This window comes from Micromonospora sp. NPDC005174 (genome assembly GCF_040608495.1).
Lineage (GTDB): Bacteria > Actinomycetota > Actinomycetes > Mycobacteriales > Micromonosporaceae > Micromonospora.
On sequence record NZ_JBEXIJ010000009.1, the window covers coordinates 1 to 56,126 of the forward strand.

Here is a 56,126-nt window from a genome sequence, read left to right on the forward strand (position 1 = left end):
GAAGACCAGGTCGACAAGGCCCGCTCGGCGGACGCTGCGGCTGCTCCGGCGTCGGTAGCCGTGCCACCGTTGCGGTGGCCGCCGGGTCCGGGCGTTGGTCAGGTCAGGAGACGTTGACCGCCGTGTCGTCGACCACGAAGGACGTCTGGAGCGAGGAGTCCTCGGTGCCGGTGAACTTCAGGGTGACGGTCTGGCCGGCGTACCCGGCCAGGGAGAAGGACTTCTGGCTGTAGCCGGAGGCCTTGTTCAGGTTCGAGTACGTCGCCAGCGTGGCCAGCACCGTCCCGCCCGAGTTGAGCACCTGCACGTTGAGCTTGTCGTACGCCGTGCTGGTGGTGGTCTCGGCCGAGTCGATGTGCAGCCAGAAGCTGACCGTGTACGACGAGCAGCCCGTCGGGAGCGCCACCGACTGGGCGAGCGTGTCGGTGTGGGTGCTGCCGTACCCGTTCAGCCACGCCTTGTACGACCCGCCGTGGGCCGCCTGGCCGCTGGAGTTGGTGATGACCCCGGAGCTGGCCGTCCAGCCGGTCGCGCCGGACTCGAAGCCCGGGTTGGCCAGCTTCTGGCCTGAGGAGGTGCAGCCGCCGCCGGTGCCGTTCACGGTCAGCGTGTAGGTGGCGCTGCGGGTGACCGCGCCCGCGCCGTTCACGGTGATCGAGTAGGTGCCCGGTGAGGTGCTCGCGGAGGTGCTGATGGTGAGGGTCGACGAGCCACCCGAGGTCACCGAGGCGGGGCTGAACGCGGCGCTCGCGCCGCTGGGTAGGCCGGACGCGGAGAACGTCACGGTCTGCGCCGAACCACTCGTGGTGGCGGTCGACACGGTGGTGGAGACCGCGCTGCCCGGGTTCACCGAGCCGGCGGTCGGCGACAGCGACACGGAGAAGTCGTTGCCGGTGGAGCAGGTCGCGTCGTTGCCGGCCACGTTCACCGCCGTCCAGGCGGCCTGCACGGCCTTGTACTCGGTCGAGCAGCTGCCGTACAGGTCGGTGGCCGCCCGCAGGCTGTAGGCGCGGGCGGTGTTCGCCGGGTTACTGGTGTTGACGTACGACGTGTTGCTGGTGAAGTAGACGTCCAGGGCCCGGTACCAGATCTTCTCGGCCTTGGCGCGGCCGATGCCGGTCACCGCGGGAGCCGAGCCGCAGACCGGCGAGGTGCCGTACGACGTGGCGCCGGTGCCCTCGGCGAGGTTGAAGTAGAAGTGGTTGCCGACGCCGGAGGAGTAGTGCACGTCCTTGTTCTTCGTGCTGGTGGACCAGCAGGAGTCGGACGAGCCATCCAGCGACGGGTTGTACATGTAGCGCAACGGCGTGTTGTTGCCGTTGATGTTGATCTTCTCACCGACCTGGTAGTCGCCCGGGTCGCTCGGCGCGGCGGCGTAGAACTCCACCATGTTGCCGAAGATGTCGCTGGTGGACTCGTTCAGGCCACCGGACTCGCCGGAGTAGACCAGCCCGGCCAGCGCCTCGGTGACACCGTGGCTCATCTCGTGCCCGGCCACGTCCAACGCGACCAGCGGGCGGGAGTTGCCCGAGCCGTCGCCGTAGGTCATCTGGGCGCCGTCCCAGAAGGCGTTGACGTAGTTGTTGCCGTAGTGGACCCGGCTCGGCACACCACTGCCGTTGCCGAAGATGCCGTTACGCGCGTGCACGTTCTTGAAGTAGTCGAACGTCTTGGCGGCGCCGAAGTGCGCGTCGACGCCGGCCGACTGCCGGTTCGAGTTGGCACCGGTGCCCCACGCGTTGTCGGCGTCGGTGAACGTGGTGCAGGACGACGTGCCGTTGTTCATGTCGCAGGTACGGCCGTTGCCGCGTACCGGGTCGATCATCTGGTACGTGCTGCCGGAGAGCGTCGTGTCGATGCTGACCGTGCCGGTGTAGATGCCCTGGCCGCTGCCGGTGACCGATTCGATCTCGTCATACGACCCGACGGTCGCGCCGGAGGTGGCGTCCGTGATCACGTGCAGTCGCGACGGTGTCTGCCCGTCCGGCTGCCAGCCGCTGACGACCGTCTCCCACGCGAGTCGACCCTTGCCAGAAGTGGCGTCGACGAACAGTTCCGGACTGCCCACGGCCTCGGCCGTGCCGGTGAACCCGGCGCGGGCCGTCTTCTTCGCCGCGTCGGCGCTGACCCGTGGCGCGGTGAGGAGGGTCAGTGGTGCGGCGAGTCCGACCGAACTGCCGGCGTAGGTGCCGTTCGGCGCGGTGTGGATGACGAAGTCACCGCCGTACACCCGCAGCCCCTGGTAGGTGCGGGAGTAGCGGGTGTGCGCCGCGCCGGAGGCGTCCACCCGGGTGCTGAGCACCTGGTAGGACTCGGCGCTCGAACCCTGGACGGCGCCGGGGTTCGCTCGCAGGACGGTTGCCGCCCGGGCCGCGGCGGAGGCGTCCGGCGCGGGAGCGGGCGGTGGGGCGGCCTGCGCCGCGGTGGCGACGCAGGTCAGCAGGCCGCTGGTGAGCAGCGCTGCGCTGACGGCCGCGATGGGTCGTTTCACGTGCCCTCCTGGAAGGAGTAAGGGTGTGACGGGGGTAGTCACGCATGTAGATATAGCTATGCATTGAAGAAAAGAAAAGTCTTGGACCGCTCCCAGACATTGAGACTGGCCGAACGGATGAGGGCCTTGACAGGGGAACCAACGCAGGCATCGGCACGTCCGACGGACATGAGACCCGCCTCGACGACCGGCGTCACGATCGCGCTCCTGGCCGCCCTCCTGGCCGGCTGCACCGGCACCGACCGGGCCGGCAGCGCCGCTGACCAACCATCGGCCACCGGCACCCCGCCGCCAACGACCGCGACACCGACCAGCACCACGCCAACCGGCACCGTGCCAACCGGCACCGCGCCGACCGGGCCCGTGCCGCCTGGACCGGGCGCCACGGATGCGGCGGCCGGGCGCGTGACGCTGTTCCGCTCGGGCGGCTTCGCCGGGCGCGGCGACAACATCACCATCGAAGCGGACGGCCGGTGGACGGTGGTGGACCGGGCCGGTGGCCGTCGTACCGGAAAACTCGACGCCGCCGACCTCGGCCGGCTCCGCGGCCTGGCCGCCGATGCCCGGCTGACGACCGAGGCCCGCCGCACGGCCACCACGTCAAGCTGCGCGGACGCGTTCAGCTACCGCCTGACCGTCGGCGGTGTCGAGACGGGGTACGTCGACTGCCCCGCCGACCCCGGACCTCCCCCGGCCACCCGGGCGATCGTCGAGCTGCTGCTACGGGTCACCGCCTGACCGGCAGTCACACGAGGTAGTCCGGGGGGAGGCCGGTGCCGCGCAGCTCGTGGGGCAGGTGCGCCACGTCGTTGACGGCGATCAGGTTCGGCGGCCCGGCCACGCCGTACCGGATGACGGTCAACCCCGCGTTGTGGTGGTTCAAGCCCAGCCACCGCCGCTCCGGCGCGTCGAGGGCGTGCCGGACCAGCCAGGCGATCAGGAAGGTGTGCGTCACCACCAGCTCCCGGACCAGCTCCCCCTCGGCCACCACGCCATCGGGGGCGACCGGTCCGGTGAAGCGCCGCACGGCGTCCGCCGTCACGCGCGGCCCGTCGGCACGCTCGGCCGCCGTGAATCCGGCCAGGAACTCGGCGTACGCCGACGGCAGGCCGGTCGGGTCCGTGTCGTGCGGGAGGTGGTCACCGGCCAGCTCGGAGGCGTACACCGGAACGCCGGGCAGTGCCTCGGCGACCACCTCGGCGGTCTGCGCGGCCCGGCGCAGCGGCCCGTGGTGGACGGCCGCGAACGACCGGCCCCGCAGGCGCTCGGCGAGCAGCGCCGCCTGCCGACGGCCGCGCTCGGACAGGCCGGTGTCCGGCTCGGTCGAGCCCGTGTCGGCGTGCCCGGTGAGGTCCTGCTCGCCGTGTCGGGTCAGGTACAGGAGCCGGGTGCGCATGCCGTACACCCCAACACACCGGAGGGCGCGGTGCTGGCCCGCGCCCTCCGATTATCTGATCTTGTGGTTACGCCCGGGGGAACATCTGGCCGATACGGATCTTGTTGCCGAACGGGTCCCGGATGCCGAAGTCGATCCCGTACGGACGCTCGGTCGGCTCGTCGGTGATCTCGACGCCCTTCGCCACCAGGTCCTCGTGGGTCTTGTGGGCGTCGTCGGTGGTCATGAAGAGGTACCCGCCCAGGGCACCCTTGGTGAGCAACTCCCGCACCTGCTCGGCCGTCCCCGGGTCCAGCGCCGGCGGGCCGGGCTTCTCCAACAGGATCTCGCGCTCCGGGTCGCCCGGCAGGTTGACCGTCAGCCAGCGCATGAAGCCGAGATCCTGATCGGTGTTGACCTCCATGCCGAGCTTGTTGACGTAGAAGTCAAGCGCCTCGTCCTGGTCGAGCACGTAGATCTGGGAGCGGCTGATCGCGTTCATCGTCATGCCAACGACCCTAGAGGGCGGCCTTGACCTGCTGCTTATCCAAAACTGCTGGGACGCGTCCACGCCTTGGTGAAACAGGACGGCACATTGCCGGCAGCCTCGCGGCGACGTCGGAAATCCGAGGGCGACTCCCCCACGATCTGCCGGAAAGTCCGACTGAACGTGCCCAGACTGCCGAACCCGACCGCGTAGCAGATGTCCGTCACGTCCTGGCCGGTCTCCACCAACAGCGTCATCGCCCGCTCGACCCGACGGCGTTGCAGATATCGGTGTGGCGTCTCACCGAAGGTCGCCCGGAACGTCCGGATGAAGTGCGCCTCGGAGACGTGCGCGATCCGGGCCAGCGCCGGGATGTCCAGCGGTTCGGCGTACGCCCGGTCCATCGCGTCGCGGGCGCGCAGCATCGCCCGGTTCGACTCCTCCACGGCCCGACTCACCGCGGACCGCCCGGCGGCACCCACGGGCGGGCCAGCAACTGCGCATCGCGTACGACGGGTAAGTAGGCGCGGTTGTCCTGGAGGCTGCCGGCGATCGCGCCGAGCGGGCTCATGCGACTCCTCGATCGTCGGTGGTACCCGAACTATAGGAGTGGCCGACCATCGATGGCCCAAGCCGACAGCGCCGCTGGCGGGCAGATGTCGGTGCGCCTGGAGCCGAGCTTCGAAGGAGATCGAAGAGCGATAGCGCACGGTGACCAGAAGTTGACACATAGAATAGCTCCGCCGCGTTACTCTCGTTGCATACCGGAAGGTTCGAGAGTTTTGGGAGGTTTGATCTCGGGAGTGCCTCCTACGATACTGCTGTCCGTAATCCTTGTATCGCGTTCAGCAACAGCAGTAGCCCGGGGATGGATGCATGCCAAGGCGGTCGGGAAGATCACTAGATGTCCCAGACAGCGCGCAATTGACCCAGTACGGGAAGGGGCCGTTCGATTCCCCCACCCGATTCAGGGATCGGCCGCGCGCAGAGATCAACGAGCCAGACGTGTCACTGCTCTGGGACGGGTAGGTGTTGACGAAGCACGAAAGATCGTCGACAAGCCAAGAAGTTCTCTGACTGCTTCACTGAACCGCACGGAGGAGGTGGTACTCGTGAGTAGCTACGGACCTGCGCCCGAGCTTGGGAACCTCGCTTGGGCACCACTACCTACCGTCGAAGCCGTTGAGATCATCGATCGATACAACGGAGTGCCGACCCTCGGGGTTGCTCGAGCACAGGGCGAGACCTGCCTCTTCTGGCGAATACTCTCCGACGATGAGCATGTCTCGGTATGGCTCTACGTACCGCTGACGAACCCCGACGAAGAGCATCTCAACGCGGACGACGACTCGGACTATCTCGACACCATCGTCGTCAAGTCCTCACGACCTCGGTACACGACAATGGGCGTTGCTTACGACAACCGCCTCGTGTTCGAACGTGAGTGGCAGCTTCCCGCCGACTTGAGCGCCGACGACGCCGCTCTCGCCTGTCTGGAGTTCTGCGCGGAGGCGATGCGGGTAGCTCTTGCCCAGAAGCCGCCACTGCCCGCAACTCGCAGGCGAATCGCGCAAAAGGCATCGGAGGCTGTCAAGCACTTGGCGACCTGCTAGGCGCCAAACGCCGCTTCGGCCAAGCTAGTTGAGCTCCGTAGGTCTCCTGCGGAGCTCGTTCCTTTGACGATCGCCGCTGTCATCGCTGAAGACCACACTCCACTGGACGAGCGGCTTCCTTGCTCTTGTGACCGATAGTCTCCGCTCCATGGTCCTGTTGGCTGGGCGCACTCGACGCCGCCTGCTCTTGGCGCTCCTGTCAGTGGCCTGCGTGCTGCTGTGCTGCGGAGTCTTCACCTGGCAGGGTGAGATGCACCAACGACAGGACCGGAGCAAGGCCACGTCCGCCCTGACCACGTACCTAAAGCGGGTGCAGGCCGCCGATTACGGCGCGGCCTACCAGCAGCTCTGCTCGGACGTCGTACCGGAGTACGCCGAGTCGGACTACGCCGCGTTCCTTCGCGAGCAGCGCCCGTTCGTGTCGTTCTCCATCGGCGAGCCGGCGGAGTCCACCGGCATCGACGGCACTTACCTGACCTTCCCGGTCACCCTGGCCTACCCCGACGAAACGACCGGCGTCGTGCGGCTGGCCGTGGGCTTGGAGACGGGCGGCCCCAAGGTGTGTGATGGCTTTGAGTGGCTGAGGTGACCCCACCACTCCGGGCGGGACGGCTGCGCATACCTGTCAATCACCGCGCTCCCGGTCCTGCGGTCCGGGGAAGCGCCTGAGTGGATATGGAGCCCCCGGCCGGGATCGAACCGGCGACATCTCGCTTACAAGGCGAGTGCTCTGGCCAGCTGAGCTACAGGGGCGCGTGTGTCGAGGCCAGCATAGCGACTGACGTCCGGATATCCCGCTCGCGAGGCCTCCCGAGCACGGGAAACGTCAACAACCCGACGCCCGACGTCCCACCACGACGCCGATTGATGCCTGCCCGTGCCCGACTGCCCGTAATGCGTGGTCGTTGGATCACTTCCGAGGGTCCCTCGTCTTGGCAGCGCGGGGAAAGCCGTTTACGGTGCAGTCACACGGACGACAGCCCGGCCGCCCCCGCGGTCGACCCGCCGTCCGCTGACCGGCACGGGTTCGTGCCGGTCGCTCCTTCACTCGGATCGTCCGGCACGTTCCTGCCGGTGAAAGGAAGCGCACCACCATGGCTACGGTCACCTATTCCAAGGCGTCCCGGATCTACCCGGGCACCGAGCGTCCCGCCGTCAACGAGCTGAACCTCGAGATCGGCGACGGTGAGTTCCTCGTCCTCGTCGGCCCGTCGGGTTGCGGCAAGTCCACCAGCCTGCGGATGCTCGCCGGGCTGGAGGACGTCGACGCCGGCTCGATCTACATCGACCAGCGCGACGTCACCCACCTTCCCCCGAAGGCCCGCGACATCGCGATGGTCTTCCAGAACTACGCCCTCTACCCGCACATGACGGTGTACGAGAACATGGCGTTCGCCCTGAAGCTGCGCAAGACCTCCAAGTCGGAGATCGACCGGCGGGTCAAGGAGGCGGCCGCGCTGCTCCAGCTCGAGGAGTACCTCAGCCGCAAGCCGAAGGCGCTCTCCGGTGGTCAGCGTCAGCGTGTCGCGATGGGCCGGGCGATCGTCCGCGAGCCGCAGGTCTTCCTCATGGACGAGCCGCTGTCGAACCTCGACGCCAAGCTCCGTGTGCAGACCCGTACGCAGATCGCGTCCCTCCAGGCCAAGCTGGGCGTCACCACCGTCTACGTGACGCACGACCAGGTCGAGGCCATGACCATGGGTCACCGGGTCGCCGTGCTGCTCGACGGTGTCCTCCAGCAGGTCGACACGCCGCGGGCGCTCTACGACACCCCGGCCAACGTGTTCGTCGCCGGCTTCATGGGCTCCCCGGCCATGAACATCAAGACCGTCCCGCTGCACGAGCAGGGCGCCGAGTTCGCCGAGCTGCGCATCCCGCTGACCCGCGAGCAGGTCGAGGCGGCCCGCGCCGAAGGTGGCGACGGCAAGGTCACCGTGGGCTTCCGCCCGGAGGACTGCGAGCTGGTCAGCCCGACCGAGGGCGGCATGCCGGTCGTGGTCGAGCTGGTCGAGGACCTCGGTTCGGACGCCAACGTCTACGGCCACGCCGCGCTGGGTGGCAACTCGGAGCGCTTCGTCGTCCGTACCGACCGGCGCAGCATGCCGAACATGGGTGACACCGTGTTCGTCAAGCCGGTCGCCGGTCGCAGCCACGTCTTCCACGCCGCCACCGGCAGCCGGATCTGACGTAACGCCGTACACGCGAGGGGCGGTCCGCTTCGGCGGGCCGCCCCTTTCGTCGTACCCGGGATGGGTCCTCACCCTCGGGAGCCAGCGCGAGGGTGGCTCCCGAGGGTGACGCGGCGGGGCGTGCCGCGCCCATAGCGTTCGCGGCAAATCGAGCCCGAGGAGTCGCCGTGTCCGCCACCGCCACCGCTCAACCGACGTCCCGTTCCCGGCCGTACCGGCTCGCCCGCCGGGCCGGTCCTAGCCTGGCCTACTGCGCGACGCTGACGCCGGTCGCGCTGTTCACGCTGGTGAAAGCCCCGACGGGTGGGCGCGATGCCGCTGTGGAGCGGTGGCGCGCCCTGCGCACCGGCCTGCTCGCCGCGCCCCCGGCAGGCGCGCCCGGCCGGCGACCCGGCACGCTCGCGGTACTGGGCCACGCGCTGCTCAGCCTGCTGCTCGGCCTTGTGGCGCTGCTGCCCCTCGGGGTCGAGGTGTTGATGGTGCTGCGCGGCGTCCTGTACGGCCTGGTCGATCCCGGCCCGTACGACCACTCGTGGGGTGGCCCGAGCCGGGGCGGCGCGTGGCTCGCGCACTTCCTCGTCGGGCTGCCACTGGCGGCCGGCGGGCTGGCCGCGCTGATCGGCATCGCCGCCGTGCACCAACGACTGACCCGACGCCTCGACGGGGAGCGGAGTCCGGCCTGGCTGCTGCCGACCACGCTGCTGATCGCGGCGGCCGGGGCGGTGCTCTTCGTCGCCTGGACCCACCAGATCTGACGGCAAGGCGAAGCCCCCTCCCGGTTCGGGGAGGGGGCTTCGTCGACGTCGTTACAGCTCGACCGAGCGGCGGCGGGCGACCTCGGCCAGGGTGACCGCGGCGGCCACACTGGCGTTGAGCGACTCCACCTCGGAGATCATCGGGATGCTGACGGTCAGGTCGCAGGTCTCCCCGACCAGCCGGGACAGCCCGCGCCCCTCGGAGCCGACGACCACCACCAGCGGGCCGACGGCGGCCTCCAGGTCGTACAGGTCGGTGTCGCCGTCGGCGTCCAGGCCGACCACCATGAAGCCCGCGTCCCGGCACGCCTTCAACGACCGGGTCAGGTTGGTGACCTGGGCCACCGGCACGCGCGCGGCCGCGCCGGCGCTGGTCCGCCAGGCGGTCGCGGTGATCCCGGCGGCCCGTCGCTCGGGTACGAAGACACCCTGCGCGCCGAACGCGGCGGCCGAACGGATCACCGCGCCCAGGTTGCGCGGGTCGGTGACCCCGTCGAGCGCGACCAGCAGCGGCGCCTGCTGCTCCAGCGACGCGGCGACCAGGTCCTCGAACAGCTCGTACGCGAACGGCGGCACCTGCAACCCGACGCCCTGGTGCAACACCCCACCGGTCATCCGGTCCAGCTCGGCGCGACTGATCTCCAGGTTGGCGATACCCCGGTCGGCGGCCGTACGGATGATCTCGTTGATCCGGTCGTCCATGTCGATGCCCTGGGCCGTGTAGAGCGCCGTCGCCGGCACCTGGGCGCGCAGCGCCTCCAGCACCGGGTTACGCCCGACCAACAGCTCCGGGGTGTCCTTGGACGGGTTGGACTTGCGCCCGGGCGCAACCCGCGGACCGCTGCGGCCGACGGGCGCACCGCCCCGGCCCGCGGCACCACGACCGGTGGCCCGCCCGGCCGGTACGCCCCGACCGCCGCCCCTGCCCCAGGTGGTGTCCTTGCTGCCCGGCTGGCCGATCTTCGGGGCACGCCCCTCCTCGGCCGCCGCCCGGCGCTCCTTGTCCTGCTTCCAGGCGGTGCGCTGGGGCAGCTTCTCGGTGCCCGAGTAACCCTTGTGCCAGGGTCGCTCGTCGGCGGGCAGAGTGCGCCCCCGACCGGCGAGGGAGTCCTTGTTCTTGCCGCCGGTGCCCTTGGGGGCGCCCGCCTTCGGCGTCAAACGCCGGCCACGGCGCTGCGAGTTGCCGGCCATCAGTCCTGCTCTCCAATAGTCCAACGGGGGCCCTGGGGGGTGTCCTCGACCACCACGCCGGCCAGCTTGAGCTGGTCACGCACGGCGTCGGCGGCGGTCCAGTCCTTGCGGCCCCGGGCCTGCGCGCGCTGCTCCAGGGCCAGCGCGATCAGGGAGTCCACCACGGCACGCAGATCGTCCGAGCGATCGCCGCCGGTCCACGCCTCGTCGAGGGGGTCGATGCCGAGGATATCCAGCATCGCCCGTACCGTGGCCAGGGTGGTGCGGACGGTCACATCGTCGCCGGTGCCCAGCGCGGTGTTCCCGTCCCGAAGGTGCTGTTGCAGCACGGCCAACGCGGCGGACGTGTTGAGGTCGTCGTCCATGGCCGCGACGAAGCCGGCCGGCAGCTCGCCGAGCTGCCCGGCGCCCACCCGCTCGGCGGCCCGCTGCACGAACCCCTCGATCCGCCGGTACGCGGTGGCCGCGTCGCGCAGCGAGTCCTCCGAGTAGTCGATCACCGAGCGGTAGTGCGCGGCGGCGTAGTAGTAGCGCAGCTCCACCGGCCGCACACCCAGCGAGTCCACGTATGCGAGGTCCAGGGCGTTACCCGCCGACTTGCCCATCTTGGCCCCGCCGATGCTGAGCAGGCCGTGGTGCACCCAGTAGCGGGCGAACGGCAGCCCGGCAGCCTTGGACTGGGCGATCTCGTTCTCGTGGTGCGGGAACGTCAGATCCAGACCACCGCCGTGAATGTCGAACTCGGGGCCCAGGTAACGCCAGCACATCGCCGAGCACTCGATGTGCCAACCCGGACGGCCCAGCCCCCACGGCGACGGCCAGTACGCGTCCGCCGGCTCCTCCGGCTTGGCGCCCTTCCACAGCGCGAAGTCGCGCGGGTCCCGCTTGCCCCGGTCCGGCGCGTCGCCGGCCGACTGCATCGCGTCCGGGCTCTGACCCGACAGCGATCCGTACGCCGGCCAGGACGCCACGTCGAAGTAGACGTCGCCGGAGCCGTCGGTGGCGGAGTACGCGTGCCCGTCCGCGATCAACTTCGTGATCAGCTCGTGCATCTCGGGGATGTGCCCGGTCGCGCGCGGCTCGTAGGTGGGTGGGAGCACGTTCAACGCCCGGTACGACGCGGCGAGCTTCAACTCGTTGGCGTACGCGATCGACCAGAACGGTCGATCCTGCTCCCCCGCCTTGACGAGAATCTTGTCGTCGATGTCGGTCAGGTTGCGGATGAACGTGACCTCGTAGCCAGCGGCCAGCAACCATCGGCGCAGCACGTCGTAGTTGACGCCTGAGCGAAGATGGCCGATGTGCGGCGGCGCCTGGAGGGTGAGACCACACAGGTAGACCCCCACCTTGCCGGCTTCCCGCGGGACGAAGTCCCGCACCGATCGGGTGGCGGTGTCATACAGGCGTAGCGTCACCGTACAAGGGTAGCCGTCCACGCCTGTCCGGGTCCGCCGGTGCCGGGTCGTACGCTGCGTGCTGTGGATGCGACGGCAGGGTCCAACCGGACCGGGGAGACGTCCCAGACGCTCGACCGGGGTCTACGGCTTCTGCACCTGGTCGCCGACACGCCGACGGGGCTGACCGTCAGCGAGGCGGCGAACCGACTCGGCGTCGGACGGGCGGCCGTCTATCGGCTGGTCGGCCCACTGATCGGGCACGGCATGCTGCGCCGCGCCGACGACGGGCGGCTCCGCCTCGGGGCCGGGGTGCTGCACCTGGCCCGACGCGCCCAGCCGCTGTTCGCCGAGGGGGCGATGCCCGCGCTACGCCGGCTCGCCGAGCAGGCCGGCGCCACCGCGCACCTGACGGTGGTCGAGGGCGACGAGGGTGTCGCCCTGGCCGTGGTCGAGCCGAGCTGGACGTCGTTCCACGTCGCGTACCGGACCGGGGCGCGGCACCCCCTGGATCGGGGTGCGGCGGGTCGGGCCATCCTCGCCGGCAGGGGCGGCGCGTCCGAGCCGGTGAGCAGCAGCGGTGAGCTGGAGTCCGGGGCGTACGGGGTGGCCGCGCCGGTGCTGGGCGTACCGGGTCTGGAGGCCAGCGTCGGCGTGGTCGCGCTCGCCCCGCTGGACGTCGATCTGGTCGGCCCCCAGGTGCTCGCCGCCGCGACAGCCGTGGCGGCGACCCTCCACTGACGCTTGATCCACTCCAGATCACCGATGTGGCGCCATCACGAGCCTTCGATAGCGCCACTACGCCGACCTAGTGATGATCTCGCCGTATAGCACGTGCATCGGCCTCTCGGCGGTTGTCCACAGGCAGGTGCGGCGCGCGCCTGCGGCACTGTCCACAGGGGGTGTTCGCCGCAGCGTCGGGAATCGCAAGCTGGCCGCATGCCCCCACACCCCCACCGGCCTCCCGCCCTCGCCTGGCAGGTCTTCCGTGGCTCCGCGGTGACCCAACAAGGTCTGATCACCAGGCACCAACTACGCGGCTCGTCGTGGGTTCGACTCCGCCATGACGTGTACGCGGACGCCCGCCTGGAACGCAACCACGAGCTGGCCTGCCGTGCCGCTGCCCTACGGCTGCCACCGCAGGCGCTGATCGCCGGCCCGTCGTCCGCCTACCTGCACGGCGTCGAGCATGCCGCCGGCTTTGACGACGACGTGCACGTGCTGGTGCCGAAGGCCGCCCGCGTCGATTCTCGGCCCGGCCTGCACGTACACGTGCTAGGCCCCGATACCGCCGCGACGCCGTTGCGCACGCCGGCCACCGGCCCGCAGCCGTCCATGCAAGTGCGCTCCCTGCCCGGCGCACGATCCGGCGGCGCTACCCTCCGCAAGACCGATCCCGCATCAGCGGCGTGGGAGACGGCGGTCTGGTTGGATCCGCTGCGCGCGGTCGGAATCGTCGACTCGCTGCTCGCGGCCGGCCTGACCCGCACCGCGCTGGCCACTGTCGCCACCGCCAATGCCGACCGGCCCGGCGGACGACGTGCGTTTTGGATCTTCGATCTCGCCGATCCGGGGGCGCAATCGCCGCCCGAGTCGCAACTGCGGGTGCGTCTGGTGATGGGCGGCCTCCCTCGACCGGTCACCCAGCACCCGATCCGGCTGCCTCGCGGACTGGTGGTCCATCCCGACCTGGCCTGGCCCGAGTTCCGCGTGGCGGTGGAGTACGACGGCCGGTGGCACGGCGATCCGGAGCAACTGCACCTCGACCGTCGGCGGCTCAATCTCCTCGTCGGGGCAGGCTGGCTGGTGCTGCACGTGACCAGCAGGAGGCTCCACAGGGAGTTCCCGGCCGTGCTCGACGAGGTGCGGTCGGCCCTGCTCTCCCGCGGCTGGCGCCGCTGACCACACCAACCGTGATCGACTCCAGCTCCCCGATAAGGGGGTATCTCCGCCACCTGACACCGCCACATCGGCGACCTGGAGTCGATCATCGGGCCGTCCGCGCCGCCGTCCGCCGCTCCGCCGCCCGCCGCCCGCCGCGCCGGACGTGTGCCGCACGCGACAGGGCCCGGCCGACGCGTGTCGACCGGGCCCTGCGGCTGGTGCGTTACGGGCGGGCGTTGAGCTTGAGCGGGGTCTTCACCGCCGCGTACGCGTCGACGATTCCGTACCCGTAGAAGCCGTTGAAGTTGAGGCCACCGGCGCAGTACGCGTCGTAGGTCTCGTCACGGCCCTCGTTGCGGTACTGCTGCAGGCGCGGCTCCGGGCAGGCGTGCTCGGCCGCCGTGCGGTAGAGGTGCTGCTCGACCTGGTCCGGGGACATGCCGAAGCCACCCCGGCCCTGCGGCTTGCCGTACCGGCTGACGATCAGCGCGGCCACACCGGCGGCGTGCGGGGACGCCATCGAGGTGCCCTGGAGGTAGGTGTAGTAGCCGCACTCACCGTTGCGCTTGCACTGCTTGAAGACGGACTCCTCGAAGCCGGCGACGATGTTGCCGTCGGGGTCGACCGAGCCCTCCTCCTGGAGCACGTGCTTCGGGTAGGACGAGAGGATCATGTTGGCGTCGGTGCGGAAGGTGTCCGTGCCGAAGCCGTCGCGGAACCAGCCACCCGGCGCGGCGACCGAGATCTGCTCGGTGCCGTAGTTGGAGAAGTCAGACTTCTTGCCGGACGGGCCGACCGAGGACACGCCGATCACGTGCGGGCCCTCGGTGGGGAGGTCCCAGCAGCTGTTGTTGTCGATCGGGCGGGGGTACGGGTCGGCGCCGTAGTCGGGGCTGGACGTGTCGGTGCGCGGCGCGCCCAGGTCCTCGTTGTTGTTGCCGAGCGCGCCGACCAGGGTGACGCCCTTGTTGTGGGCGAAGACCAGCGCGCGCTTCATGGCCTTGATGATGGCCCGCTGCTCGGCCTGCGCCTCGGGCGAGTCGGCCGGGTTGGCGGTGCAGTTGTAGAGCCACGGGTCGACGTAGAACGACATGTTGACCACGTCGATCCCGGAGCGCCCGGCGTAGACCAGCGCGTTGACGACCGGGTCGAGGAAGAAGTAGCCGGAGTCCTGGCCACCCTTCAGCTCGACCAGCGAGACGTTCGGGGCGACACCGGAGAGGCCGAAGCCGTTGGCGGCCGCGCCGATGGTGCCGGCCACGTGGGTGCCGTGCCCGCCGTCGTCGGTGCCCACCGCGTCGAGGCAGCTCGGCACCTCGCAGGGGCCGTCCACGTCGATCCGGTCGGGCGCGAAGTTGCGCGACAACGCCCAGTTGAAGTTGGGCGCGATGTCCGGGTTGCTCGCGTCGACGCCGGTGTCCAGCACGCCGACGGTCACCCGGCGGTCACCGGGCTCGACCTTGCGGGCCTTGTCGGCCCGGATCATCTCCAGGCCCCAGAGCTTGCCGTCGAGCGGGTCCATCGTGGCGCCATGCCGGGCTGCGGCGCCCGCTGCGGCCGACGCCGTCAACAGGTGCTCCTGCTCGACCCGGTCCAGCTTGGGCTTGCGGCCGATGGCCTTCTGCTCGGCGGCGCCGATCAGGGTCGGCGCGGCGGCCGCCCGGGCGGCGAAGTCGGCCCGGTCGCTGGTGACCTGGAACATGCCGACCTCGTCGGACGAGGACACCACGGTGCCGCCGGCGGCCCGGATGGCGGCGACGGCCGTGTCGGCGGCCACCCCGTCCTCGGCGACGACGGTGAAGGTGCGGGAGGTGCTCGGCGCGGCGCTGGCCGGTACACCCAGGCTCGCTGCCGTAAGCGCCAGTACCGCCGCGGTCGCGACGGCACCGACGGTGAAGCGCTTGCTCACCACATCGAATCCTCTCGTTGAGGGACGTGGCGCCATCACACAGCACCCGGCGGGTTTACGCCAGGTGAACGTCCGTTATGCCGGTGAATCTCTCCTTCATCCGCCCAGCTCGATGCCCACGTCCGGCCGGTCGGACGATGCCGACGGCAGCTCGGCCAGGACCTTCGGAAGATCGCTCAGAGTGGACACCTCGGCGTCGGGCGTGAACCCGGCCGGGCGGGGCAGCGCGTGCCGGTTGAGCCACACCGACCGCAGGCCAGCCTGCCGGGGCGCCACCACGTCGTGCTCCCACGAGTCACCGACGTACACGATCTGTTCGGCGGGTACCCCGGCGGCTTCGACCACCGCCGCGTAGAACCCCGGGGCGGGCTTCTTGGGCAGGCCGTTCTCGTGCGCGTACAACTCGAAGGCGAATTCGCCGGCGAGCCCGCAGCGTTCGGCGCGGCTGTTGCCGTTGGTGGCGAAACCCAGCGTGTACCGGCCGCGCAGCGTCGCCAGCGCCGGCGGGACGTCCGGGAAGGGCCGGGTGAGGGCGAACCGGCGGGCGAAGAAGAGAGCGGCGATCTCGTCGAGGTGCTGGCCGAGGCCGGCGCGGGCCAGCGATCGGGCCAGCGCGGCGCGGCGGATCTCCAGCACCGGCGCGGCGCTCAACTCGCCGAAGACCGCCCCCCAGTCGGACTCCAACTCGGCGAGGGTCACGCCGACTGCGGCCGGGGTGCGCCGCCGCATCTCGTCGAGGACGGCCACCAGTCCGCCGGTCACCGCCGGCCGCAGGTCGAGCAGGGTCTCGTCGGCGTCGAACACCACGGTGGTCAGCACGGCACCCACTCTCCCACCGTGCGGTGATCTCACCGGGCGGAGGCTGCCAACGCGGGCTCCTCGGCGGTGGGCACGGGTACGCCGCGCAGTTCGTCGAGGCGCACCAGGGCGACCCCGGCGACGATCAGCAGGCCGCCGAGGAGTTGCCAGGCGGTGGGCAGTTCGTCGAGGAACAGCCACGCGATGAACACCGCGAACAGCACCTCGGTCAGTCCCACGAACGACGACAGCCGGGGACCGAGGATGCGGGTGCCGGCGATGCCGGTGAGGTACGCGATCACGGCGGCGACGAGGGTGAGCCCGACGATGGGCAGCAGCCAGGTGGTGCGGTGCCCGGCGAAACTGACCTCACCGAACGTGGCACGCAGCGGCAGCAGCCCGGTCAGCCCGACGAGGAGCAGCACGGCGGCGCCGACGGCCATCCCGCCGCTGGCCATGGCGACCGAGGGCAGTCGGGGGTCCACCCGTCCGGCGAGCACGAAGTAGCCGGCCAGGCCGAACGCGGCACCCAGCCCCCACAGCAGGCCGACCGGGTCGAAGCTGGCGTTGCCGGTGAGGTCCAGGACGAACGCCAACCCGCACAGCGCGGCGGCGGAACCGAACACGGTGAGCCGGCGGGGGCGCTGGCCGTGCCGCAGCCACATCCAGCCGACGACGAGGATGATGCCCAGGTATTCCAGCAGGAGCGCGATGCCGACCGGCAGGTAGCGCACGGCGTTGAAGAAGCACACCTGCGCCAGGGCCACCCCCAGCAGCCCGAACATCACGACCGCCGCGCTGTTGCCGCGCAGCACGTGCCACCTGCCGCGCAGCGACAACAGGGCGGGGATCGCCAACACCAGGGCGGCCACACCGACGCGGGCGACGACCGCGGCCTCGGCCGACCAGCCGGCCTCGATGAGCGACCGCGCGAAGGTGCCCGAGGTGGCGAACGTGACGGCGGAGAGCAGCGCCAGCGCGGCGCCGGCGGCGGGTCGGGACTGCATCTCGCGCTCCTCACTTCGACACGGGTGTCATGAGCAAACTATCCTTATGCTTGTGACGTTAGACGGCCATCATGACAGGAGTCAAGTTGCTATTTGCTCATGACACCGAATGTTCGCTGATTGCCGCCACCGCGCTCGTCAACACCGCGGGCCGGGACGGCGAGCTCCTGCCCGACGTCGCGGCGCTGGACGCGTTCTTCACCCAGCACGCCTACAGCGGACGGCACGAGCACACCGACGCCGAACTGCGTGCCGTACGACAGCTGCGGCCCCGCCTACGCCGGGTCTGGCACGCCGAACCGCTCGAGGTCGTCGACATCATCAACAGTCTGCTGCGGGAACACCGGGCGCTGCCGCAGCTCATCGAGCACGACGACGAGCCCTACCATCTGCACGCCGTGCCCCGCGACGCGCCGCTGGCCACCCGGATGGCGGTCGAGGCGGCGATGGCGCTCGCCGACCTGGTGCGGATGGGCGAGCTGAGCCGACTGCGGACCTGCGAGTACCCGGACTGCGACAACGTTGTCGTCGACCTGTCCCGCAACCGGTCGCGCCGATTCTGCGAGGCCGGCTGCGGCAACCGCGCGGCCGTGACCGCCTACCGGGCCCGCAGAGCCGCCGGCCGGTCCTGAGCGACGTCGGGCCGCAGCTCGTACTCCACCTCGCCGTGCTCGGTCCCCGGAATCGGGTCGTCGAAGTCCAGGTGGAAGGTGCGCACGTGACGCAGTCCTGCCTTCTCCATGACCCGGCGGGACCGCTCGTTGACCGCCATCGTCTGCGCCCACACCCGCCGCACACCCACGACGTCGAGGGCGTGACGGACCAGCGCACGCGACCCCTCGGTCGCGAGACCGCGCCCCCACGCCGGGCGGCGCAGCCGGTAGCCCAACTCGGCCTCCGCGCCATCCTCCGAGGGATCGAGGGCGAACCAGCCCAGGAACTCACCGGAGGCCCTGTCGAGCGCCGCCCAACGCCCCAGGCCGGGATGCCGCTCGTACTGCGCGAGCAGCCTCGGCAGGTGCTCGTCGAGGACTGTGGCGCGCGGGGTCGCAACGCCGCCGGTCAGGAAACGCATCACCTCGGGATCGCCGTCCAACTCGACCAACGCGTCCACGTCGGCAATGGTCAGCCGGCGCATCCGCAACCGCTCGGTCGACACGCCATCGCCGTCCCACACGCCCCGCATCATCCCGCCGCGCTCGGACACCGTCGAGCCGAATACCGCAAGATCCGCGCAACTTCGGGGAAACTGCTGCTTCAAACCGCGCGGAAGCAGCAGTAACACTGAAGTTGCGGAGCAAAGGCCCGCGACCACCGTCGCGGGCAGGGCTGTCGCGTCAGCGCGGGGGCGCGACTACGAAGAGCCGCCAGGAGTACGCGTCGACCACCAGCACAGGTCCGTCCGGGTCCTTACTGTCTCGCACCCCGACCACGCCCCCCAGATTCGTAGCCACCTCGACGCACTGGTCGTTGGAACCACTGCGGCTACTCTTCCGCCACTGGGCTCGGGTCAGCTCCACGACTCCGCCACTTCTCTCAACAACTCGATCGACTCCTGCGGAGGTAACGCCTGCCCGAGGGTCGCTTCCCAGGTCCATTGTAGGTGGAGCAGATCGGCCGGCAGATCGAGTTCCTGGCCGCCGATCTGACCACCAAGGTAGGCAAGGTCGCTGTGGTCGGCAAGCGTGGCAAGTATGAACGGGCCGTTCAGGCCGGGGTACTCCTCCGCGCTGCGCGGCACCACATGTAGCTGCACCCGAGGATGCTCGGTCCCCAACCGAGCCAGGTGCAGGGCCTGCTCACACATCACCTTCCGGCCGCCAACGCGCCGCCGAAGAACTGCCTCGTCGACTACCGCGACAAGGTGCGGCGGTCGGTCCTGGTAAAGAACCTGCTGGCTGTCCAGCCTGTCTGCCAGCCGACGCTCCACCTCTTCGGCGTCGAGCAGCCGATCAGACTCGAAGATCGCACGGGCATAGCCCTCGGTTTGCAGCAACCCAGGAATGTGCAGCGGGTCGAACCAGCGCAGTGCCCTTGCTTCCGCCAGGATCGCACGCCAGCCACGCAGCCAGACCTGAGCCTTGTCCAGGCTGACCAACTCGCTCGACATGCGGCTGAAGAGGCCGCCGGTGTCCAGGGCGCGGTCGATGAGTTCCAGGTACTTCGCGGTGGGCGGCTGCTGGCCCAGCTCGACCGCGCTGACCATCGACGGCGAGTAGTTGACCGCCTTGGCCAGCTCGTCCTGACTCCAACCCCGTCGAGCGCGCGCCCGGCGCAGCTCCGCGACCAGGAACGCCGCCGCCGTCATCTGTCCATCGGCCATGCCCGACCACTCTCCAACCCGCCGGCGATCAACTCCAGACGGCCACCAGAGCCGGCACCGCCCGGGAACAGGGCAGCCACGACAGGTCGGCCGACCCCTTCCGACGGTAGTCGTCCGATCACCAGACTGTGAAGTGCGACGCCGCTCCCCGTCCCCCCGGGCCCAGCGGCGTCGTGCGGGACCGCCCGAACCCCCGTGCCGGGCGGTCCCACCCGCAAGATCGTGCTCGATCGTGGAAACAGTGGCCTCCCGACGTGCCGAGACCCCTCCATCCAGGATCGAGCACGATCTTGATCGGGCGCGGGGGTGAGGTCACCAGCGAGTCAGCTTGAGAGGACTCCCACACATGTCCCGGACCGGCCCGGACGACCGCACGATCGCACCCCGTCGACCGCACCTGCCGTTGCGGCCGTTGTGGCTCTGCCGGGTCTGCGCCGCGCCGTGGCCGTGCCCGGTCGCCCGACTGGCCCTCCGCCAGGAGTACGCCCACGACCGGATCGCCCTGAGCATCTACCTGTGCACGGTTCTGCACGACGCGGTCGCCGACCTGTACCGGCTCAACCCGCACGACGGCCCGGACCCGAAGGCCCTCTACACGCGGTTCCTCGCCTGGGCGACGCCGCGCGGCGACCCGCCCTGAGGCGGTCGGCGAGGAGTCACCCGGCAAGCCGGTCAGGGGTGGGTCATCCGGAGCAGGTCCAGGGTCTCGTCCAACTGGGTCTCGGTGAGCTTGCCGGAGTCGACGTGCCCTCGGGAGATGACGACCTCGCGGATGGACGCCTGCTTCGCCAGCGCCTCCTTGGCGATGGAGGCGGCCTCGTCGTACCCGAGGTAGCGGTTCAGCGGGGTGACGATCGACGGTGACCCCTCGGCGTACGCCAGGCAGACCTCGGCGTCCGCGACCAGGCCGGCCACCAGGCGGTCGGCGAACAGCCGGCTCGCCGCGGCCAGCAGCCGGATCGACTCCAGCAGGTTGCGGCCCATCACCGGAAGCATCACGTTCAGCTCGAAGTCGCCCTGGGATCCGGCGAAACCGACGGTCGCGTCGTTGCCGATGACCTGGGCGCAGACCTGGCGCATCGCCTCGGCGACCACCGGGTTGACCTTGCCCGGCATGATCGACGAGCCGGGCTGGAGGTCGGGGATGCGCAGCTCCCGCAGGCCGGCCCGGGGACCGGAACCCATCCAGCGGATGTCGTTCGCGACCTTGTAGAGGCCCACCGCGATGGTCCGCAGCTGCCCGGAGGTCTCCACGAGGGCGTCGCGGGCGCCCTGCGCCTCGAAGTGGTTGCGCGCCTCGGACAGCGGCAGACCGGTCGACTCGCGCAACTTGCCGATCACGGCCGCGGCGAAGCCGAGCGGCGTGTTGATCCCGGTGCCCACGGCGGTACCGCCCAGCGGCAGCTCGGCCAGCCGGGGCAGCGAGCCCTCCAACCGCTCGATGCCGTAGCGGACCTGGGCGGCGTACCCGCCGAACTCCTGCCCGAGGGTGACCGGCGTGGCGTCCATCAGGTGCGTACGCCCCGCCTTCACCACCGTCTCGAACTCGGACGCCTTGCCCTCCAGCGCCTCGGCGAGGTGGGCCAGCGACGGCAGCAGATCCTCCGCGATGAACTGGGTGGCCGCCAGGTGGATCGAGGACGGGAACACGTCGTTGCTGGACTGGGAGGCGTTGACGTGGTCGTTCGGGTGCACCGGGGAGCCCAGCTCGCGGCTCGCCAGGGTCGCGAGCACCTCGTTGGCGTTCATGTTTGACGACGTTCCGGAACCGGTCTGGAACACGTCGACCGGAAACTGGTCGTCGTACCCGCCCTCGGCGACGTGCGCGGCGGCGGCGGCGATCGCGGCGGCCACGTTGGCGTCGATCACGCCCAACTCACCGTTGACCTCGGCTGCCGCGCCCTTGATCTGGGCCAGGGCCTTGATCTGGGCGGGTTCGATGCCCCGCCCGGAGATCGGGAAGTTCTGCACCGCGCGCTGGGTCTGCGCCCGCCACAGCGCCTCGGCGGGTACCTCCACCTCGCCCATCGAGTCGCGTTCGATCCGGTAGCCGGTCGTCTCTGGAGTCGTCACGCGTTCCATCCTGCCGCGCCCGTGCCCGACCCGCAGATGATCCGTCAGCCCAACTCGGCGAGCAGCCGTTCCACCTCGTGCCGGTCCGGCACGTCGATCCACCGGCACCAACCGACCCGCACGAAGCAGGAGCATCGCCAGAACAACCCGGTCCCGGCCCGCAGTGACAGTGGATTCCCCACCACCGACACGCAGAGGCCCCAGGATCCCGAACCGCATCTGCTCCCCCGCGTCGATCACACAACATCCAGCAGCGTAGTCCGACGATCACAGCTCGACGTGATCCGGTGATAGTGATCTGAGAGCGGATCGAGTGCGATACATCGCAGACTTGGTCCAAGGTTGGCGGTGACGACATCCGACGGGGGCGGTGCGACCGCCCCACCCCCCAGTGGGCGGGCGTACCGATGTCGGTGGAAGTGCTACCGACGGGAGGGGCGCCAGGCGAAAGCCTGGCGCCTCGTCGCGTGACGAGATCCTGCCGCGCCCGTCGCCGACAGCAGTGATCGGTCAACCCAACTCGGCGAGCAGCCGTTCCACCTCGTGCCGGTCCGGCACGTCGATCTGGCGGTACAGGTCCAGCGCTCGGCCCAGGTACGCGCGGGCCCCGGCCGGGTCGGTCGTACCCAGACACCGGCCGATACCCTCCAGCGCCCGAGCCTGCTCGTATCGGACACCCAACCGGGTCGCGTCCGCGAACACCCGTCGGTACAGGTCGAGAGCACTCGTCACGTCCCCTTGGGCCAGGATGGCTCGGGCCAGCAGGATGCGCGAAACGCACTGGGCGGTCCGGTCCCCCACGTCGGTCATCGCGACGAGCGCCGCACGGTGCAGTTCGGCGGCCCGCTCCGGACGGCCAGCCTCCCGTTCCATCGTCCCGATCTCGTTCAGCACCTCGCCTTCACCGAATCGGGCGCCCACCTGTCGTTTCATGCGCAACGCCGCCCACAGCAGCCGGCTGGCCGGCTCGAGGTCGCCCAACCGGTGCCGGGCCATGCCGAGGTGCCCAAGGGCGTTGGAGATCCGGCGCGGGTCGCCGAGCTCCCGTGCGATCCCCAGGTGCTTGCGGGCGGCGCGCACTGCCTCGTCGAGCCAGCCCCACAGCAGCAGCGTCATCGCCTGGTTGTTGAGTTCGTTCGCCAACGCCAAGTCGTCACGCATGCGTGTCGCCAGCGTCCGAGCGGCGTCGTGTGCCTCGGTGGCCCGGTGGAACTCGAAGTTCGCGGCATACGAGATGCCCAGGTTACCGAGGGTGTTGCGATACTCGCGATGCAGACCGAGCTGGCGGAAGATCTCAAGCGATCTCTCCATCACCCGGATCGCCTCGGGAAAGTTACTCAGCCGGTAGTGGGCCGAGGCGAGATAGTTGAGCAGCGTCCCCAGTGCCTTCTCGTCGCCCAACTCCTCCGCGGCACGCAGGCCGGCGGAGTGCGTCTCGATCAACTCGTCGAGGCGGCCGCTCTCGAACTGGGCGTTCCAGCAGGCCCTCGCCAACTGCCAGCAGTGCCGCAGGAACCCCTCCCCTTCTGCCAAGCGGACGAGGGCGGGCCACAGGGCCAGGTTTTCGTCGAACCAGGCGCTCCCCTGTTCGGCCGCGATCGTGGCCAGGTCGGGACGGATCGGCTCCGTTCCGGCAAGCAGCGGCCGAGCGGCCGAGAGTTCTCCGCTGCGGGCGATCGCCATGGCGACGTGCAGGTGGTGGTCGAGCAGGCGCTCGATGCCGTCCCGCCTCTCCCCCGCCCGCTCCGGGTCAGCCATCAATGTCCGACCGTACTCGCGGACCAGGTCGTGCAGCCGGTAGCGGCCGGGCTCTGCCTCCTCCATCAAGTGCGCGTCGACCAGTTCGTCCAGGAGATCCTGTGTGCCGGGCAGGGACAGGTCGACGAGGACGGCCGCGACCGAGGTGTCGAACCGTACTCCCGGGTACAGGCCCAGCAGCCGGAACGCACGCTGCGCCGCCGTCGACACCTGGGCGTACGACAGCGCGAAGGCCCGACCGACGGACCGGTCGCCCGCTTCGAACTCGGTCAACGGATCGGAGCGGCTCCTCAGCCGCTCCGCGAGGTCGGCTATCCGCCAGCGGGGCCGGTGAGCCAGTCGGGCACCAGCCAGCCGGATGGCGAGCGGGAGGTACCCGCAGCGGAGGACGACCTCGTGGGCCGCCTCCGGCTCGGTTGCCACCCGGTCGGGACCGACCACGTGCCCGAGGAGTTCGACCGCCTCGTCGCTGTCGAGCACGGGCAGCGAGGATGGTCGACCCTCGTCCACACCGACCAACCGGCGACGACTGGTGATGAGCACCAGGCAGTGCGACCCGTTGGGCAGCAGCGGTGTCACCTGGTCGGCGGTGGCCGCGTTGTCCAGCACCACCAGGGCCCGTCGGCCGGCGAGCTCCGTCCGCCACAGCGCCAACCGGCCGTCCTGACTGGTGGGGACCTGGTCGGCAGGCATACCGAGCTGTCGCAGCAGCATGGCCAGGGCCGCGGACGGTGTCACCGGAATACTCTCGCTGTGCCCGTGCAGGTCGATGTAGAGCTGAGCGTCCGGATAGTCGTCCGCGAGGACGGTGGCGACGTGCACCGCCAGAGTGGTCTTGCCACTGCCGGCCATGCCGTCGATGAGCTGGATACGCGCGCCGCCCTCCACGTCCTTCATCAGACGCGTCAGCGTCTGTTGCCGGCCGGTGAAGTCGCCGATCGCGCGGGGTAGCGAGCGGACCGGGACGACGGGCCGGGTCTCCCGGCCGGCCAAGGCCAGGTCACCGGCGAGCACCCGCTGGTGCAACTCCTGCAACGCGGCACCCGGTTCGATGCCCAACTCGTCGGCGTAGACCCGCCGACCCTCCCGGTACACCGCGAGCGCGTCTGCCTGCCGACCCACCGATGACAGCGCGAGCATCAGTTGACCCCGCAGACGCTCCCGCAGCGGATGCTGGTCGACGCTCTCGGCCAACTCCTCGATCAGCTCAGCGGCCCGACCGAGACGCAACTCGACGTCGACGCACTCCTCCAGCACACTCAGGCGCTGCTCGTCGAGCGTCTGCGCCCGACGACGAACACTGCGACTGGTGATACCACCCAGGGCCGGCCCCCGCCACAGACCCAACGCGGCGCGATACCGCAGACGCGCGTCGAGCAGACGACCAGCCCCACCGGCGGACCGGGCCTCCTCCACTGCCCGGCCGAAGACGTGCGCGTCCAGGTCGGCGGGTCCGATCCGAACGCCGTACCCCGCCGGATCGGTGACGATGGTCTGCGAGGGCAGTCCCAGGTCAGTCAGGCGACGCCGCAGCCGCGAAACGCAGGTCTGCAACTGGGCACGGGCGGTGGCCGGAGGGCTCTCCTCCCACACCGCGTCGATGAGTTCGTCGACCGGCACCAGCCGGCCGGCACGGAGCAGCAGCATCGCCAGTACGACCCGGTCCCGGCCGGCAGTGACGGTGGACCCGCCACCGCCAACCCGCAGAGGCCCGAGGATCCCGAACCGCATCTGCTCCTCCGCGTCGATCGGACACCATCCAGCAGAGTAGTCCGGCGATCACCGCTCGACGTAGCCCGATTACCGACGCAAGAGGCGCCAGGCGTTCGCCTGGCGCCTCCTCGCGTTAGGGAGCGGTCAGCGGTGGCCGATGGTGAGCACCGGCTTGGTGACCTCGGCGAAGAAGTCGTTGCCCTTGTCGTCGACCACGATGAAGGCGGGGAAGTCCTCCACCTCGATCTTCCAGACCGCTTCCATGCCCAGCTCCGGATATTCGAGCACCTGCACGTGCTTGATGCAGTCCTGGGCGAGACGGGCCGCGGGACCGCCGATCGAGCCGAGGTAGAAGCCACCGTGCTGCTGGCAGGAACGGGTCACCTGACCCGACCGGTTGCCCTTGGCCAGCATCACCTGGGAGCCGCCAGCGGCCTGGAACTTCTCCACGTACGCGTCCATCCGGCCGGCCGTGGTCGGGCCGAACGAGCCGGACGCGTACCCCTCGGGGGTCTTCGCCGGGCCGGCGTAGTAGACGGCGTGGTCACGCAGGTACTGCGGCATCGGCTCACCGGCGTCCAGCCGCTCGGCGATCTTGGCGTGGGCGATGTCCCGGGCCACCACGAGCGGGCCGGACAGCGACAGCCGCGTCTTCACCGGGTACTTGGACAGTTCGGCGCGGATCTCGTCCATCGGCCGGTTCAGGTCGACCCGGACGACCGTCTCGGCCTCGAGCGCGTCGTCGGTGACCTCGGGCAGGAACCGCGCCGGGTCGGTCTCCAGGCGCTCCAGCCACACGCCCGACGGGGTGATCTTGGCAACCGCCTGTCGGTCGGCCGAGCAGGAGACGGCGATCGCCACCGGGCACGACGCGCCGTGCCGGGGCAGCCGGACCACCCGTACGTCGTGGCAGAAGTAGCGCCCACCGAACTGCGCGCCGATGCCGAAGTTACGGGTCAACTCCAGCACCTGCGCCTCCAGCTCCAGGTCGCGGAAGCCGTGGGCGCTCATCGAGCCCTGCGTGGGGAGGGCGTCCAGGTACTTCGCCGAGGCGTACTTGGCGGTCTTCAACGCGTACTCGGCGGAGGTGCCGCCGATGACGATGGCCAGGTGGTACGGCGGGCAGGCGGCGGTGCCGATCAGCCGCAGCTTCTCCTCCAGGAACTGCATCATCCGCGTCGGGTTGAGCAGCGCCTTGGTCTCCTGGTAGAGGTACGACTTGTTGGCCGAACCGCCGCCCTTGGCCATGAAGAGAAACTTGTACGCGTCCGGGTGCCCGTCCGGGTCCTCGGCGTACAGCTCCACCTGGGCCGGCAGGTTGCTGCCGGTGTTCCGCTCGTCCCACATGGTCAGCGGGGCGAGCTGGGAGTAGCGCAGGTTGAGCCTCGTGTACGCCTGGTAGACACCGAGGGAGATGGCCTCGGCGTCCGCGCCGTCGGTCAGCACGTGTCGGCCGCGCTTGCCCATCACGATCGCGGTGCCGGTGTCCTGGCACATGGGCAGCACCCCACCGGCGGCGATGTTGGCGTTGCGCAGCAGGTCCAGCGCGACGAACCGGTCGTTCGGCGACGCGGCCGGGTCGTCGATGATCGCCCGGAGCTGCGCCAGGTGCGCGGGGCGCAGGAAGTGGGCGATGTCGTGCATCGCCTCGGCGGTCAGCGCGGTGAGCGCGGCCGGCTCCACGGTGAGGAAACGACGACCCCCCGGGCCGTGTACGACGTCCACTCCCTCGTCGGTGACCAGGCGATACTCCGTCTGGTCGGGGCCGGTCGGCAGCAGGGGGGCGTACGAGAATGCGGCGGCACTGCTCATGAGCGGCAAGCCTAGGGCAGACCGGTCGATCATTCCCACCCGCCGGGCGGGGTCTGGGACGCCGCTCTCATCCGCCCGGGCCGGCCGCGCTCGACGCGCCGGAGTACCGCCCGCTCAGCCGTCCTTGCCGCCGTCCGGTTCGGTGCACAGCTCACCCTTGGGCCCGCAGTCACCGTTGCCGTCGTCGCCCTGCCCGGGACGGGTGCCGCCCGGGCCGGGGTTGCCGCCGTTGCCGGGAGGCGGGACGGGAGCGCCGGGCGTGGTGCCGAAGCGAACGTACCCGATTTCCCGACCCTCGCCGATGATCATGCCCTGCGAGCCGACGGCGAGGGCGTTCGCGGAGGTCCGCAGCACGGCCAGCTCCCGCCCGGTGCGCGGGTCGAGGGCGACCAGCCTCGACGGCTTCTCGTCGGCGAGCACCGCCGCGTACGGAGTGAGCGCAGCACCCGCCTTGGCGCTGGCCGGCCGGGTCCAGCGCACCCGGTCGGCGCCGAGTTCGCGGGACACCACCGAGCGCTTGTCCGCGGAGCGGAACACCGCGTAGCGGTCGTCGACGGCGACGAGCTTGGTGCTCGCCTCGCCGACCCAGAGCAGTCGCCCGTCGTACCCGTCGATGACCGCCTCGCGGCCGTCCGGGCCGACGCCGATCAGCACGTTCCGTGCGCCCTGCGGGTCCTCGCGCTGGACGCAGCCGGCGGTGTCGGCGGTGCGCAGGTTGACCCCGGCCCGCTGCCACGCCTCCTGTCCGGTCGCCGGGTCACGGGCCGAGATGGCGAAGTAGCAGGTGCCGTCCTGCGACCGGGCGGCGATCCGGAGCATCCGGCCGCCCACCACCGAGATCCGCTCGTCCCGGCCGGGCTCGACGTTCTGCAACACCCGACCGGTGGCGGTGTCGACGACGTGCACGCGGCCGTCGACCGGGAAGCCGAGCAGCGGAGGCGCGGCCTCGGGCCCGGCCACCCCGTCGTCGACGCGGGTGGCGGTCAGCCGGCGCGTGCCGCGCAGGCCGGGGTTGTCGGCGAGAAGGCCGCTGTGCACGCCGGGCAGGAAGGCGGTCCACAGTGGTGCGGTGCCGCGCGGGTCCCACGCGCTCAGGGTGCAGTCGGTGGCGTCCGAGCAGCGGGCGTCCAGCAGCAGGTTCCGGTACGTCCACACGGCCACGGCGTCGTTGTCGCGCCGCCGGGTCGCCCCGGTGGTCGGATCGAGCAGCTCGTACCCCTTGACCAGGAGTTTGCCCACGGCGACGACCGGATCGCGGTCGCCGCCGGCGACCGCCGCCCAGTCCGCCTTGCGCTCCCAGAGCTGGGCGCCGGTGGCCAGGCTGCGGGCCTCCACCCGGGTGCGCTGCTCGACCACGACGGCGTCGCCGGCGATGGTCACGCTGCGCGGGGTGCCACCGACCCGCTGCTGCCAGACCACGTCCGGCTCGGAGATGGGTTCGCTGCGGTCCACCCAGTCCCAGATGCCCGGGAACGGATTCCAGACGCCGGTGGCGGCGAGGGCGACGACCACGGCGAGGCCGGCCAGCAGCCCGACGCGCACGCTCCCCTTCGCCACCCGCACACCGTAGCCACGATCACGGATCTTCCGTACGCCCGCGCCGCCGTGTCGCCGCGCTTTCTGTGCCGGAAGGTGTTACAGCGCTGCGGACCAGTGGCAGCGTGCGGTACGAGATCTGCTCCGCGAGCGCGATGATCGTCGAGGCGCGGGTGATACCGGTGAACGAGACGATCTGGTCGATGACCCGTTGCAGGTCGGTGTTGGAACGGGCCACGATTCGGCAGAGCAGGTCGCTGGAACCGGTGATGGTGTGCGCCTCCAGCACCTCGGGGATCGCCGCGAGGTGCGCCGTGACCGGGTCGTGGCCCTGCCGTTGGCTGATCTCCAAGGTGACGAAGCTGGTCACCCCGAACCCGATCGCGGCCGGCGAGATCTCCGGACCGAAGCCCAGGATGACGCCCCGGTCGACAAGCTTGTCCAGCCGCGCCTGCACGGTGCCCCGGGCCACGCCGAGCCGCCGGGAGCACTCCAGCACCCCGATCCGCGGCTCCTCGGCGAGCAGTTCGACCAACCGGACATCGAGCACGTCGAGCTGTACAGCCTGCTCACCATTCATGGGTCCAGACCATACCGAATGCGCAACCTGACCAGCCTTTATGTCAACAGTTGCCCAGCCGGTGCCCGTACCGCGATCCTTCGGTGAAGAACCGGCCCACGAGGCCGGCCGGTACGCGAGGGAGGCCACCATGACCCAGGCGATCGACCGACCCCAGTCGACCGAGGACGTCGACATCGACCGGCTCGTCGGCGCTGTCGACCACGACATCAGCCACGACCCGTTTCCCGTCCGTGGGCTCGACCACGTGCACTTCCTCGTCGGCAACGCCAAGCAGGCGGCGCACTACTACTCCACCGCGTTCGGCATGACCTGTGTGGCGTACCGGGGGCCGGAGCAGGGCTACCGCGACCACGCCCAGTACGTGCTGACCAGCGGCTCGGCCCGGTTCGTGCTGACCGGCGCGGTGCGTCCGGACGCCGACGGCGCCGAGCACGTGGCCAAGCACAGCGACGGCATCAGCGACATCGCGCTCGAGGTTCCGAACGTCGACGCCGCGTACGCCCACGCCGTCGCGCAGGGCGCCGCCAGCGTCGTCGAGCCGCACGACGTGACCGACGAGCACGGCACCGTGCGGATGGCCGCCATCGCCGCGTACGGCGACACCCGGCACACGCTCGTCGACCGCTCCCGCTACCGCGGCCCGTTCCTGCCGGGCTTCGTGGCCCGCGGCCCGATCGTCGACCGGCAGCCGATGATCGACGCCGGCATCCAGCCGAAGCGGTTCTTCCAGGCCGTCGACCACGTGGTCGGCAACGTGGAGCTGGGCCGCATGGACGAGTGGGTGGAGTTCTACAAGCGGGTGATGGGCTTCTCCAACATGGCGGAGTTCATCGGCGACGACATCGCCACCGACTACTCGGCCCTGATGAGCAAGGTCGTCGCGAACGGCACCCGCAAGGTGAAGTTCCCGCTCAACGAGCCGGCCATCGCCCGCAAGAAGTCGCAGATCGACGAGTACCTGGAGTTCTACCAGGGCCCGGGCGCCCAGCACATCGCCGTCGCCACCAACGACATCGTGGCCAGCGTCGACGCGATGCGCGCCGCCGGCGTGGAGTTCCTGGACACCCCGGACTCGTACTACGAGGACCCGGAGCTGCGCGCCCGCATCGGCAACGTGCGGGTGCCGATCGAGCAGCTCAAGGAGCGCAAGATCCTGGTCGACCGGGACGAGGACGGCTATCTGCTCCAGATCTTCACCAAGCCCGTGCAGGACCGCCCGACCGTCTTCTTCGAGCTGATCGAGCGGCACGGCTCGCTGGGCTTCGGCAAGGGCAACTTCAAGGCGCTCTTCCAAGCCATCGAGCGGGAGCAGGAAGCGCGCGGCAACCTGTAACACTGTCGAGCGTGACGCAGCCTCCGCCGTACCAGACGCCGCCGGTGGGTGGGCCTCCGCCCGCCGCCGGCGGCGTCGCGCCGCCGTCCGGCTCACACCCCCAGGGGTACGCCGTCCCGCCGCACCACGCCCCAGCGGGCTACGCGGTGCCGCCGCAGTACGCCCCACCCGGGCACCCCGCGCAGTACTGGCCGGCCGTCCCGCCCGCGCTCAGCCCGGCGGGACAGCCCCTGGCCAGCTTCGGTGACCGGCTGCTCGCCTGGCTCATCGACACGGCACTGGCGAGCGTCGTGTCGCTCGTGCTGTTCATGCCGGTCTTCCTCATCCTGTGGTGGCGCATGTTCAGCGAGATGACCCGGACCAACCCGGACGGCACTCTCGTGGAGCCCGACCCGGCCACCTTCTTCACCAGCTTCTTCCTGCCGATGCTGCTGTTCGAGGTCGGGCTGTTCGTCGTGCTGCTCGGGCTGTACTGGCTCTACCACGTGGAGTACCTCAAGCGCGGCGGCCAGACACTCGGCAAAAAGATCATGAAGCTGCGCGTGGTGCCGCTCGACCCGAACGGCACGCTCGACCGAGGGATGGCCGGCCGCCGCTGGCTCGTGCAGTACCTGGCCTGCTCGCTGGTCCCCGGCCTGAGTTACGCCGACGGATTCTGGCAACTCTGGGACAAGCCCTGGCAGCAGTGCCTCCACGACAAGTTCGCCAAAACGGTCGTCGTTAAGGTTGCGGCGTGAGCGAGCGAACCAGCAGGTACGGCAGCGGAGCGTCGGCGTGAGTGTGGATCCCGGCTGGTACGTCGACCCCGCCGACCCCGAGACCCGTCGCTACTGGGACGGCGAGGGTTGGCTCGGCGCGCCCATTCCCGTCGACGCGACCCCGCCCGACGGGCCGCCGCCGCCCGAGCCCCCGCCCGTACCGGTCGCCCCGGCCGCGCCCGCCACCGCCCCGTCGGTGACCACCACGCCGGGCTGGCCGCCGCACCCCGGGTCGCCACCGCACGCGGGGCCACCACCGCACGCCGGGCCACCACCGCACCCGGGGTACGGCTCGCAGCCCACGCCGGGCGCGGGCGGCTGGGGCCCACAGGCCGGCCCGCCCGGCTGGCCACCGCAGGGAACTCCACCCGGCTGGACGCCAACGGGCGGCCCTCCCGCCTGGGGTCCGCAGGGCCTCCCGCCCGGTTGGGCCCCCGGCTGGCCCGGCCGGCCGCCCGAGCCGCGTCCGCACGGGTTCAGATTGGCCGGTTACGGCCGGCGGCTCGTCGCCCGACTGATCGACTTCAGCCTCGTCTTCGCACTGAACGCGCTTGTCAACGGCTGGTTCGTCTGGCGGTGGCTGGACGAGCTGGCACCGTACTGGCGGGAGGCGTTCCGGCGCGCCTCGGAGGGCAACACCTCCAGCGAGGGGATGCCGCCGATCAGCGAGCAGGCCGGGCTCCTCCAGATCGTGATCCTGGTGATCGCCACCGCGCTGTGGCTGGCGTACGAGGTGCCCGCGATGGCGGGCAACGGACAGACAATCGGTAAGCGGGTCATGCGGATCCGCGCGGTCCCCATCGCCGCCGACCAGCCGCTGGGCTTCGGCCGGGCGCTGCGTCGGTGGTCGACGCTGGGCATGCCCACACTCCTCTGGTACTGCTTCGGGCTCGGCCTGCTGCTGCAACTGGTCGACTCCCTGTCCCCCCTCTTCGACCACCCGCTGCGCCGGGCGCTGCACGACAGGCGCGCGCAGACGGTCGTCGTCGAGGTCCCGGCGACCACCGGTCCCCCCGCCACCGACGATCACCCTCAGCCCTCGGGAGACACCCCATGACCGACTCCGGACGTCACGAGCCGGCGCTGCGACTGACCCGCGCCGACCTGGACGCGCTGCCCAGCTACGTCCCCGGGCGCAGCCCTGCCGACCTGGCCCGCGAGCTGGGTCTGCCAGAGGCGATCAAGCTCGCCAGCAACGAGGTGCCGTACGGGCCGCTGCCGGGTGTGGTCGAGGCCGTCACCGAAGCGGTCACCGCGTCGCACCGGTACCCCGACATGGGCGTCGTCGCGCTGCGCGACGCGTTGGCACAGCGCTACGGCGTGGACCCCGACCGGATCGCCACCGGCTGCGGGTCGGTGGCGCTCGCCGAGCACCTCGTCCGGGCCACCTGCCTGCCCGGCGACGAGGTGCTCTACTCGTGGCGGTCGTTCGAGGCGTACCCGATCATCGCGGCGACCAGCGGCGCGACAAGCGTGCGGGTCGCCAACGACGCCGGGCACGGTCACGACCTGGCCGCGATGGCGGCGGCGGTCACCGACCGGACCCGGATGATCCTGGTCTGCAACCCGAACAACCCCACCGGCACGGCCGTACGCCGGGCCGAGCTGGACCGGTTCCTCGACTCCGTGCCGGACGACGTGCTGGTGGTCATCGACGAGGCGTACCGGGAGTTCGTGACCGACCCCGAGGTGCCGGACGGCCTGGACTACGTCGCTCGGCCGAACGTCGCGGTGCTGCGCACCCTGTCCAAGGCGTGGGGCCTGGCCGGGCTGCGGATCGGTTGGCTGGTCGCGCAGCCCGCCGTGGCGGCGGCGGTCCGCAAGGTGGTCACGCCGTTCTCCACGAGCACGGCTGCCCAGGCCGGCGCGCTCGCGGCACTGGCCCAGGCGGACGAGATGGAGCGCCGGTGCGCGCTTGTCGTCGCCGAGCGGGACCGGGTCACCGAGGCGCTGCGCAAGTTCGTGCCCGACGTGCCGACCAGCCAGGCGAACTTCGTCTGGCTGCCGCTGGGCGACCGTGCCGTGGTGTTCGGCAAGGCGTGCGAGGCCCGTGGGGTGATCGTCCGGCCGTTCGCCGGGGACGGCGTCCGGGTCACCATCGGCACCCCTGCCGAGAACGACGCGTTTCTGGCCGCCGCGGAGGCGGCGCTAACCTGACCCAGATCGGGGAGATAGGCTCCGTTTGTCTACTTCTGTCGGGCCGTCGACGCCGCACCGGCGTCGACGCGACGCACGACCGCCGACGGCAGGCGCACGTCAGGCCTTCCTCCGGCGGGCGGCGAACCCACCGACCACCAGCAGGGTCACACCCAGACCGGCGAGCAGCAACGTCGAACCGCCCGAACCGGTGACCGGCAGTCGGCCACCGTGGCTGGGCGTGGGCTGGGGCGGCGCCGACGTGGGTTGCGTGGGGGTGGGCGTGGGTGGCGGGGGTTGTGTCGGCGTGGGCGTCGGAGACGCCGGCAGGATCTCGAAGGTGACGCCGGTGTCCGCCGACGGCGCGACCCGGACGCCCCCGAACCCGCGCGCCCAGGCGGCATCCGCGTTGAGCGCCGGCGGACCCGCCAGTGCGAGGCTCGCCGCGGCGACCAGCGCGCCACCCACGAGGTAGTTGCCTGTCCTGCCCATGCACTGACCCCTTCCCGGAGAACTGAACCGTGAGAAACATACCTTTTACCGACAAAGGGTATGGACAGTTCAGCTCTGCAGCCACCGGGAACACCACGATCAGGTGGCGGCCAGGACCACCGCTTCCGCCGTCAGGTAGTAACGCCTGTCGTCGCCGGCGGGGTCGACCGGCCTGCGCAGGCGTTCCACCGCGACGTAGCCGCCCTCGGCCCCCACCGCCCCGGGCAGCCACCTCGTCCCGTCCCGTCCGACCTCCAGCGGAAAGCGGGACAGCTGCGTACCGGTCACCGGGTCCAGCGTCACCAGGTCGTTGGCCTCGGTCAGCAGGTGCACCCGGCCGGGCTGCGCCGCCAGGACCCGTGCCACACCGAGATCGGCACGCCGCCACAGCTCCGCGCCCGTACGCACCGAGCGGCCCACCGCCACCCCGTCGAGCACCACCACGGCCTGCTCGCCCACCACAGTGGCACCGGCCGGGTCGAGCGCGGAGGCAGCGACCGGCTCGCCCGCACCCACCAGCCACCCCCGACCGGCCTCGTCACCCGGCCCCGCCGTGCGCAGGGCCTGGCAGTCCGACCAGCCGGTACGACAACCGAGCGGAGTCACCACCAACTCCTCCGACCCAACCGGCGGTCGCCACCGTTCGCGTACCGCGCCGGTCGCCGCGTCCCGGAACTCGACGGTCGCGGGCCCGGCACACCTGTCCAGACCGATCAGCTGTCCCCCGTCGGTGGTGCCGACATCGCTGCGGCACCGGCCGGGCAGGTCGACCCGCCACAACTGCTGACCGCCATTCACCTCGACCCCGCGTGCCTCGGCGTCTCCGCTGACCACCACCACCGTGCGGCCGTCCGTCAGGTCGGTGAGGTGCAGCCCGCGCGGATCCCAGACGACTGCCGCACCGGTACGCCGTGCCACCGCCCGGCTCTCGGTGGGCTTCGGGCCATCGGCTCGCCACCGCACCCGACCGGTGGACGCGTCGAGCGCGACCAGCCGACCGTCCGACCAGCGGCTGACCACGATACTGCCGCTCGCCACCACCCCGGTCAGCTCCGCCGGCCACCGCCGGTACGACCAGTAGGGCGTGGTCCGGTAGCGCCCGTCCACCGGTCGGTCGGCATAGACCTGGCGGTGGGCGGCGTACACCCGCAGCGTCCCGTCCACGATCAACGGGGCGACCGGCAGTCGACCGATCACACCGGCGGCCGGTCGGGGCGCGGCCGGATAGGCACCGTGCGCCGGCGTACTCACCTCGGCCGGTGCGAGCACCCGGTGGACGACGACCGCGACGGCCGCCACGGCGAGCAGCACCGCCACCGCCAGCACGAGCCGTCGCCGGCCCCTCGGGAACCCCATGCCGCACCTCCGCCCGGCACCCTACCCAGCGCAGCGGGTCCGAGCCCGGCCAGGTCGTACGGGTCGAACCTCCGGCGGGAGCGGGAGGTCAGGCCGCTTCGAGCGAGCCGAGGGCCCGGGCCGCGACGGCCAGGTCGGCGAGGTCACGCCGGAGCGCCACCTCGACCGCGCGGGCGGCGAGGCCACCGAGCAGCAGTGCCACCACCCGTCCGTACGGGTCGGTGGGCACCGCCTCCTGGGTGACGGTGATGGCTGTGCACGGGCGGCGGCGACGGCGAACCGGCCGCAGGCTCCACGTGATCCGGTAGTCCGCGCCGGCGCCGGAGGAGCAGAGCACCAGCCGCTGCGGCGCGAACGCCTCCACCACCAGGAACTCCTCGATGACCGTGCCGCCACCGGGCTGGACGCGCTCCTCCCGCCAGGCGGTGCCCGGCCCGAACGGACCCGGGGTCAGCACGTGGACGGTGTCGGCCCCGGCCAGCCGGGTGGCCCGGGCGGACAGGTCGGTCAGCAGGCACCAGACATCGACAGCATGCGCCTCGATGAAACCGGTAACCGCGACCGTCGACATGTCACCCTCCCGTGCCGTCGACGGTACGGGAGGTGCGGGCAGGACGAGGCCCCCGGACGGAAATTCCACCACCCGGAGGCCACGTGTCCCTTTTCGGCGGCCATGTCGCACCGTTTCACCGGTGCGACACCGCTCAGCGCTCGAAGCGACCGGACCTGATCGCGCCGACGAATGCTGTCCATCCCGGCGGGCTGACAGCAAGTGTGGGACCGCTCTGGTCCTTGGAATCGCGGACCGCGACCAGGCCGATCACGTCGACCAGGTTGTCCGCCACCTCCACGCAGAGCCCTTGGTCGTTGGATCGGCTGCTGGTGCGCCAGAGCGCGCCGGTGAGATCGTGCATCGTTGTTACCTCCGTGTGCGTCGGGATGCCCCACCACCCGGCCGGACGGAATCCGACCGAAGGGGTGGCGGGGCAACGTGATCCGCGTGATCAACGGGGTAACCGCTTCTGGTTATCGCACAGACGGTGCGATAACGAGTCTCATCGATGAGACGGCCCGACGGGCAGGCACTCAGGCGGCTCCGGCGCGGGCCGAGGTGAACCGGCGGACCCTTTGCTCTGCTTCAGCGGACGCAACACTGAGCGGCCCCAGGTGTTGCGTCGGGTGAAGCAGAGCAAAGGAAACCGAAGTCGAGTGAATCCGAAGTCGAGTTAGGTGGCAGACGGTCCGGGCGGGGCGCAGGCCCGCGGGACGGGCCGGGTCAGCGGGCCGGGCGGACCGTTCCGGTGACCTCACCGAGAGCGATGGTGGTGCCGTCCGGACCAGGCGCGGTGGCGGTGATGGTGACGGTGTCGCCGTCGGCGAGGAAGGTACGGCTCTCGGTGCCGACCTTGGCGGGCTCGGCCCCACCCCACGTCAGTTCCAGGAACGAGCCGACCTGGGAGCGGTCCGGGCCGGAGACGGTGCCCGAGGCGTACAGGTCGCCCGTGCGCAGGGACGCGCCGTTGACGGTGAGGTGTGCCAACTGCTGGGCCGGCGTCCAGTACATGCCGGCGAACGGCGGCTCGCTGACCCGTTCGCCGTTCCACTCGACCGCCAGCCGGAGGTCGAGCCCCAGGTGCGGCACGTCGCGCAGGTAGTCGACGACCGGCGGGTCCTGGTCCGGCGCAGGCACGAAGGCGTCGGCCAACGCTTCCAGCGGCGTCACCCAGGCCGAGACCGAGGTGGCGAAGGACTTGCCGAGGAACGGGCCGAGCGGCTGGTACTCCCAGGCCTGGATGTCCCGGGCCGACCAGTCGTTGACCAGCACCACCCCGAAGACGTGATCGGCGAAGTCGTCCACCGACACCCGGTCGCCGAGCGCGCTGGGCACACCGACCACGAAGCCGACCTCGGCCTCGATGTCGAGGCGTACCGACGGGCCCGTCACCGGACCCTCGGCGGACGCCCGCTGCCCGGTGGGCCGGACCACCGGCGTGCCGGAGACGACGACGGTGCCGGCCCGCCCGTGGTAGCCGATCGGCAGGTGCTTCCAGTTGGGCAGCAGCGGCGGCTGACCCGGGCGGAAGATCTGCCCGACGTTCGACGCGTGGTGCTCCGAGGAGTAGAAGTCGACGTAGTCGGCCACCTCGAACGGGAGCAGCATCTCCACGTCGGCCAGGGGCACCAGCAGCGGCTCGACCGCCGGCCGGTGCGCCGGATCGGTCAGCAGTTCCACGATCCGCTGCCGGACCGCTGTCCACTGGGGACGCCCGAGAGCCATGAAGTCGTTGAGGGCGGGCCGGCGCAGCGTGCCGGCGGCGAGCACCAGCTCCGCGGCCTCCGCCCCGGCCAGGTCCAACACCCACGAGGAGACGCGTACGCCGATCCGCGGCTCGCCCCCGCCCGAGGAGAACACCCCGTACGGCAGGTTCGTCACGCCGTACGGCGAACCGTCGACGCCGCTCACCCAGGTCATGCGTCGTAGCCCCCGTTCACCAGCCCCAGCCGGATCAGATCGGTAAGTGGTTCCAGGATGCTGCACGAGCCGAAGCCGACCCAGAGTGGGCGCGGCGCGTCCAGCCGTCCTTTGACGCGTTCCAGCAGCGGACGCGGGTCAAGAGCGGTCAGCAGCTCGGCGACCACCCGCACGCTCTCCCCGTCGGCGGCGGCGAGCGTCGCGGCCAGCACGTTCGTGTAGCCGTGGTGGGTGAACCCGGTCTCCGGGTCCAGGTGCCGCAGACCCTGGTGCAGCCCGGCGGTGAGCTTGAACGGCAGGGCGCGGTCGCGGCAGGCGCAGATCACCGCCGCCAGCTCGGCCGGGGTGGGGAACAGCTCGGCCGCGAGGCCGCCGGTGCGGAACTTGGCGGCGATCGGCACGCCGTCGGCCCGGGCGGCGGTGAGCGCGTCCAGTGCACCCGTCAGCCCGAAGGTCAACGGCAGCTCGGCGTACACGGCCTCGATGCCCGGCATGGCCTCGGTCAGCCGCAGCAGCTCGGTGGTGCCGGGCAGTGGGTCTTCGCCCCGTTTGGCGACCGCCACCTCGACCTGGCGGGCCGTGACGCCGTCCGGCGCCAGGAAGGAGAGCGCGAACGGCAGGCCGGCGATCCCGGTGTCACCGATCAGCCCGATCACCAGGCCCTCGCCGGGCTCGACCAGACCGCTCAGCTCGCCGGTCACGACGGTCGAGGCGGGGACGAGCAGCGGGCCGACCAGGTCGGCATACCAGGCGGTGCGGTGCTTGCGGTGCGCCTGCACGGCGTCGTGCAGCGTGGCGCTGCCCGGTGGGAAGACGGCAGCGTCGTCCACCAGGGCGTGAAGGAGCGCGGGCACCTGCGTTGACACGGAACAAGAATCTACGGGACGCTACGAGGAACGGACAACAGCGTCCGATTATCGGACGCCTTCGGCCGGTGAACGGGATAGATCGGGAGGCGACATGCCGTACTACCGCAGCGTCGGCGAGGTGCCGCGCAAGCGCCACACCCAGTTCCGCCAGCCCGACGGCAGCCTCTACGCCGAGGAGCTGATGGGTCAGGAGGGCTTCTCCTCCGACTCGTCCCTGCTCTACCACCGGCACGCGCCCACCGCGATCATCGCCGCCGACGAGTTCACCCCACCCGCGTTCACCCGCGCGCCGAACCTGCCGCTCAAGCCCCGCCACCTGCGCACCCACAAGCTCGACGCCGGTGACGCCGACCCGATCCTCGGCCGGCAGTACCTGCTCGCCAACGACGACGTCCGCATCGGGTACGTGCTCGCCGACCGCCCGTCGCCGCTGTTCCGCGATGCCACCGGCGACCACTGCCTGTACGTCGAGGCGGGCACCATGCGGGTCGAGTCACCGTTCGGGGCCCTGGACGCGGTCGCCGGCGACTACGTCGTCATCCCCACCTCGACCATCCACCGGCTGGTCCCCACCGGCGACGCGCCCGTCCGACTGCTGACCGTCGAGGCGTCCGGGCACATCGGCCCACCCAAGCGCTACCTCTCCGTACGCGGGCAGTTCCTGGAGCACTCGCCGTACTGCGAACGCGACGTGCGCGGCCCGGACACGCCCCTGCTCGTCGACGGCGAGGAGGTCGAGGTCCTGGTCCGGCACCGCCGTGGCTGGACCCGCCACGTGTACGCCAACCACCCCTTCGACGTGGTGGGCTGGGACGGACACCTCTACCCGTGGGCGTTCTCCATCCACGACTTCGAGCCGATCACCGGGCGCATCCACCAGCCCCCGCCGGTGCACCAGACCTTCCAGGGCCCGAACTTCGTCATCTGCTCGTTCGTGCCGCGCAAGGTCGACTACCACCCGCAGTCGATCCCGGTGCCGTACAACCACCACAACGTCGACTCCGACGAGATGCTCTTCTACACCGGCGGCAACTACGAGGCCCGGCGCGGCTCCGGGATCGAGCAGGGCTCGATCTCGCTGCACCCGTCCGGGTTCACCCACGGTCCTCAGCCGGGTGCCGCCGAGCGCTCCATCGGCGCGGACTACTTCGACGAACTGGCCGTCATGGTCGACACCTTCCGCCCCCTCGACCTCTGCGACGCGGCACGCGCCTGCGAGGACGAGGCGTACGCCTGGACGTGGGCGCGTCGCGGCTAGCGGAAGGCTGTTCGGCTGAAGACCGCGAACTCGGCTATTGCCGTGGCGACGATCGCCAGCACCAGCGGCCACGGCGAGCCGACCACCGCGTACACGAGCAGCAGCAGTGGCGCGGCGGCCACCGCGTAGATGGCCAGGGCCATCGTCCGGTCGGCGTGCACCATGGCGGGCAGGACGGTCCGGGTGAGCCCCGGTAGCCGTGACGCGAGCTGCCAAACCACGACGGCGCCGGTCAGCGCGGCGAGCACCGCCAGGACCCGGGAGAACCCGTCACTCGTCGACGCCGCGAACGCGACCACCACCGCGGCTACCAGTGACCAGCCCGCGCCGTAGAGCACCAGGCGATGCAGGCCGTAGGCGAGCGTCCGAGGGGAGTCGATCCGGCTCGGGCCGGGAGTGACCGTCTCCGCCACCTGTTCCAGTGCTCCCGACCAGCGGCGCTGCTCCAGGCGCAGGACGCCGACGTCGTGCCCGACCTCGGTGAGGCGGGGGTCGAGCCGCAACGCCTCCCGGTAGGCCCGCTCGGCCAGGTCGAACAGCTCCAGCCGAGCAGCGACCAGGCTGAGCACCAGGTGCGCCTGCGGCTCCTGGGGGGCCAGCTCGACCCCACGCCAGGCCGCGTTCAGCGCCGGCTGGCCGTTGCGCGCGTCGGCCAGGATCGCCGCCGCGCTGCGTTGCGCGTACGCGTCGGTCGGCCCGAGCGCCAACAGCCGGTCGGCGATGGCCGCCGCTTCCGCGTACCGCCCCAGGTCGACCAGCGCCATGGCCCGCGCGGCGAGCGCCGGCAGAGCGTCCGGTGCGGCGGCCACGGCCGAGTCCGCAGCGGCGAGCGCGTCGACCGGCCGGTCGGCGGCGAGATGCACCCGAGCCAGCATGGTGAGGGCTTTCGGGTCGGCGGGCTTCAACGCGAGCCCTTCAGTCAACTCGCCGACGGCCTCGTCGTGGCGGCCCAGCTCGGCGAGGAGCTGGGCGCGTTCGAGGTAGCCGTCGGCGGCGAACTGGTCGGGAGCGGGATCGGTGGACATCGCGGCGAGCCTAGGCGGCCGGCGCGTCGTACACCAGGGCGACGGCGACGCCCGCCAGACCTTCCTCGCGGCCGGCGAAACCGAGCCCGTCGGTGGTCGCGGCGGAGACGGTCACGGGTGCGCCGACGGCCTCGGAGAGCACCCGCTGGGCCTCTTCCCGACGGCGACCGATCTTGGGCCGGTTGCCGATGACCTGCACGGAGACGTTGCCGATCTCCAGGCCGGCAGCCCGCACCCGACGGGCCGTCTCGGTCAGCAGCGCCACCCCGGACGCACCGGCCCACTCCGGCTGACCCACCCCGAAGGCGGAACCGAGATCACCGAGACCAGCGGCGGAGAGCAGCGCGTTGCAGGCGGCGTGGGCGGCGACGTCGGCGTCCGAGTGCCCGGCCAGACCATCCTGGTCGGGCCAGAACAGACCGGCCACCCAGCAGGGCCGGCCCGGCTCGAACGCGTGCACGTCGGTGCCGATGGCCACCCGAGGAACGATCATGATCCGAGAGTACGCGGCGAACGAACAACCGGTCCTGCCGCGCCGAATCGCCCGACGGGGCGCTGTCCACCGGGCCGGAGACCCCCGTCGCCGTCCTGAGCCACGGCGTGACGCGTCAGGCGTCGGCGGCGAGCAGATGCTCCGCCAGTGTCAGGTCGAACGGGCGGGTGATCTTCAGCGCGTACTCCGAGCCGGGCACACACGTCACCATTACGCCCTGCTTCTCGACCAGGCCGGCGTCGTCGGTGAGTGGATCACCCGCGGCGGCGTGCGCGGCGGTCAGCACCGACCGGCGGAAACCCTGCGGGGTCTGCACCGCGCGCAGGGCCGATCGGTCGACGGTGCCCAGCACCACCTCGCCGGCACCGACCTCCTTGATCGTGTCGACCACCGGCAGGACCGGGATCACCGCGGCGTGCCCACTCCGAACTGCGGCGGCGACCGATTCGACCAGCTCGGGTGGGGTCAACGCGCGGGCCGCGTCGTGTACCAGGACGATCGTCGGGCCGGCCGGCACGGCGGCGAGCGCGGCGGCGACCGAGGCCTGCCGTTCGGCGCCGCCGGCCACCACGGTCACCGGTGCCACCGGGGCCAGCAGCTCGCGGACACCCGCCACCTCGGCCGCGGGTGCGGCCACCACGATCGTGTGGACCGATGCGGCGGCGGCGAGCCGGCGCACCGCGTGCACCAGGAGCGGCTCGCCGGCGAGCAGACGCAACGCCTTGGGTCGGCCGGGGCCGAGCCGTACGCCGGCACCCGCCGCAGGCACGAGGACCGCGACGTCACCGCGCGGGTTGAGCTGCGCGGTCACGTCGCGGTCCTCGGTGGTTTCTTCGCTACGAAGTGGGTACGACGATGCTGTGTGCGGACTAGGCCTCGGTGAGGACCTTGTCGAGCAGCGTCTCCGCCTCGTCCTTGGTGCTCTTCTCAGCCAGCGCGACCTCGCCGACGAGAATGTCGCGGGCCTTGGCCAGCATCCGCTTCTCGCCTGCGGAGAGGCCCCGCTCCCGCTCCCGGCGCCACAGGTCGCGCACGACCTCGGCGACCTTCAGCGGGTTGCCGGAGGCCAGCTTTTCCAGGTTGGCCTTGTAACGCCGCGACCAGTTGGTCGGCTCCTCGGTGTGCGGAGCCCGGAGAACGTCGAAGACCTTACCGAGGCCCTCTTCGCCGACCACCTCACGAACGCCCACGATCTCGGCGTTCTCAGCCGGCACCCGGACCGTCAGGTCACCCTGCGCGACCCTCAGGACGAGGTATTGCTTAGGCTCGCCCTTGATGACCCGAGTCTCGATTGCCTCGATGAGTGCGGCCCCGTGGTGGGGGTAGACAACGGTCTCGCCGACACTGAAAACCATAGGTTCGAAACCCCTTTCGCTGTGTCTAGGGTAACACGCTCAGGCAACGATGTCTCACCGATGTCCTGACCGTTGGCGCAGCTCAGGGGCCCTGTGAGAGGTCTTTCTTCAGCTTGACAGGCGGTCAAACCGGTGGTTCAAACACGCTCTGTGACGATCGGATGACTTCCCGATACGGATGAGCAGAACGTCGAGATCAAGGGCTATGCGCTCCTCCCATGGTATCCCGGCGTGCGGGACCGCGCCCAGATGTAGCGGGAGGTGCCCCCGGTGCGGGACCCTGGAGTCCGAGCCACACTCCGCTCTCGAGACGCTTCCTGGGGGGTCCGATGGGCAAGCCGGACGCAGAGGGCCACGGGCCGCCCGACGGCCTGCCCGACCTACCACCCGAGTGGGGCCGCATCGTCGTTCCCGACGACGCCTCAGCTCTCGCCAGCGAAGCCGCCCAGGTACGTCGTGACCTTCGCCGAGCCACCGGCCGGTACGCCGGACGCCGGGCACTCGCCCTGCCGCTGCTCGTCCTGCTGGTGGCGGTGCTCACCACCCTGACCGGCCTGCTCGCCGTCACCTGGCCCCGCGCCGGCCGGAGCACCGACCGGCCCACCCCGGCACCCTCCACGCCGCCCATGCCCCTCGCCGGCCGGGCGCTGCCCGCGCTGGACCTGGTCGACGCCGGGCAGACGCCCGTGCCGCTCCGTGGCCTGCTCCCCGCCATGATCATCCTGGTGGACGACTGTGGCTGCCCGGACGTCGTCACCGAGGCCGTGGCGGCGGCGCCCGCCGGCGTCACGGTCGTCACCGTGACCGAGGGCCGGGCCGTCGCCACCGCACCGCCGCTCGACGGCGTCCGCGCGCTGGCCGACCCCGCCGGCGGTCTGCGCTCGTTCCTGGGCCCCGGTGCCGCCAACGCGCTGCTGGTCGGCCGCACCGGCGTGGTGACGCGGGTGCTGCCCGGCGTCGGGCCCGTCGACGCGTACCAGGATGATCTGACCGCCCTGGCCCGCTGAACGAGCAACGACCCCGCAGCCTACGACGGGGGCAGCGCGACGAGCTGCGCCTGGACGTCGATGGGCCGGTCCCCGACGGCCGACAGCGACACGCGGAACGGCCCACCGCCGGGCAGCACCTGGGCCGAGGCGAGCGTGCCGTCGCAGTCGATGCGCGGCGGACCGACAATTTCGGCCCCGGTGCTCGTCACCGCCAGGGTGCCGGGCCGGGTGCACCGGTACTGCAACAGATAGCGCGCGCCGTCGTCGGACGCCTGTCGGGTCCGCTCCTCACCGGGCGCCAACTCCCGCTGCTCTCTCCAGATCGTGTCGCGGAACGAGGGTAGGTCGCTCCCGGGTACGAGGACCCCCACATCGGCGCCGGTGTCGGCACTCGCATCCGTCTCCAGCTCGATCACCCGGCCACGGTCGCCGCCCAGCCGGACGGCTTCGCCCGTCTGCGGGTCCACCCACACCGTCACCCGGTCCTCGGGCACACCACTGGCCACGATGCGCTCCAGTTCGGTGCTGACGCTGGGCGCGACCACCGGTGGACCCACCGGGGCGGGCGCAGCGGCACGCCACCACCAGCCACCCAGCGCCAGCGCGGCCAGAGCCACCCCGACCAGCACCACCGAGCGCAACCGGTCGTCCGCCGCCGCATCCATGCGAGGAGCGTACCGGCCGGGTCGTGAGCGCTCACTCCTGTCGATCGAGCAGGACGGCGTACAGGGTGAGGCCCGGGCCGAACGCCAGCATGACGACCCGTCGGGGCGGCGGAGTCGAACGACTCAACCGGTCCAGAATCAACAGGACCGTCGGCGAAGAGCAGTTGCCGTGCTCGTCGAGGGTCGCCCGGGACGCGTCCAACGCCTGCGGCGGCAGGGCCAGCTCCCGCTCGACCACGTTGAGGATCCGCGGCCCGCCCGGGTGCACTGCCCATCCGTCCACGTCGGAGCTGGTGCCACCGTGCCGGGCCAGCAGGTCGTCGACCAGACCGCGAACGTGCCGGGAGAGGACCTGCGGGACCTTCGACGACAGCCCCATCCGGAATCCCGCGTCGGTGACGTCCCAGGTCATGTGGTCCGCTGTCGAGGTGTCGGTGACCGACGCGACCTCACGCAACGCGTACCCCCGGCCGCCGGGCACCACCACGGCGGCGACGGCGGCGTCCGAGAAGAGCGCGTGCGAGATGATCTGCTGGGTGTCCACCCGGGCCGTGGACGGCTGGATGTGCAGACTTGTCAACTCCGCACAGAGCAGCAACGCGGGCCGGCCCCGGGCGGTGACGAAGTCACTCGCCGCGCCCAGCCCGGGAAGCGCCGCGTAGCAGCCCATGTGGCCGACGAACATGCGCTGGGTGTCCGCTGCCATGCCCAGGTCGCGGGCGAGCAGGATGTCCAGCCCGGGAGTGGCGTACCCGGTGCAGGAGCAGACGATGAACATCCCGATGTCGCCGGCGTCCAGGCCGGCGGCGGTCAACGCGCGTCCCACCGCCTCCTTGCCCAGCGGCAGCGCCTCCACCTGGTAGCGACGCATCCGGCGCTCGGTCGGCCAGTCCGAGACGTCCTCGATCAACGGATTGACCGCGGCCTGACGTCGGGTCACCCCCGAATTCGCGAAGATCCGCTCGGCCAACGCCCGGGTGTTGCCGGAGAAGTGCTTGGCGAAGAAACCCTCCCACAACTCGTCCTGGGAAGCGGACGGCGGCTGCGCTGTCCCGAGCCCCGCGATCACTGGTACGGACACGATCCCCACCTCTCGTCAGACGCTGTCCTCCCCCTGGCCTTCCCACCGGCCACCGCGGCCGGCTCCTTTCCCGTGCGTGTCCCGCGACACCGGCTCACCAACGAGGTGCCGATCCGTCGCGGTCCGGGTCGCCGCCCAGCGCGGCGATGCCCAGCCAGTCGGCGCAGACGTCCGAGGTGGCCGGGTGCAGAGAGCCGCACCGGGCATCCCGGTAGAGCCGCTCCAACGGATGACCACGCCGGGTCGCCGACGTACCCGCCGCCTCCAGCATCGACGCCGCCACCTCGGCGGCCGTCGTCCCGGCCAGCAGCTTCGCCCGCCACACCCAGCGGTTGGTCTCCGCCTCACCCGGCGCGTCATCCACCCGACGGGCAGCCTCGGCCACCGCCAGCTCCGCCGCCGCCGTCGCCGCGTCCGCCCGGCCCAGCCGCGAGCGCACCGCCGGGAGACCGGCCAGGTTGCGGGCGTTGAGGTGCTCGGCCGCCGCGTCGATAGCCGCGCGGGCCACACCCACGTAGACCGCCGCGTAGCTGGCCACCAACCAGTGCGGCATCAGCTGGGCGACCACGAGCGCCAACCCCTCGACCCCGCCGAGCAGCCGGTCGCCCGGCACGGTGACGTCCAGGTGCAGGTCGTGCGACGAGGTGGCGCGCATGCCGAGGGCGTCCCAGGTCGGCTCGACGGTCAGACCGTCGCCGGCCGGCACCAGGAACTGCGACACCACGGACTGGTCGGTGGAGCTGCGCGCGGCCACCAGGTAGCCGTCGGCGTGGCCGGCACCGGAGCAGAAGGTCTTGCTGCCCTTGAGGTGCCAGCCGCCGTCGGTCTGCTCGTAGACCGTGCTCAGCTGCGAGAGCCGGGCACCGGTGCCACGCTCGCTCATCGCCACGCCGTACCAGGCGCCCTGGGCCGCCGCGGTGAGCAGCCGGTCCCGGGCGACCAACGCCTCGTCCGGCACACCGAGGGCCTCGGCCAGCTCCTCGGTGACCGCGCCCAGCGCGCCGGTGACCGAGGCATGCATGTTGAACACCAGCGCCGTCGCGCCGTTGCCCCGGGCCAGCTCGGTCGCCACCGCGGTGTACTCCGCGAAGCTCGCGCCCTGGCCGCCCAGCGCGCGGGGGACCATCAACCCGAAGAGGCCGGCCTCCCGCAGGTCACGGAAGTCCTCGATCGGAAAGGAGCCGTTCCGGTCGTGCTCCGCCGCCCTCGCGGCGAACCGCGGCGTCAAACGGCGGGCCGCCTCAAGCGCGTGCACCGTCATATCGCTCCTTCCTCGGCGTCCCATACCCCGCCACGAGCGGACTATCCTCTGCGGACCCCCTGGCCCTGGTACAGCACGGCGGTGGACCGGGTCGGCACGATGCGTGGCGCACGACCCGTCGACGGCGCACCCGGCGTCCGCGCGGCGCGGGCGCGCCGCACCAACCAGGCGAGCATCCCCCCGACCTGCGGTCGAATCCCGCGCAGGCGCAGCTCGACACCGTGTCGGGCGCACTCGGTCACCAGTGCCCGCGCGTCCACGAACAACCGTGGATCGTGGATGCCGCGGGGCACCGTGGGCAGCCGTTCGGCGATCCGCACCGCGACCAGCCGGGCCAGCGCCGTGTCGTTCAGCGTGTCCAGCACCAGCAGCCCACCCGGGCGCAGCAGGCGGCACGCCTCGGCCACCGCGCGCGGCCAGTCCGGCACATGCTCCAGCAGCTCACCGGCGGAGACCACGTCGGCGCACCCGTCGGGCAGCGGCACCGCCGTGACGTCGCCCTGGACCACGCGTACGCCGTGCTCGGCAGCCTGGACGAGCGCCGAACGGGTCAGGTCCACCCCGACGTGCCGGTAACCCTTGCCGGCGAGGTGCGGCGCGAGCAGTCCGGCCCCGCAGCCCAGATCGACGAGGACCGCGTCCGGACGCGTCGCCGGCGGCACGAGCGCCGCGCGGGCCTCGGCCAGCCAGTGCAGCATCGCGAACGCGCCATCTGGTCGCCACCACTCGCCGGCCAGATCGTCGTACTGGCGCGGGTCGTTGCGCGGCAGCACCCGCTCAGCGGTGGACGCCACGTCTCGCATGGCTCCGAGCGTGGCACGACTGCTCGGTAACGACCAGACTTCCCTTATGTCGTCGAGGGTGTTAGGGCTGGTCAGAGCGAGCCATCCGGAACCGGCCGCCGCGGTGACCACAGTGTCCGGTCTGCTGGCCTGGGGAGTGGGGCACCGGCCGGTGGGAATCGTCTCGGTGGTGCTGGCCGTACTCGCCAGCCAGCTCGCCGTCGGCTGGACCAACGACGCGTTGGACGCCGAGCGGGACGCCACTGTGGGGCGTACCGACAAGCCGGTCGCCGCTGGCGCGGTGGGCCGGCGCGGCACGGCCTGGGCAGCCGCGGTCGCCGCGCTGGCGTGCCCGCTGCTGGCGCTGACCACGAACCCCACGGCGGCGCTCTGGCTCACGGTCGCCCTGGTCTCCGCGCTGCTCTACGACTGGCCGCTCAAGGCCACCGCGCTGTCGGTCCTGCCGTATGCCGTGTCCTTCGGCGCGCTGCCGGGCTTCGTGGTGCTGGCGCTTCCCGGTGAGCCGACCCCGCCGGTCTGGCTCCTGACGGCGGCGGCCTGCCTCGGCGCCGGCGCGCACTTCGCCAACGTGCTGCCCGACCTCGCCGACGATGCCCGGACCGGCGTGCGCGGCCTGCCGCACCGCCTCGGCGCGGCGGGCAGCCGGACGGCCGCGGCGGGGCTGCTCCTCGCCGCGACCGCCGTCCTGGTCCTGGGGCCGCCCGGACGGCCGTCGGCCCTCGGGCTCGCGGCGGTCGCCACGGCCGCGGTCGTGCCACCGCTGAGCTGGTACGCCGAACGCTCGGCGGCCCGGGCGGGCCGGCGGCCGGTGGCTGCCTTCCGGGCGGTGATGCTGGTGGCTCTCATCGACGTCGTGCTGCTGGTGGCGAGCGGTCGAGTCGTGTGAGGGCACCCGGGAGGGGTGGCAATACCGGGTCCCCGTGCGGGCCTCGATCAGCTCCAACTACCCTGGAGCGCGGTCTGCGCGGGTATGGCCGCCTCGCCCGGCGTGCGCCCGGGTGGGGATCGTAACGAGGAGGACCGACGTGACGCGCTCGATCAACCGATCTCGGCGGGCGGCCCTGGTGCTGTCCGGGATCGCGGCGGCCACCAGCCTGCTGGCGTCCGGCTGCGGCGCCGGTCAGGTCGCCGAGACCGCCGAGAAGGAGCCGTCGGTCCAGGGCGTCAACCTCACGACCCCCAACGGCGCGTACTCGGTGCGCGGTCTGCTGGTGACCTACCCCGGCACCGAGGGTTACCGGGCCGGGCAGGACGCCCCGCTCAACGCGGTGATCTACAACGACTCCAAGAGCACCGTGACGGTCACCGTCACCACCCAGAGCGCCCGCGAGGTGCTGATCTCGGGTGGTTCGGCGAGCGCGACGCCGTCCGCCTCGGAGTCGGCCTCCGAGTCGGCCTCTGCCAGCCCGTCGGGTTCGGCCAGCCCGTCGGGTTCGGCCAGCCCGTCGGCCACCCCCTCCGAGACCGGTTCGTCGTCGGCGACCCCGTCCGCTCCGGAGTCGGCGCGGGCGTCGGGTTCGGCCAGCCCGGCCGCGCCGGGTCAGCCGGCCCGCATCGAGCTGGCCCCGCTGAGCTACCTCCAGCTCAACTCGGAGGCCACCTCGCAGCTGCGGCTGGTCGGCCTGACCGAGGCGCTGCGCTCCGGTCAGAGCGTCGTCGTGACCTTCGACTTCGGTAACGGCAACACCGTCTCCGGTCCCGCGCCGATCGCGGTGCCGCTCACCCCGGCGGCCCGCGTCTCGCCGATCATCGAGCGCGAGGGCGGCTACGAGGGCAACGAGGGCGGCACCACCCACGAGTGACCCCGATCTTGAGTACCGGACACCCCGGCGTGGGAACCACCACGCCGGGGTGTTTTCGTCGTACGAGAGGGCTAGCGTCCTGATGTGACCACCTCCCGATCGACCTCTGGCCGTGGCGGTGCGGCCGGTGCCCCCCGTGCCCGGTCCGCGACCCGCGAACCGCGCCCGGCGTACGAGTGCGACGCCTGCGGGCACCAACCGCCAAAGTGGGTGGGTCGCTGCCCGGAGTGCGGCGAGTGGGGCTCGGTGGTGGAGTCGACGGTGACCGGGCCGACCGTCTCCGGTCGGGTGGTCAGCTCACGACTGCCGAGCGAGCCGGCGCGTCCGATCGCCACCATCAGCGCGGCTCCGGCCCGCGCCCGGCCGACCGGGGTGAGCGAGCTGGACCGGGTGCTCGGCGGTGGCCTGGTGCCCGGCGCGGTGGTGCTGCTCGCCGGCGAGCCCGGCGTGGGCAAGTCGACCCTCCTGCTGGACGTGGCGCAGCAGTGGGCGGTGAATGCCGGCAGCCCTTCCCTGGTGGTCAGCGGCGAGGAGTCGGTCAGTCAGGTCCGGCTGCGCGCCGAGCGGATGGGCACCCTGCACGACCAGCTCTACCTGGCGGCCGAGAGCGACCTGGCGTCGGTGCTCGGGCACCTCGACGCCGTCAAGCCGGGCCTGCTGGTGCTCGACTCGGTGCAGACCATTTCGACCACCGGCACCGAGGGCGTGCCGGGCGGCGTGACCCAGGTGCGTGCGGTCACCGCCGCACTGGTCTCGGTCGCCAAGGAGCGGGGCATCGCGACAGTGCTTGTCGGGCACGTCACCAAGGACGGTCAGGTGGCCGGGCCGCGCGTGCTGGAGCACCTGGTCGACGTGGTGCTGCACTTCGAGGGCGACAAGCACTCCTCGCTACGCCTCGTGCGCGGCGTCAAGAACCGGTTCGGGGCGGCCGACGAGGTCGGCTGCTTCGAGATGCACGAGGGCGGCATCAGCAGCCTTGCCGACCCGTCCGGGCTGTTCCTCACCCGCTACTCGGAACCGGTGCCCGGCACCTGTGTGACCGTGGCGATGGAGGGACGACGGGCCCTGGTCACCGAGGTGCAGGCCCTGATCGGCGCGACGGTCGCCGGCTCTCCCCGCCGTACGGTCTCGGGCCTCGACTCGGCCCGCCTGGCCATGGTGCTCGCGGTCCTGCAACGGCGGACCGAGCGGTTGACCCTGCACGACCGGGAGGTGTTCGCAGCCACCGTGGGCGGCATCCGGGTGGTGGAGCCGGCCGCCGATCTGGCCGTCGCGCTGGCGGTCGCCTCCGGTGGGCTCAACCTCGCGATCGCGCCACACCTCGTGGCCATCGGCGAGGTGGGGCTGACCGGCGAGGTCCGCCGGGTCGGTGCGGTGCCGCGCCGACTGGCCGAGGCCGCCCGCCTGGGCTTCAAGGTGGCGCTTGTTCCGCCCGGCTGCGGCCCGACCAGCACCGGCGCCGGTCCCGAGCAGATGCGGGTGACCGAGGTCACTGATGTCCGTTCGGCCCTGCAACACGCGGCCCGCGCGTCCGCCGAGTGACTCAGCGTGCCGACGCCAACGGCGATACCGGACAGCATCGGCGCAAGTGGGAACGGTTCGAAGGGCGGCATCGTGACACATCACAGTAACCACGACAGCACCCACCGCACGGCAGTCCGTAGACTGTGCCCGTGCCGATCGACCGCGATACCACCAAGCCTGCCGGAGCGCCGCCCCAGGCCCGCACCGGCGCCGTGGGCTCGCCGGCCCGCCCGATCAGCGTGAGCGTGACCGCCGCTGCCGGGGGCGCCGGCGATCCGCTGCGGGCGAATCTCGCCCTGATGGCGCCCGGCACCGCGCTGCGCGACGGATTGGAGCGCATCCTGCGGGGTCGCACCGGCGCGCTCATCGTGCTCGGTTACGACAAGGTCGTCGAGGGTCTCTGCACCGGCGGCTTCCCGCTGGACGTCGAGTTCTCCGCGACCCGGGTCCGGGAGCTGTGCAAGATGGACGGCGCCGTGGTGCTGTCCAGCGACGGCACCCGCATCGTCCGGGCCGCCGTCCACCTGATGCCCGACCCGTCCATTCCGACTGAGGAGTCGGGCACCCGGCACCGCACCGCCGAGCGGGTCGCCCGGCAGACCGGCTACCCGGTGATCTCGGTCAGCCAGTCGATGCGGATCATCAGCCTCTACGTCAACGGCCAGCGGCACGTCCTCGACGACTCGGCGGCGATCCTCTCCCGGGCCAACCAGGCGCTGGCCACCCTCGAGCGTTACAAGCTCCGGCTGGACGAGGTCTCCGGCACGCTCTCCGCGCTCGAGATCGAAGACCTGGTCACCGTGCGGGACGCGGTGGCCGTGGTGCAGCGGCTGGAGATGGTCCGCCGGATCGCCGACGAGATCGCCGGCTACGTCGTCGAGCTGGGCACCGACGGTCGACTGCTCGCCCTCCAACTCGACGAGCTGATGGCCGGCGTCGACGCCGACCGCACGCTCGTCATCCGGGACTACCTGCCCGTCGGCCGCAAGTCCCGCACCCTGGACGAGGCGCTGGTCGAGCTTGACCTGCTCGGTGCCACCGAGTTGATCGACCTGGTGTCGGTGGCCAAGGCGATCGGCTACCCGGCCGCGTCCGACGCGCTGGACGCCGCCGTCAGCCCGCGTGGCTTCCGGCTGCTGGCCAAGGTGCCGCGCCTGCCGGTGGCCGTTGTCGATCGCCTCGTGCTGCACTTCGGCAGCCTCCAGCGGCTGCTGGGTGCGACCGTCGAGGACCTTCAGGCTGTCGAGGGCGTGGGCGACGCCCGTGCCCGGGGCGTCCGCGAGGGCCTGTCCCGGCTCGCGGAGGCTTCCATCCTGGAGCGGTACGTCTGATCCGGCTCAGCCGGTGACGGTGATCTTCACGGGTGCGCTGTACTTGGTGCCGACCCGCGCGAACACCTGGTACGTGCCGGCCGGCGGGAACGGGCCGGCGGCCAGCCCCGCGTCATCGCAGCGCGTGGCGTCCCGCCCGTTCCAGCCCACCTGGTAGGAGCGCTCGAAATTGGGCGTGAACGACTGCACGTCCGAGCCCTTGGCCTTGCCGCAGGTGTCGGAGGACCACACCTTCTCGGCGCCGGCCTTGATGAAGATCTCCTGGACGTCGGCGCCGACGTCGCGGCTGCACGTACGGTCCGAGGTGTTCTTGATCTTCAGTTGGAGGTCCACCAACGCGCCACGCTGGACCGAAGTAGGTCGCGCCACCGACGTCACGCTGATCTCCGCGTCGGTGCAGGTGCCGTCGTCGACCGATCCGGCGGCCGAGCCCGGCGGCGGGTCGTTGCTGGTGACCTCGGGGCTCGGAGTCGTGCCATTCGCGGCATTCGGATCGGCGGACCGGTCCGTGGCATTCGGCGCCGCGGAGCCGGATGCCGGCGGCGCCCCGGTCTGCGGGGTCAGCAACGAACCACTCGGCCCCGGGCTCGACGTCGGAGTCGACGTCGCCCCCGCCCCCGTGTGCCCGCCGGAGCGACCCGAGCCGGTGCAGGAGTAGAGCAGGACAATCAGGAAGAGAAGCCCCGCTCCGAGTACGACGGCGCGACGCCGCCAGTACACGGCGGGTGGCAGGGGGCCGACCGTCAGACGCATGATGCCCCCCACCGTAGTCGCGCCGCACCCACGCACGGGTCACGACGCGCCGGAGCGCCACCCGGGCGGCGCAACGAAGCTCCATTGAGGACGGACAGGCCAGCGCCCGACCACCTGGTCAGAGGTAGACCTTGCGCTGGTAGACAGCGTGCGCGCCGGCCACCCGATCCAGGAAGAGCAACCCCTCGCAGTGGTCGATCTCGTGCTGCAACGCCCGCGCCTCGAAGCCGTCCGTCACCAACCGGACGGGCGCGCCCGTGCCCGGCAGGTCACCCTCCACCACCAGTCGACTGGCCCGCTTGACGTCCCCGGTCAGGTCCGGCACGGACATGCACCCCTCCCGACCCGGCTTCCATCGGGTCGCCTCCACCACCCGGGCGTTGCAGAGCACGAAGGTGCCGTGCACGGTGACCGCCTTCGGGTGGCCTGTCACGTCGACGGCGAAGACCCGGGCGCCGACACCGACCTGCGGTGCCGCCAGACCCACGCAGCCCGGCGAGACCCGCATCGTGGCGACCAGGTCGGCGGCCAACCGGACGGTCTCCTCGGCGGTCGGGTCGACATCGCCTCCGGCCCGGCTCAACACCGGGTGCGGGGCCGACACGACGGCCCGCACCTCGCCAGCCACAGCCAGCGCCTCCGGCGTCCAACCCCCCAGACCGGCGTACGACCCGCGCTGCTCGTCGCTCACAGCAGATCCGGGTCTGCCGGCCGGAGGGTGACCTCGACCCCCACCTCGGCGGCCGTCCGGTGCAGCCGTTCGGTCAACGCCTCGACGACCCCCGCCGGCAACTCGACCTCGGCCAACACCACATAGAGCGAACCCGCCAACCGGGTGCTCAGGTCGGTGACGTTCCCGCCGGCGTCCACGAGCACACGGGTCATCGCCGCCACGATGCCCATCCGATCCGACCCGTGCACCGCCAGCACGTACGGCTCGCCGGCCGGTGCCACCGCACCGTCGGGCGTGACCGCGCGCACGGTCGCCAGTAGCTGCCCCTCGGCCGCCAGCGGCACCAACGCCGCCTCCACCTCGGCCGCAGCCGGTCCCGTGCAGATGAGGGTCATCGCGAAGTGCCCCCGCAGTCGGGTCATCGTGCTGTCGGTGAGGTTCGCGCCCAGCCGGGCCAGCACCTCGGCGACGTCGGCCACGATGCCAGGCCGGTCTCGACCGATGACGGTGATCGCGAGCTCGTTCATCCGCGCATTCTGCCCGACCCGCCCACCGCCACCGCGACACCCCGCCCGAGCCGCCCAACCTGCGGGACCGGACCGCGTGACATCATCGACGACGCCATGACTCAACCCGATTTCGCCGCCCTGGTCAGCCGATGGTTCCAGCAGCACGCCCGTGACCTGCCGTGGCGGGAACGCGGCGTGAGCCCGTGGGCCATCCTGGTCAGCGAGGTCATGCTCCAGCAGACGCCGGTGGTCCGGGTGGTGCCGGCCTGGCAGGCCTGGCTGGCCCGCTGGCCCGACCCCGCCGCGCTGGCGGCGGACACCCCGGCCGAGGCGATCCGCATGTGGGGACGCCTCGGCTATCCCCGCCGCGCGGTCCGTCTGCGGGAGTGCGCGGTAGCCATCGTGGACCGGCACGGCGGTCAGGTACCCGACCGGCTGGAACAGCTGCTGGCGCTGCCCGGCGTGGGCACGTACACGGCCCGCGCGGTGGCCGCGTTCGCGTTCGGGCAACGGCATCCGGTGGTCGACACGAACGTACGCCGGGTGGTCTGTCGAGCCGTGGCCGGTGAGCCGGACGCCGGACCGGTCACCCGTCCCGCCGACCTGGTCGCCACCGAAGAGCTGCTGCCGCCGGAACCCGCCGCTGCCGCGCTCGCCAGCGCCGCGTTCATGGAACTGGGGGCGGTGGTCTGCACTGCCCGCTCACCGCGGTGCACGGCCTGCCCGGTCGAGTCGGTCTGCGCGTGGCGGGCCTCCGGGCAGGAGCCGCCGACCGGCCCGACCCGCCGACCCCAGCGGTACGCGGGCACCGACCGGCAGGTACGCGGACTGCTGCTCGGTGTGCTCCGGGAGACCACCGGGCCGGTCCCGCACCAGCGCCTCGACCAGGTCTGGACCGACACCGTGCAGCGCGCACGGGCGCTGGCCGGCCTCGTGCAGGACGGACTTGTGGAGCCGGTCGGCGACGACTCGTTCCGGCTCGCCGGCGACGGCCCGTCGACCGCCACCGCCAACCTGACCACCTGACCACCTGACCAACTCGCCCCCGCACTCAGCCTCCACCGGCAGTCACCCTCGGGGCGGGCGCGGTGCACCACCCTCCTGCGCGCCCTTTGCTCTGCTTCAGCGGAGGCAACACCCAGCCGCCACGAGTGTTGCCTCCGCTGAAGCAGAGCAAAGGTGGTGTTGTGGGCGGTCCGGCCGCCCTCGGCGGCACGCCGGACGGCCGGGCGTACCTCCCCGGCGATGAGCGGTGGTCGCGACTCCCGTACCCCGGCACCCGGGCGCGCACGGCTCGCCCGCCGCGGCACTGAGCGAGGCACTTCGGGCGCGGCGTTGTGCGCGGCACCTCGGGCGCGGCATTGAGCGCGGCGTCGAGTTGAGGGCGGTGCGCAGAAAGAGGCGGGGCCCCGGTGGCTTACGCCGCCGGAGCCCCGCCCCCTGTGCTGCTGGTTATGCCACCTCGTCCGTCGCCGCTGCCGCGGTGCCGGCGGCCGTGCCACCGAGGTCGGCCGGAACGGCGTCCGGAACCTCGACCGGCTTCTCGGCACCCCGGAAGACGAGCTTGGACTTCTCGATGTCGTTCGGGTCGCCCTCGCAGTCCACCACCACGATCTGACCGGGGGTCAGCTCGTTGAACAGGATCCGCTCGGAGAGGTTGTCCTCGATGTCGCGCTGGATCGTGCGACGAAGCGGACGGGCACCGAGCACCGGGTCGAAGCCCTTCGCCGCCAGGTACTTCTTGGCGTTGTCGGTCAGCTCCAGACCCATGTCCTTGTTGCGCAGCTGGCCTTCGATCCGCTGGATCATGATGTCCACGATCGAGAGGATCTCGGTCTGACGCAGCTGGTGGAAGACGATGGTGTCGTCGATCCGGTTGAGGAACTCAGGCCGGAAGTGCTGCTTGAGCTCGTCGTTGACCTTCTGCTTCATCCGGTCGTAGGTGGACTCGGAGTCCTCCGACTGCTGGAAGCCCAGCGACACCGCCTTGGCGACGTCACGGGTGCCCAGGTTGGTGGTCAGGATGATGACCGTGTTCTTGAAGTCCACGATCCGACCCTGACCGTCGGTGAGCCGACCGTCCTCCAGAATCTGCAGGAGCGTGTTGAACACGTCCGGGTGGGCCTTCTCGATCTCGTCGAAGAGGACCACCGAGAACGGACGACGACGCACCTTCTCGGTGAGCTGCCCGCCCTCGTCGTAACCGACGTAGCCGGGAGGGGCACCCACGAGACGGGACACCGTGTACCGGTCGTGGAACTCGGACATGTCCAGCTGGATGAGGGCGTCCTCGCTG

Annotated in this window: 56 protein-coding genes and 1 tRNA gene (1 of these 57 running past the window's edge); 20 read left to right on the top strand and 37 right to left on the bottom strand. The window is 71.4% G+C overall.

Translation table 11 applies throughout. The features are described 5' to 3' along the window. Positions 1-103: 103 nt before the first annotated feature. On the bottom strand, positions 104-2,491 hold the full coding sequence (locus ABZU91_RS12725) for a M4 family metallopeptidase (protein ID WP_355238315.1): 2,388 nt from the start codon (positions 2,489-2,491) through the stop codon (positions 104-106). Between the two features lie 168 nt (positions 2,492-2,659). Here ABZU91_RS12725 and ABZU91_RS12730 point away from each other — a divergent pair, with 168 nt between their 5' ends. Beyond that, complete coding sequence (locus ABZU91_RS12730) at positions 2,660-3,229, top strand: hypothetical protein (RefSeq protein ID WP_355238318.1); 570 nt, start codon at positions 2,660-2,662, stop codon at positions 3,227-3,229. A gap of 7 nt (positions 3,230-3,236) precedes the next feature. On the opposite strand, the gene ABZU91_RS12735 is transcribed toward ABZU91_RS12730, so the two are convergent. The 3 genes from ABZU91_RS12735 to ABZU91_RS12745 form a co-directional block, all read right to left on the bottom strand. Beyond that, the gene (locus tag ABZU91_RS12735) at positions 3,237-3,887 is read right to left on the bottom strand and encodes a histidine phosphatase family protein (protein WP_355238321.1); all 651 of its coding nucleotides are present in this window, start codon (positions 3,885-3,887) and stop codon (positions 3,237-3,239) included. 67 nt (positions 3,888-3,954) lie between these two features. Continuing rightward, positions 3,955-4,374 (bottom strand): VOC family protein, encoded by a 420-nt coding sequence (locus ABZU91_RS12740; RefSeq protein ID WP_355238324.1) that lies wholly within the window; start codon positions 4,372-4,374, stop codon positions 3,955-3,957. A 35-nt stretch (positions 4,375-4,409) separates the two neighbouring features. Beyond that, a complete protein-coding gene (locus tag ABZU91_RS12745) occupies positions 4,410-4,811 on the bottom strand; it encodes an AraC family transcriptional regulator (protein WP_355238327.1) in 402 nt (133 codons plus the stop codon). A 654-nt stretch (positions 4,812-5,465) separates the two neighbouring features. Between ABZU91_RS12745 and ABZU91_RS12750 the strand changes: the two genes are divergently transcribed. Together ABZU91_RS12750 and ABZU91_RS12755 are read left to right on the top strand one after the other, a co-directional pair. Then, positions 5,466-5,966, top strand: a complete 501-nt coding sequence (locus tag ABZU91_RS12750; protein WP_355238329.1) for an Hsp20/alpha crystallin family protein — start codon at positions 5,466-5,468, stop codon at positions 5,964-5,966. Positions 5,967-6,114: 148 nt separating this feature from the next. Continuing rightward, complete coding sequence (locus tag ABZU91_RS12755) at positions 6,115-6,555, top strand: hypothetical protein (protein ID WP_355238332.1); 441 nt, start codon at positions 6,115-6,117, stop codon at positions 6,553-6,555. Between the two features lie 87 nt (positions 6,556-6,642). On the opposite strand, the gene ABZU91_RS12760 is transcribed toward ABZU91_RS12755, so the two are convergent. Continuing rightward, a tRNA-Thr gene (locus ABZU91_RS12760) sits at positions 6,643-6,719 on the bottom strand. A 341-nt stretch (positions 6,720-7,060) separates the two neighbouring features. Here ABZU91_RS12760 and ugpC point away from each other — a divergent pair. Together ugpC and ABZU91_RS12770 are read left to right on the top strand one after the other, a co-directional pair. Beyond that, the gene (ugpC, locus tag ABZU91_RS12765; RefSeq protein WP_355238334.1) at positions 7,061-8,152 is read left to right on the top strand and encodes a sn-glycerol-3-phosphate ABC transporter ATP-binding protein UgpC; all 1,092 of its coding nucleotides are present in this window, start codon (positions 7,061-7,063) and stop codon (positions 8,150-8,152) included. A gap of 170 nt (positions 8,153-8,322) precedes the next feature. After that, a complete protein-coding gene (locus tag ABZU91_RS12770; protein ID WP_355238337.1) occupies positions 8,323-8,910 on the top strand; it encodes a hypothetical protein in 588 nt (195 codons plus the stop codon). Between the two features lie 51 nt (positions 8,911-8,961). Here the strand turns inward: ABZU91_RS12770 and rlmB are convergent, their stop codons facing one another. After that, positions 8,962-10,101: a 23S rRNA (guanosine(2251)-2'-O)-methyltransferase RlmB gene (gene rlmB / locus ABZU91_RS12775; protein WP_355238340.1), complete on the bottom strand. Its 1,140-nt coding sequence runs from the start codon at positions 10,099-10,101 to the stop codon at positions 8,962-8,964. Then, positions 10,101-11,516: a cysteine--tRNA ligase gene (cysS, locus tag ABZU91_RS12780; RefSeq protein ID WP_355238343.1), complete on the bottom strand. Its 1,416-nt coding sequence runs from the start codon at positions 11,514-11,516 to the stop codon at positions 10,101-10,103. The genes rlmB and cysS overlap by 1 nt, the downstream gene beginning before the upstream one ends. A 63-nt stretch (positions 11,517-11,579) precedes the next feature. On the opposite strand from cysS, the gene ABZU91_RS12785 reads away from it, so the two are divergent. Next, positions 11,580-12,236 (top strand): helix-turn-helix domain-containing protein, encoded by a 657-nt coding sequence (locus ABZU91_RS12785; protein ID WP_355238346.1) that lies wholly within the window; start codon positions 11,580-11,582, stop codon positions 12,234-12,236. A 198-nt stretch (positions 12,237-12,434) separates the two neighbouring features. After that, a complete protein-coding gene (locus ABZU91_RS12790) occupies positions 12,435-13,397 on the top strand; it encodes a hypothetical protein (RefSeq protein WP_355238349.1) in 963 nt (320 codons plus the stop codon). Positions 13,398-13,602: 205 nt separating this feature from the next. On the opposite strand, the gene ABZU91_RS12795 is transcribed toward ABZU91_RS12790, so the two are convergent. The 3 genes from ABZU91_RS12795 to ABZU91_RS12805 form a co-directional block, all read right to left on the bottom strand. Next, entirely contained in the window at positions 13,603-15,288 is a 1,686-nt protein-coding gene (locus tag ABZU91_RS12795; RefSeq protein ID WP_355238352.1) for a S8 family serine peptidase, read from the bottom strand. A 96-nt stretch (positions 15,289-15,384) separates the two neighbouring features. Continuing rightward, the gene (locus ABZU91_RS12800; RefSeq protein ID WP_355238823.1) at positions 15,385-16,107 is read right to left on the bottom strand and encodes an HAD family hydrolase; all 723 of its coding nucleotides are present in this window, start codon (positions 16,105-16,107) and stop codon (positions 15,385-15,387) included. A 29-nt stretch (positions 16,108-16,136) separates the two neighbouring features. Further along, positions 16,137-17,093 carry a DMT family transporter gene (locus ABZU91_RS12805; protein ID WP_355238355.1) on the bottom strand — a complete coding sequence of 319 codons (957 nt, stop codon included), beginning with the start codon at positions 17,091-17,093 and terminating at the stop codon, positions 16,137-16,139. Positions 17,094-17,164: 71 nt separating this feature from the next. On the opposite strand from ABZU91_RS12805, the gene ABZU91_RS12810 reads away from it, so the two are divergent. Beyond that, positions 17,165-17,725, top strand: coding sequence for a CGNR zinc finger domain-containing protein (locus ABZU91_RS12810; protein WP_355238358.1), 561 nt, complete (start codon positions 17,165-17,167; stop codon positions 17,723-17,725). On the opposite strand, the gene ABZU91_RS12815 is transcribed toward ABZU91_RS12810, so the two are convergent. The 3 genes from ABZU91_RS12815 to ABZU91_RS12825 all read right to left on the bottom strand — a co-directional run bounded on the left by ABZU91_RS12815 (position 17,692) and on the right by ABZU91_RS12825 (position 19,416). Further along, entirely contained in the window at positions 17,692-18,279 is a 588-nt protein-coding gene (locus ABZU91_RS12815) for a GNAT family N-acetyltransferase (RefSeq protein ID WP_355238826.1), read from the bottom strand. The genes ABZU91_RS12810 and ABZU91_RS12815 overlap by 34 nt on opposite strands. Positions 18,280-18,430: 151 nt before the next feature. Continuing rightward, a complete protein-coding gene (locus ABZU91_RS12820; protein WP_355238361.1) occupies positions 18,431-18,613 on the bottom strand; it encodes a DUF397 domain-containing protein in 183 nt (60 codons plus the stop codon). Further along, positions 18,604-19,416, bottom strand: coding sequence for a helix-turn-helix transcriptional regulator (locus ABZU91_RS12825; RefSeq protein WP_355238364.1), 813 nt, complete (start codon positions 19,414-19,416; stop codon positions 18,604-18,606). The genes ABZU91_RS12820 and ABZU91_RS12825 overlap by 10 nt, the downstream gene beginning before the upstream one ends. A 346-nt stretch (positions 19,417-19,762) precedes the next feature. Here ABZU91_RS12825 and ABZU91_RS12830 point away from each other — a divergent pair, with 346 nt between their 5' ends. Beyond that, positions 19,763-20,056: a hypothetical protein gene (locus ABZU91_RS12830; protein WP_355238367.1), complete on the top strand. Its 294-nt coding sequence runs from the start codon at positions 19,763-19,765 to the stop codon at positions 20,054-20,056. Positions 20,057-20,088: 32 nt separating this feature from the next. Here ABZU91_RS12830 and ABZU91_RS12835 read toward each other — a convergent pair whose 3' ends face one another. From ABZU91_RS12835 to ABZU91_RS12860, 6 genes are all read right to left on the bottom strand, one after another. After that, positions 20,089-21,498 carry a class II fumarate hydratase gene (locus ABZU91_RS12835; protein ID WP_355238370.1) on the bottom strand — a complete coding sequence of 470 codons (1,410 nt, stop codon included), beginning with the start codon at positions 21,496-21,498 and terminating at the stop codon, positions 20,089-20,091. A 35-nt stretch (positions 21,499-21,533) separates the two neighbouring features. Continuing rightward, a complete protein-coding gene (locus ABZU91_RS12840; RefSeq protein WP_355238373.1) occupies positions 21,534-21,671 on the bottom strand; it encodes a hypothetical protein in 138 nt (45 codons plus the stop codon). A gap of 328 nt (positions 21,672-21,999) precedes the next feature. Continuing rightward, on the bottom strand, positions 22,000-24,978 hold the full coding sequence (locus ABZU91_RS12845; RefSeq protein WP_355238376.1) for a BTAD domain-containing putative transcriptional regulator: 2,979 nt from the start codon (positions 24,976-24,978) through the stop codon (positions 22,000-22,002). 126 nt (positions 24,979-25,104) lie between these two features. Beyond that, entirely contained in the window at positions 25,105-26,772 is a 1,668-nt protein-coding gene (locus ABZU91_RS12850) for a fumarate hydratase (RefSeq protein WP_355238379.1), read from the bottom strand. Between the two features lie 114 nt (positions 26,773-26,886). Next, a complete protein-coding gene (locus tag ABZU91_RS12855) occupies positions 26,887-28,302 on the bottom strand; it encodes a PQQ-binding-like beta-propeller repeat protein (protein ID WP_355238829.1) in 1,416 nt (471 codons plus the stop codon). Positions 28,303-28,348: 46 nt separating this feature from the next. Then, on the bottom strand, positions 28,349-28,888 hold the full coding sequence (locus ABZU91_RS12860) for an Lrp/AsnC family transcriptional regulator (protein WP_355238382.1): 540 nt from the start codon (positions 28,886-28,888) through the stop codon (positions 28,349-28,351). A gap of 130 nt (positions 28,889-29,018) precedes the next feature. Between ABZU91_RS12860 and hppD the strand changes: the two genes are divergently transcribed. From hppD to hisC, 4 genes are read left to right on the top strand one after another with little or no spacing between them, the layout of a single operon-like run. Further along, on the top strand, positions 29,019-30,224 hold the full coding sequence (gene hppD, locus ABZU91_RS12865; protein ID WP_355238385.1) for a 4-hydroxyphenylpyruvate dioxygenase: 1,206 nt from the start codon (positions 29,019-29,021) through the stop codon (positions 30,222-30,224). A gap of 11 nt (positions 30,225-30,235) precedes the next feature. After that, positions 30,236-30,961, top strand: coding sequence for an RDD family protein (locus ABZU91_RS12870; RefSeq protein WP_355238388.1), 726 nt, complete (start codon positions 30,236-30,238; stop codon positions 30,959-30,961). 37 nt (positions 30,962-30,998) lie between these two features. Further along, complete coding sequence (locus ABZU91_RS12875; protein ID WP_355238391.1) at positions 30,999-32,039, top strand: RDD family protein; 1,041 nt, start codon at positions 30,999-31,001, stop codon at positions 32,037-32,039. Beyond that, positions 32,036-33,139, top strand: coding sequence for a histidinol-phosphate transaminase (gene hisC / locus ABZU91_RS12880; protein ID WP_355238394.1), 1,104 nt, complete (start codon positions 32,036-32,038; stop codon positions 33,137-33,139). Before ABZU91_RS12875 ends, hisC begins: the two co-directional genes overlap by 4 nt. A gap of 99 nt (positions 33,140-33,238) precedes the next feature. Here hisC and ABZU91_RS12885 read toward each other — a convergent pair whose 3' ends face one another. The 6 genes from ABZU91_RS12885 to ABZU91_RS12910 all read right to left on the bottom strand — a co-directional run bounded on the left by ABZU91_RS12885 (position 33,239) and on the right by ABZU91_RS12910 (position 38,305). After that, entirely contained in the window at positions 33,239-33,610 is a 372-nt protein-coding gene (locus ABZU91_RS12885) for an LPXTG cell wall anchor domain-containing protein (RefSeq protein WP_355238398.1), read from the bottom strand. Positions 33,611-33,709: 99 nt separating this feature from the next. Then, positions 33,710-34,966, bottom strand: a complete 1,257-nt coding sequence (locus ABZU91_RS12890) for a PQQ-binding-like beta-propeller repeat protein (protein ID WP_355238401.1) — start codon at positions 34,964-34,966, stop codon at positions 33,710-33,712. A gap of 88 nt (positions 34,967-35,054) precedes the next feature. Beyond that, the gene (locus tag ABZU91_RS12895; RefSeq protein WP_355238404.1) at positions 35,055-35,537 is read right to left on the bottom strand and encodes an SRPBCC family protein; all 483 of its coding nucleotides are present in this window, start codon (positions 35,535-35,537) and stop codon (positions 35,055-35,057) included. 133 nt (positions 35,538-35,670) lie between these two features. Next, the gene (locus ABZU91_RS12900; RefSeq protein ID WP_355050986.1) at positions 35,671-35,880 is read right to left on the bottom strand and encodes a DUF397 domain-containing protein; all 210 of its coding nucleotides are present in this window, start codon (positions 35,878-35,880) and stop codon (positions 35,671-35,673) included. 362 nt (positions 35,881-36,242) lie between these two features. Further along, positions 36,243-37,439, bottom strand: coding sequence for a fumarylacetoacetase (gene fahA / locus ABZU91_RS12905; protein ID WP_355238407.1), 1,197 nt, complete (start codon positions 37,437-37,439; stop codon positions 36,243-36,245). Further along, a complete protein-coding gene (locus ABZU91_RS12910) occupies positions 37,436-38,305 on the bottom strand; it encodes a hypothetical protein (protein WP_355238410.1) in 870 nt (289 codons plus the stop codon). The genes fahA and ABZU91_RS12910 overlap by 4 nt, the downstream gene beginning before the upstream one ends. Positions 38,306-38,399: 94 nt before the next feature. On the opposite strand from ABZU91_RS12910, the gene ABZU91_RS12915 reads away from it, so the two are divergent. Further along, positions 38,400-39,566: a homogentisate 1,2-dioxygenase domain-containing protein gene (locus ABZU91_RS12915; RefSeq protein WP_355238413.1), complete on the top strand. Its 1,167-nt coding sequence runs from the start codon at positions 38,400-38,402 to the stop codon at positions 39,564-39,566. Here ABZU91_RS12915 and ABZU91_RS12920 read toward each other — a convergent pair. The 4 genes from ABZU91_RS12920 to ABZU91_RS12935 form a co-directional block, all read right to left on the bottom strand. Continuing rightward, positions 39,563-40,591 (bottom strand): tetratricopeptide repeat protein, encoded by a 1,029-nt coding sequence (locus tag ABZU91_RS12920; protein ID WP_355238415.1) that lies wholly within the window; start codon positions 40,589-40,591, stop codon positions 39,563-39,565. The two genes, ABZU91_RS12915 and ABZU91_RS12920, sit on opposite strands and share 4 nt — an antisense overlap. A 10-nt stretch (positions 40,592-40,601) precedes the next feature. Further along, on the bottom strand, positions 40,602-41,087 hold the full coding sequence (ispF, locus tag ABZU91_RS12925) for a 2-C-methyl-D-erythritol 2,4-cyclodiphosphate synthase (protein WP_355238832.1): 486 nt from the start codon (positions 41,085-41,087) through the stop codon (positions 40,602-40,604). Positions 41,088-41,199: 112 nt separating this feature from the next. Beyond that, positions 41,200-41,895 carry a 2-C-methyl-D-erythritol 4-phosphate cytidylyltransferase gene (ispD, locus tag ABZU91_RS12930; RefSeq protein ID WP_355238418.1) on the bottom strand — a complete coding sequence of 232 codons (696 nt, stop codon included), beginning with the start codon at positions 41,893-41,895 and terminating at the stop codon, positions 41,200-41,202. Between the two features lie 58 nt (positions 41,896-41,953). Beyond that, entirely contained in the window at positions 41,954-42,439 is a 486-nt protein-coding gene (locus ABZU91_RS12935) for a CarD family transcriptional regulator (protein WP_007073334.1), read from the bottom strand. 329 nt (positions 42,440-42,768) lie between these two features. On the opposite strand from ABZU91_RS12935, the gene ABZU91_RS12940 reads away from it, so the two are divergent. Beyond that, a complete protein-coding gene (locus ABZU91_RS12940; RefSeq protein WP_355238423.1) occupies positions 42,769-43,446 on the top strand; it encodes a hypothetical protein in 678 nt (225 codons plus the stop codon). Positions 43,447-43,466: 20 nt separating this feature from the next. Here the strand turns inward: ABZU91_RS12940 and ABZU91_RS12945 are convergent, their stop codons facing one another. The 4 genes from ABZU91_RS12945 to ABZU91_RS12960 all read right to left on the bottom strand — a co-directional run bounded on the left by ABZU91_RS12945 (position 43,467) and on the right by ABZU91_RS12960 (position 47,238). Continuing rightward, positions 43,467-44,093: a hypothetical protein gene (locus ABZU91_RS12945; protein WP_355238426.1), complete on the bottom strand. Its 627-nt coding sequence runs from the start codon at positions 44,091-44,093 to the stop codon at positions 43,467-43,469. Positions 44,094-44,124: 31 nt separating this feature from the next. Then, positions 44,125-45,183 carry a type III polyketide synthase gene (locus ABZU91_RS12950; RefSeq protein WP_355238429.1) on the bottom strand — a complete coding sequence of 353 codons (1,059 nt, stop codon included), beginning with the start codon at positions 45,181-45,183 and terminating at the stop codon, positions 44,125-44,127. Between the two features lie 85 nt (positions 45,184-45,268). Beyond that, on the bottom strand, positions 45,269-46,435 hold the full coding sequence (locus ABZU91_RS12955) for an acyl-CoA dehydrogenase family protein (RefSeq protein ID WP_355238432.1): 1,167 nt from the start codon (positions 46,433-46,435) through the stop codon (positions 45,269-45,271). A 41-nt stretch (positions 46,436-46,476) separates the two neighbouring features. Further along, positions 46,477-47,238 (bottom strand): methyltransferase domain-containing protein, encoded by a 762-nt coding sequence (locus ABZU91_RS12960; RefSeq protein ID WP_355238435.1) that lies wholly within the window; start codon positions 47,236-47,238, stop codon positions 46,477-46,479. On the opposite strand from ABZU91_RS12960, the gene ABZU91_RS12965 reads away from it, so the two are divergent. The 4 genes from ABZU91_RS12965 (at position 47,237) to disA (ending at position 51,895) form a co-directional block, all read left to right on the top strand. Further along, positions 47,237-48,124, top strand: a complete 888-nt coding sequence (locus tag ABZU91_RS12965; RefSeq protein WP_355238440.1) for a UbiA family prenyltransferase — start codon at positions 47,237-47,239, stop codon at positions 48,122-48,124. The genes ABZU91_RS12960 and ABZU91_RS12965 overlap by 2 nt on opposite strands. Before the next feature lie 139 nt (positions 48,125-48,263). Continuing rightward, a complete protein-coding gene (locus tag ABZU91_RS12970) occupies positions 48,264-49,040 on the top strand; it encodes a hypothetical protein (RefSeq protein ID WP_355238443.1) in 777 nt (258 codons plus the stop codon). A gap of 84 nt (positions 49,041-49,124) precedes the next feature. Continuing rightward, positions 49,125-50,582: a DNA repair protein RadA gene (gene radA, locus ABZU91_RS12975; RefSeq protein WP_355238446.1), complete on the top strand. Its 1,458-nt coding sequence runs from the start codon at positions 49,125-49,127 to the stop codon at positions 50,580-50,582. Between the two features lie 131 nt (positions 50,583-50,713). Beyond that, the gene (gene disA, locus ABZU91_RS12980) at positions 50,714-51,895 is read left to right on the top strand and encodes a DNA integrity scanning diadenylate cyclase DisA (RefSeq protein WP_355238449.1); all 1,182 of its coding nucleotides are present in this window, start codon (positions 50,714-50,716) and stop codon (positions 51,893-51,895) included. 6 nt (positions 51,896-51,901) lie between these two features. On the opposite strand, the gene ABZU91_RS12985 is transcribed toward disA, so the two are convergent. The 3 genes from ABZU91_RS12985 to ABZU91_RS12995 all read right to left on the bottom strand — a co-directional run bounded on the left by ABZU91_RS12985 (position 51,902) and on the right by ABZU91_RS12995 (position 53,848). After that, on the bottom strand, positions 51,902-52,648 hold the full coding sequence (locus ABZU91_RS12985) for a hypothetical protein (protein WP_355238452.1): 747 nt from the start codon (positions 52,646-52,648) through the stop codon (positions 51,902-51,904). A 118-nt stretch (positions 52,649-52,766) separates the two neighbouring features. Next, positions 52,767-53,339: a peptide deformylase gene (locus tag ABZU91_RS12990; RefSeq protein ID WP_355238455.1), complete on the bottom strand. Its 573-nt coding sequence runs from the start codon at positions 53,337-53,339 to the stop codon at positions 52,767-52,769. Next, complete coding sequence (locus tag ABZU91_RS12995; protein WP_355238458.1) at positions 53,336-53,848, bottom strand: ACT domain-containing protein; 513 nt, start codon at positions 53,846-53,848, stop codon at positions 53,336-53,338. The genes ABZU91_RS12990 and ABZU91_RS12995 overlap by 4 nt, the downstream gene beginning before the upstream one ends. Positions 53,849-53,944: 96 nt before the next feature. Here ABZU91_RS12995 and ABZU91_RS13000 point away from each other — a divergent pair, with 96 nt between their 5' ends. Further along, entirely contained in the window at positions 53,945-54,856 is a 912-nt protein-coding gene (locus ABZU91_RS13000) for an A/G-specific adenine glycosylase (protein ID WP_355238461.1), read from the top strand. Positions 54,857-55,282: 426 nt separating this feature from the next. On the opposite strand, the gene ABZU91_RS13005 is transcribed toward ABZU91_RS13000, so the two are convergent. After that, positions 55,283-56,126: the final stretch of an ATP-dependent Clp protease ATP-binding subunit gene (locus ABZU91_RS13005; RefSeq protein WP_355238464.1), read on the bottom strand. It continues 1,706 nt past the right edge of the window; the window shows 844 of its 2,550 coding nt (coding positions 1,707-2,550); its start codon lies off the right edge, out of view; the stop codon is at positions 55,283-55,285.

Coding starts and splice junctions, on each gene's coding strand:
- ABZU91_RS12835 (WP_355238370.1), bottom strand. CDS start 21,498: ATGGAACGCGTGACGACTCCAGAGACGACCGGCTACCGGATCGAACGC.
- hppD (WP_355238385.1), top strand. CDS start 29,019: ATGACCCAGGCGATCGACCGACCCCAGTCGACCGAGGACGTCGACATC.
- ABZU91_RS12860 (WP_355238382.1), bottom strand. CDS start 28,888: ATGAATGGTGAGCAGGCTGTACAGCTCGACGTGCTCGATGTCCGGTTG.
- ABZU91_RS12735 (WP_355238321.1), bottom strand. CDS start 3,887: ATGCGCACCCGGCTCCTGTACCTGACCCGACACGGCGAGCAGGACCTC.
- ABZU91_RS12790 (WP_355238349.1), top strand. CDS start 12,435: ATGCCCCCACACCCCCACCGGCCTCCCGCCCTCGCCTGGCAGGTCTTC.
- ABZU91_RS12955 (WP_355238432.1), bottom strand. CDS start 46,435: ATGACGGTGCACGCGCTTGAGGCGGCCCGCCGTTTGACGCCGCGGTTC.
- ugpC (WP_355238334.1), top strand. CDS start 7,061: ATGGCTACGGTCACCTATTCCAAGGCGTCCCGGATCTACCCGGGCACC.
- ABZU91_RS13000 (WP_355238461.1), top strand. CDS start 53,945: ATGACTCAACCCGATTTCGCCGCCCTGGTCAGCCGATGGTTCCAGCAG.
- ABZU91_RS12885 (WP_355238398.1), bottom strand. CDS start 33,610: ATGGGCAGGACAGGCAACTACCTCGTGGGTGGCGCGCTGGTCGCCGCG.
- ABZU91_RS12900 (WP_355050986.1), bottom strand. CDS start 35,880: ATGCACGATCTCACCGGCGCGCTCTGGCGCACCAGCAGCCGATCCAAC.
- ABZU91_RS12845 (WP_355238376.1), bottom strand. CDS start 24,978: ATGCGGTTCGGGATCCTCGGGCCTCTGCGGGTTGGCGGTGGCGGGTCC.
- ABZU91_RS12920 (WP_355238415.1), bottom strand. CDS start 40,591: ATGTCCACCGATCCCGCTCCCGACCAGTTCGCCGCCGACGGCTACCTC.
- ABZU91_RS12890 (WP_355238401.1), bottom strand. CDS start 34,966: ATGGGGTTCCCGAGGGGCCGGCGACGGCTCGTGCTGGCGGTGGCGGTG.
- ABZU91_RS12755 (WP_355238332.1), top strand. CDS start 6,115: ATGGTCCTGTTGGCTGGGCGCACTCGACGCCGCCTGCTCTTGGCGCTC.
- ABZU91_RS12895 (WP_355238404.1), bottom strand. CDS start 35,537: ATGTCGACGGTCGCGGTTACCGGTTTCATCGAGGCGCATGCTGTCGAT.
- fahA (WP_355238407.1), bottom strand. CDS start 37,439: ATGACCTGGGTGAGCGGCGTCGACGGTTCGCCGTACGGCGTGACGAAC.
- ABZU91_RS12935 (WP_007073334.1), bottom strand. CDS start 42,439: ATGGTTTTCAGTGTCGGCGAGACCGTTGTCTACCCCCACCACGGGGCC.
- ABZU91_RS12825 (WP_355238364.1), bottom strand. CDS start 19,416: ATGGCCGATGGACAGATGACGGCGGCGGCGTTCCTGGTCGCGGAGCTG.
- ABZU91_RS12810 (WP_355238358.1), top strand. CDS start 17,165: ATGACAGGAGTCAAGTTGCTATTTGCTCATGACACCGAATGTTCGCTG.
- ABZU91_RS12945 (WP_355238426.1), bottom strand. CDS start 44,093: ATGGATGCGGCGGCGGACGACCGGTTGCGCTCGGTGGTGCTGGTCGGG.
- ABZU91_RS12915 (WP_355238413.1), top strand. CDS start 38,400: ATGCCGTACTACCGCAGCGTCGGCGAGGTGCCGCGCAAGCGCCACACC.
- ABZU91_RS12995 (WP_355238458.1), bottom strand. CDS start 53,848: ATGAACGAGCTCGCGATCACCGTCATCGGTCGAGACCGGCCTGGCATC.
- ABZU91_RS12805 (WP_355238355.1), bottom strand. CDS start 17,093: ATGCAGTCCCGACCCGCCGCCGGCGCCGCGCTGGCGCTGCTCTCCGCC.
- ABZU91_RS12730 (WP_355238318.1), top strand. CDS start 2,660: ATGAGACCCGCCTCGACGACCGGCGTCACGATCGCGCTCCTGGCCGCC.
- ABZU91_RS12740 (WP_355238324.1), bottom strand. CDS start 4,374: ATGACGATGAACGCGATCAGCCGCTCCCAGATCTACGTGCTCGACCAG.
- ABZU91_RS12965 (WP_355238440.1), top strand. CDS start 47,237: ATGGCTCCGAGCGTGGCACGACTGCTCGGTAACGACCAGACTTCCCTT.
- ABZU91_RS12815 (WP_355238826.1), bottom strand. CDS start 18,279: ATGCGGGGCGTGTGGGACGGCGATGGCGTGTCGACCGAGCGGTTGCGG.
- ABZU91_RS12830 (WP_355238367.1), top strand. CDS start 19,763: ATGTCCCGGACCGGCCCGGACGACCGCACGATCGCACCCCGTCGACCG.
- hisC (WP_355238394.1), top strand. CDS start 32,036: ATGACCGACTCCGGACGTCACGAGCCGGCGCTGCGACTGACCCGCGCC.
- ABZU91_RS12850 (WP_355238379.1), bottom strand. CDS start 26,772: ATGAGCAGTGCCGCCGCATTCTCGTACGCCCCCCTGCTGCCGACCGGC.
- rlmB (WP_355238340.1), bottom strand. CDS start 10,101: ATGGCCGGCAACTCGCAGCGCCGTGGCCGGCGTTTGACGCCGAAGGCG.
- ABZU91_RS12960 (WP_355238435.1), bottom strand. CDS start 47,238: ATGCGAGACGTGGCGTCCACCGCTGAGCGGGTGCTGCCGCGCAACGAC.
- ABZU91_RS12985 (WP_355238452.1), bottom strand. CDS start 52,648: ATGCGTCTGACGGTCGGCCCCCTGCCACCCGCCGTGTACTGGCGGCGT.
- ABZU91_RS12940 (WP_355238423.1), top strand. CDS start 42,769: ATGGGCAAGCCGGACGCAGAGGGCCACGGGCCGCCCGACGGCCTGCCC.